General features: G+C 34.6%; 52 protein-coding genes and 1 tRNA gene (1 of these 53 running past the window's edge). 8 read left to right on the top strand and 45 right to left on the bottom strand.

From position 1 onward, the window contains the following. From LDX54_RS00265 to LDX54_RS00245, 5 genes are all read right to left on the bottom strand, one after another. Nucleotides 1-150: the start of an NAD(P)-dependent oxidoreductase gene (locus LDX54_RS00265; RefSeq protein WP_265667233.1), read on the bottom strand. 807 nt of this gene lie to the left of the window's left edge; only the first 150 of its 957 coding nucleotides appear in the window; its start codon is at nucleotides 148-150; its stop codon lies beyond the left edge, outside the window. Between the two features lie 394 nt (nucleotides 151-544). Beyond that, complete coding sequence (locus tag LDX54_RS00260) at nucleotides 545-760, bottom strand: hypothetical protein (RefSeq protein ID WP_265667234.1); 216 nt, start codon at nucleotides 758-760, stop codon at nucleotides 545-547. Nucleotides 761-888: 128 nt separating this feature from the next. After that, complete coding sequence (locus LDX54_RS00255) at nucleotides 889-2,835, bottom strand: M13 family metallopeptidase (protein ID WP_265667235.1); 1,947 nt, start codon at nucleotides 2,833-2,835, stop codon at nucleotides 889-891. Nucleotides 2,836-3,077: 242 nt separating this feature from the next. Then, complete coding sequence (locus tag LDX54_RS00250) at nucleotides 3,078-3,803, bottom strand: GntR family transcriptional regulator (protein WP_046324022.1); 726 nt, start codon at nucleotides 3,801-3,803, stop codon at nucleotides 3,078-3,080. A gap of 2 nt (nucleotides 3,804-3,805) precedes the next feature. Next, complete coding sequence (locus LDX54_RS00245; protein ID WP_187156977.1) at nucleotides 3,806-4,279, bottom strand: hypothetical protein; 474 nt, start codon at nucleotides 4,277-4,279, stop codon at nucleotides 3,806-3,808. Nucleotides 4,280-4,638: 359 nt separating this feature from the next. Here LDX54_RS00245 and LDX54_RS00240 point away from each other — a divergent pair, with 359 nt between their 5' ends. Beyond that, entirely contained in the window at nucleotides 4,639-5,712 is a 1,074-nt protein-coding gene (locus LDX54_RS00240; protein WP_265667236.1) for an SIS domain-containing protein, read from the top strand. A gap of 326 nt (nucleotides 5,713-6,038) precedes the next feature. Here the strand turns inward: LDX54_RS00240 and LDX54_RS00235 are convergent, their stop codons facing one another. The 9 genes from LDX54_RS00235 to LDX54_RS00195 form a co-directional block, all read right to left on the bottom strand. Next, nucleotides 6,039-6,809, bottom strand: coding sequence for a hypothetical protein (locus LDX54_RS00235; RefSeq protein ID WP_265667237.1), 771 nt, complete (start codon nucleotides 6,807-6,809; stop codon nucleotides 6,039-6,041). Between the two features lies 1 nt (nucleotide 6,810). Beyond that, the gene (locus LDX54_RS00230; protein WP_265667238.1) at nucleotides 6,811-7,638 is read right to left on the bottom strand and encodes a PTS system mannose/fructose/sorbose family transporter subunit IID; all 828 of its coding nucleotides are present in this window, start codon (nucleotides 7,636-7,638) and stop codon (nucleotides 6,811-6,813) included. Beyond that, nucleotides 7,625-8,407 carry a PTS sugar transporter subunit IIC gene (locus tag LDX54_RS00225; protein ID WP_046324017.1) on the bottom strand — a complete coding sequence of 261 codons (783 nt, stop codon included), beginning with the start codon at nucleotides 8,405-8,407 and terminating at the stop codon, nucleotides 7,625-7,627. Before LDX54_RS00225 ends, LDX54_RS00230 begins: the two co-directional genes overlap by 14 nt. A 15-nt stretch (nucleotides 8,408-8,422) precedes the next feature. Then, complete coding sequence (locus tag LDX54_RS00220; RefSeq protein WP_122037063.1) at nucleotides 8,423-8,893, bottom strand: PTS sugar transporter subunit IIB; 471 nt, start codon at nucleotides 8,891-8,893, stop codon at nucleotides 8,423-8,425. A 15-nt stretch (nucleotides 8,894-8,908) separates the two neighbouring features. Next, complete coding sequence (locus LDX54_RS00215; protein WP_265667239.1) at nucleotides 8,909-9,325, bottom strand: PTS sugar transporter subunit IIA; 417 nt, start codon at nucleotides 9,323-9,325, stop codon at nucleotides 8,909-8,911. 273 nt (nucleotides 9,326-9,598) lie between these two features. Further along, complete coding sequence (locus LDX54_RS00210) at nucleotides 9,599-11,089, bottom strand: family 1 glycosylhydrolase (protein ID WP_265667240.1); 1,491 nt, start codon at nucleotides 11,087-11,089, stop codon at nucleotides 9,599-9,601. A gap of 436 nt (nucleotides 11,090-11,525) precedes the next feature. After that, nucleotides 11,526-12,242 (bottom strand): MurR/RpiR family transcriptional regulator, encoded by a 717-nt coding sequence (locus LDX54_RS00205; protein WP_122025420.1) that lies wholly within the window; start codon nucleotides 12,240-12,242, stop codon nucleotides 11,526-11,528. Nucleotides 12,243-12,269: 27 nt separating this feature from the next. After that, nucleotides 12,270-13,574, bottom strand: coding sequence for a PTS cellobiose transporter subunit IIC (gene celB, locus LDX54_RS00200; RefSeq protein WP_265667241.1), 1,305 nt, complete (start codon nucleotides 13,572-13,574; stop codon nucleotides 12,270-12,272). A 572-nt stretch (nucleotides 13,575-14,146) separates the two neighbouring features. Beyond that, the gene (locus tag LDX54_RS00195) at nucleotides 14,147-14,989 is read right to left on the bottom strand and encodes an Rgg/GadR/MutR family transcriptional regulator (protein ID WP_265667242.1); all 843 of its coding nucleotides are present in this window, start codon (nucleotides 14,987-14,989) and stop codon (nucleotides 14,147-14,149) included. Between the two features lie 237 nt (nucleotides 14,990-15,226). Between LDX54_RS00195 and LDX54_RS00190 the strand changes: the two genes are divergently transcribed. Beyond that, a complete protein-coding gene (locus tag LDX54_RS00190; RefSeq protein ID WP_265667243.1) occupies nucleotides 15,227-16,381 on the top strand; it encodes an MFS transporter in 1,155 nt (384 codons plus the stop codon). Between the two features lie 941 nt (nucleotides 16,382-17,322). Here the strand turns inward: LDX54_RS00190 and LDX54_RS00185 are convergent. Next, the gene (locus tag LDX54_RS00185) at nucleotides 17,323-18,186 is read right to left on the bottom strand and encodes a helix-turn-helix domain-containing protein (protein WP_265667244.1); all 864 of its coding nucleotides are present in this window, start codon (nucleotides 18,184-18,186) and stop codon (nucleotides 17,323-17,325) included. Nucleotides 18,187-18,397: 211 nt separating this feature from the next. Here LDX54_RS00185 and LDX54_RS00180 point away from each other — a divergent pair, with 211 nt between their 5' ends. Then, nucleotides 18,398-19,543: an MFS transporter gene (locus LDX54_RS00180; protein WP_281214428.1), complete on the top strand. Its 1,146-nt coding sequence runs from the start codon at nucleotides 18,398-18,400 to the stop codon at nucleotides 19,541-19,543. Nucleotides 19,544-20,220: 677 nt separating this feature from the next. Here the strand turns inward: LDX54_RS00180 and LDX54_RS00175 are convergent. Continuing rightward, nucleotides 20,221-21,069 (bottom strand): hypothetical protein, encoded by an 849-nt coding sequence (locus LDX54_RS00175; protein ID WP_265667246.1) that lies wholly within the window; start codon nucleotides 21,067-21,069, stop codon nucleotides 20,221-20,223. Between the two features lie 210 nt (nucleotides 21,070-21,279). Beyond that, nucleotides 21,280-22,866 (bottom strand): ABC transporter ATP-binding protein, encoded by a 1,587-nt coding sequence (locus tag LDX54_RS00170; RefSeq protein WP_265667247.1) that lies wholly within the window; start codon nucleotides 22,864-22,866, stop codon nucleotides 21,280-21,282. A gap of 670 nt (nucleotides 22,867-23,536) precedes the next feature. On the opposite strand from LDX54_RS00170, the gene LDX54_RS00165 reads away from it, so the two are divergent. Further along, nucleotides 23,537-23,794 (top strand): hypothetical protein, encoded by a 258-nt coding sequence (locus LDX54_RS00165; protein WP_265667248.1) that lies wholly within the window; start codon nucleotides 23,537-23,539, stop codon nucleotides 23,792-23,794. Nucleotides 23,795-23,912: 118 nt separating this feature from the next. On the opposite strand, the gene LDX54_RS00160 is transcribed toward LDX54_RS00165, so the two are convergent. After that, a complete protein-coding gene (locus LDX54_RS00160; protein ID WP_265667249.1) occupies nucleotides 23,913-24,761 on the bottom strand; it encodes a helix-turn-helix domain-containing protein in 849 nt (282 codons plus the stop codon). A gap of 100 nt (nucleotides 24,762-24,861) precedes the next feature. Between LDX54_RS00160 and LDX54_RS00155 the strand changes: the two genes are divergently transcribed. After that, nucleotides 24,862-26,115, top strand: a complete 1,254-nt coding sequence (locus LDX54_RS00155) for an MFS transporter (RefSeq protein ID WP_265667250.1) — start codon at nucleotides 24,862-24,864, stop codon at nucleotides 26,113-26,115. Nucleotides 26,116-26,602: 487 nt separating this feature from the next. On the opposite strand, the gene LDX54_RS00150 is transcribed toward LDX54_RS00155, so the two are convergent. From LDX54_RS00150 to LDX54_RS00105, 10 genes are all read right to left on the bottom strand, one after another. Continuing rightward, complete coding sequence (locus tag LDX54_RS00150) at nucleotides 26,603-26,875, bottom strand: hypothetical protein (RefSeq protein ID WP_122037060.1); 273 nt, start codon at nucleotides 26,873-26,875, stop codon at nucleotides 26,603-26,605. 162 nt (nucleotides 26,876-27,037) lie between these two features. Next, nucleotides 27,038-27,169, bottom strand: a complete 132-nt coding sequence (locus LDX54_RS00145; protein ID WP_255525001.1) for a hypothetical protein — start codon at nucleotides 27,167-27,169, stop codon at nucleotides 27,038-27,040. 632 nt (nucleotides 27,170-27,801) lie between these two features. Beyond that, nucleotides 27,802-28,233 (bottom strand): hypothetical protein, encoded by a 432-nt coding sequence (locus LDX54_RS00140; RefSeq protein WP_265667252.1) that lies wholly within the window; start codon nucleotides 28,231-28,233, stop codon nucleotides 27,802-27,804. Beyond that, nucleotides 28,233-28,718, bottom strand: a complete 486-nt coding sequence (locus LDX54_RS00135) for a hypothetical protein (protein ID WP_265667253.1) — start codon at nucleotides 28,716-28,718, stop codon at nucleotides 28,233-28,235. Before LDX54_RS00135 ends, LDX54_RS00140 begins: the two co-directional genes overlap by 1 nt. 410 nt (nucleotides 28,719-29,128) lie before the next feature. Next, the gene (locus LDX54_RS00130; RefSeq protein WP_265667254.1) at nucleotides 29,129-29,974 is read right to left on the bottom strand and encodes a helix-turn-helix transcriptional regulator; all 846 of its coding nucleotides are present in this window, start codon (nucleotides 29,972-29,974) and stop codon (nucleotides 29,129-29,131) included. 20 nt (nucleotides 29,975-29,994) lie between these two features. Beyond that, nucleotides 29,995-30,171, bottom strand: coding sequence for a hypothetical protein (locus tag LDX54_RS00125; RefSeq protein ID WP_265667255.1), 177 nt, complete (start codon nucleotides 30,169-30,171; stop codon nucleotides 29,995-29,997). Between the two features lie 226 nt (nucleotides 30,172-30,397). Further along, the gene (locus LDX54_RS00120; RefSeq protein WP_265667256.1) at nucleotides 30,398-30,610 is read right to left on the bottom strand and encodes a hypothetical protein; all 213 of its coding nucleotides are present in this window, start codon (nucleotides 30,608-30,610) and stop codon (nucleotides 30,398-30,400) included. A gap of 434 nt (nucleotides 30,611-31,044) precedes the next feature. Further along, nucleotides 31,045-32,097, bottom strand: coding sequence for a Fic family protein (locus tag LDX54_RS00115; RefSeq protein ID WP_265667257.1), 1,053 nt, complete (start codon nucleotides 32,095-32,097; stop codon nucleotides 31,045-31,047). Nucleotides 32,098-33,466: 1,369 nt separating this feature from the next. Beyond that, nucleotides 33,467-34,405 (bottom strand): hypothetical protein, encoded by a 939-nt coding sequence (locus LDX54_RS00110; RefSeq protein ID WP_265667258.1) that lies wholly within the window; start codon nucleotides 34,403-34,405, stop codon nucleotides 33,467-33,469. Between the two features lie 92 nt (nucleotides 34,406-34,497). Continuing rightward, complete coding sequence (locus LDX54_RS00105) at nucleotides 34,498-35,517, bottom strand: DNA cytosine methyltransferase (RefSeq protein WP_348650912.1); 1,020 nt, start codon at nucleotides 35,515-35,517, stop codon at nucleotides 34,498-34,500. Nucleotides 35,518-35,866: 349 nt separating this feature from the next. Here LDX54_RS00105 and LDX54_RS00100 point away from each other — a divergent pair, with 349 nt between their 5' ends. Then, complete coding sequence (locus tag LDX54_RS00100; RefSeq protein ID WP_265667260.1) at nucleotides 35,867-36,604, top strand: PmeII family type II restriction endonuclease; 738 nt, start codon at nucleotides 35,867-35,869, stop codon at nucleotides 36,602-36,604. A 320-nt stretch (nucleotides 36,605-36,924) separates the two neighbouring features. Here LDX54_RS00100 and LDX54_RS00095 read toward each other — a convergent pair whose 3' ends face one another. The 4 genes from LDX54_RS00095 to LDX54_RS00080 all read right to left on the bottom strand — a co-directional run bounded on the left by LDX54_RS00095 (nucleotide 36,925) and on the right by LDX54_RS00080 (nucleotide 40,857). After that, entirely contained in the window at nucleotides 36,925-37,794 is an 870-nt protein-coding gene (locus LDX54_RS00095; protein ID WP_046323988.1) for an ATP-binding cassette domain-containing protein, read from the bottom strand. 11 nt (nucleotides 37,795-37,805) lie between these two features. After that, the gene (locus LDX54_RS00090) at nucleotides 37,806-39,047 is read right to left on the bottom strand and encodes a tellurium resistance protein TerC (RefSeq protein ID WP_265667262.1); all 1,242 of its coding nucleotides are present in this window, start codon (nucleotides 39,045-39,047) and stop codon (nucleotides 37,806-37,808) included. Then, on the bottom strand, nucleotides 39,044-40,162 hold the full coding sequence (locus LDX54_RS00085) for an ABC transporter permease (RefSeq protein WP_265667263.1): 1,119 nt from the start codon (nucleotides 40,160-40,162) through the stop codon (nucleotides 39,044-39,046). The genes LDX54_RS00090 and LDX54_RS00085 overlap by 4 nt, the downstream gene beginning before the upstream one ends. A gap of 622 nt (nucleotides 40,163-40,784) precedes the next feature. Further along, nucleotides 40,785-40,857, bottom strand: a tRNA-Thr gene (locus LDX54_RS00080). A gap of 159 nt (nucleotides 40,858-41,016) precedes the next feature. Between LDX54_RS00080 and LDX54_RS00075 the strand changes: the two genes are divergently transcribed. After that, the gene (locus LDX54_RS00075; RefSeq protein WP_046323985.1) at nucleotides 41,017-41,718 is read left to right on the top strand and encodes an MgtC/SapB family protein; all 702 of its coding nucleotides are present in this window, start codon (nucleotides 41,017-41,019) and stop codon (nucleotides 41,716-41,718) included. Between the two features lie 116 nt (nucleotides 41,719-41,834). Further along, nucleotides 41,835-43,034, top strand: coding sequence for a DUF2974 domain-containing protein (locus LDX54_RS00070; RefSeq protein WP_265667264.1), 1,200 nt, complete (start codon nucleotides 41,835-41,837; stop codon nucleotides 43,032-43,034). 84 nt (nucleotides 43,035-43,118) lie between these two features. Here the strand turns inward: LDX54_RS00070 and LDX54_RS00065 are convergent, their stop codons facing one another. The 13 genes from LDX54_RS00065 to dnaA form a co-directional block, all read right to left on the bottom strand. Next, nucleotides 43,119-43,277 carry a CsbD family protein gene (locus tag LDX54_RS00065; RefSeq protein WP_110445323.1) on the bottom strand — a complete coding sequence of 53 codons (159 nt, stop codon included), beginning with the start codon at nucleotides 43,275-43,277 and terminating at the stop codon, nucleotides 43,119-43,121. Between the two features lie 168 nt (nucleotides 43,278-43,445). Beyond that, complete coding sequence (gene dnaB / locus LDX54_RS00060; protein WP_046323983.1) at nucleotides 43,446-44,825, bottom strand: replicative DNA helicase; 1,380 nt, start codon at nucleotides 44,823-44,825, stop codon at nucleotides 43,446-43,448. A 36-nt stretch (nucleotides 44,826-44,861) separates the two neighbouring features. After that, on the bottom strand, nucleotides 44,862-45,317 hold the full coding sequence (gene rplI, locus LDX54_RS00055; RefSeq protein ID WP_187157000.1) for a 50S ribosomal protein L9: 456 nt from the start codon (nucleotides 45,315-45,317) through the stop codon (nucleotides 44,862-44,864). 12 nt (nucleotides 45,318-45,329) lie between these two features. Next, complete coding sequence (locus tag LDX54_RS00050; protein ID WP_122037050.1) at nucleotides 45,330-47,351, bottom strand: DHH family phosphoesterase; 2,022 nt, start codon at nucleotides 47,349-47,351, stop codon at nucleotides 45,330-45,332. Between the two features lie 268 nt (nucleotides 47,352-47,619). Next, nucleotides 47,620-47,862: a 30S ribosomal protein S18 gene (rpsR, locus tag LDX54_RS00045; RefSeq protein ID WP_034978630.1), complete on the bottom strand. Its 243-nt coding sequence runs from the start codon at nucleotides 47,860-47,862 to the stop codon at nucleotides 47,620-47,622. 22 nt (nucleotides 47,863-47,884) lie between these two features. Further along, nucleotides 47,885-48,406 carry a single-stranded DNA-binding protein gene (gene ssb / locus LDX54_RS00040; protein WP_046323980.1) on the bottom strand — a complete coding sequence of 174 codons (522 nt, stop codon included), beginning with the start codon at nucleotides 48,404-48,406 and terminating at the stop codon, nucleotides 47,885-47,887. A 54-nt stretch (nucleotides 48,407-48,460) separates the two neighbouring features. After that, nucleotides 48,461-48,754, bottom strand: coding sequence for a 30S ribosomal protein S6 (gene rpsF, locus LDX54_RS00035; RefSeq protein ID WP_046323979.1), 294 nt, complete (start codon nucleotides 48,752-48,754; stop codon nucleotides 48,461-48,463). Nucleotides 48,755-48,960: 206 nt separating this feature from the next. Continuing rightward, the gene (gene gyrA, locus LDX54_RS00030; RefSeq protein ID WP_122025400.1) at nucleotides 48,961-51,447 is read right to left on the bottom strand and encodes a DNA gyrase subunit A; all 2,487 of its coding nucleotides are present in this window, start codon (nucleotides 51,445-51,447) and stop codon (nucleotides 48,961-48,963) included. Nucleotides 51,448-51,456: 9 nt separating this feature from the next. Then, a complete protein-coding gene (gene gyrB / locus LDX54_RS00025) occupies nucleotides 51,457-53,421 on the bottom strand; it encodes a DNA topoisomerase (ATP-hydrolyzing) subunit B (protein WP_046323977.1) in 1,965 nt (654 codons plus the stop codon). Further along, nucleotides 53,411-54,550: a DNA replication/repair protein RecF gene (gene recF / locus LDX54_RS00020; protein ID WP_265667266.1), complete on the bottom strand. Its 1,140-nt coding sequence runs from the start codon at nucleotides 54,548-54,550 to the stop codon at nucleotides 53,411-53,413. The genes gyrB and recF overlap by 11 nt, the downstream gene beginning before the upstream one ends. Before the next feature lie 6 nt (nucleotides 54,551-54,556). Beyond that, complete coding sequence (gene yaaA / locus LDX54_RS00015) at nucleotides 54,557-54,766, bottom strand: S4 domain-containing protein YaaA (protein WP_265667267.1); 210 nt, start codon at nucleotides 54,764-54,766, stop codon at nucleotides 54,557-54,559. A 225-nt stretch (nucleotides 54,767-54,991) separates the two neighbouring features. After that, nucleotides 54,992-56,122 carry a DNA polymerase III subunit beta gene (gene dnaN, locus LDX54_RS00010; RefSeq protein ID WP_265667268.1) on the bottom strand — a complete coding sequence of 377 codons (1,131 nt, stop codon included), beginning with the start codon at nucleotides 56,120-56,122 and terminating at the stop codon, nucleotides 54,992-54,994. Nucleotides 56,123-56,303: 181 nt separating this feature from the next. After that, the gene (gene dnaA / locus LDX54_RS00005) at nucleotides 56,304-57,671 is read right to left on the bottom strand and encodes a chromosomal replication initiator protein DnaA (RefSeq protein ID WP_122037046.1); all 1,368 of its coding nucleotides are present in this window, start codon (nucleotides 57,669-57,671) and stop codon (nucleotides 56,304-56,306) included.

Here is a 57,671-nt window from a genome sequence, read left to right as displayed (position 1 = left end):
GAGTATCAAACCATCATATTCAGCTAAATGAGCTAAAACCCACGCTCTACCCGCTGTTTCTGGTTTACAAGTTACTGCGAAATTCTTTTTTAACTCCGTTAGACCAGCTTCTGGGACAACACCAGTTACCAAAACTTTTGTCTTACTCATTTTTAGCCTCCTTTGGTTCACAAGTATTTTTCTCTTATTTGATCATTATCTAAAAAGTTTTAAATTGAGCCATCATAATTATTATTAACTTAATGATAATTATACTTTAGTATTACTCTCCCATCAAAAACACCTGACAATATTCAAATCTTATCAGGTGTTTTGTCTTATTTATGTTCTTTTGCTTATTGCAGCGGCAACTTCTTAAGGGTTGTTTCCGTTTAATATAATGAAATAGTCTCAAACAAATAACTTGTGAACGTTTATTCTGAGAAAAATACTCTTTTGTGCGCTAGGTTTCTATGAGCTGGTTCAAAAATAAAACTAGCAGCTTTCCTTTTCCGATTGCATATTATTTAGGACAATTTTAATAGCACAATATTCCCTTTTTATCTTACTTATCCCTTGTCAGTTTTAAAATTACACTGACCGCTGTTGCCGCAATAGCAGCTACAATCAGCCAGCCAAGAGCGTTTTGCGGTCGGTTATATGCAATAACCGGAGCCATACTCCACAACTGATTGTTAGAGATAGCAACTGCAAAAATACCAATCACAACAAGCCACAAAATAATCGCCAATATAGTAGTTAGTCTTTGAATATTTTTCATTATTATTTTCTCCTGCCTAAAAAATTATTTTTACTATTCTTCTAGCATCACGTGCTGGACTTATATCTGTTTTAGCACAAAGCAGGAGCTGATTTTCTTAAAAAATACTTAATTTATAGTATCAAATTTTACCAGACTTGTACTCGTTTATCCGGATCAAGCCACATGCCATCTCCTTCTTTAACATTGAAAGCTTGGTAAAACTCATCTTGACATTGAACCTGCACATTTGCTCTAGCCTGAGAAAGTGCATGAACATCAGACGCGGCGATTAATTGCCAAAATTCAGGCTTAGCGTTTGTCGCCCAAATTCGCGCATAGTTTTCAAACAGAGTTTTGACGTCTCCACCTTCTTGCTTATTAGCTGCAACAGCTACTGTCAAGCCACCCTGATCACCAATGTTTTCTGAAACTGTTAGTTTACCGTTGATTTTGCTCGTACCGACCTCAACACCGTCAAATAGCTTAATTTCAGCTTCGACCCTTTTATTAAACTCGGCATAGTCTTCATCAGTCCACCATTTTTTCATATTACCCAACTCATCAAACTGTGCGCCGTTGTTGTCAAACGCATGCGAAATTTCATGTCCTACCACTGCGCCAAAACCGCCATAATTAGCTGCACGATCTTGGTGTATATCATAAAAAGGCTTTTGCAGTAAAAGTGCTGGGAAGGTAATGTCATTACTTGGCGGATTATAACAAGCATTTGGTTCTACCGCCGACATTATCCAAAGTGTGCGGTCAACGGGTCTGTTAATATTTGCAAAGTTATCCTTAAGTTTAATTTGATTATTTATTTTAACATTACTATATAGGCTGCCACCCTCTAGAGCTGGTGTTACCTTGAATTTGTCATAGAACCCTTGAACATGCTCTGGATAGCCAATTTTTAAGACTAAAGTATCTAGCTTCTTTAATGCCTTTTTCTTAGTAGTATCTGACAGCCAAGTATTCTTTTTTAAATGATCTTGGTAAACAGCAATCATATTCTTAACGATTTTAGTAGCATCAGCTTTGGCTTCTGCGCCCAAATATTTTTCACCATAATATTGACCAATGACATCGCCAAATAATCTGACCGTCTCATCATAAGCAAAGCGCTCGTCTGTAACTAAAGAATCTATGCCGTACATTGCTTTTCTTAGTGGCAGTATTGCCTTTCTAAATTTACGTGATAAATATCCAGCTGCTTGATTAATAAAATATCCGATTAGCCAACCCTTTAGTTCAGAGAAACGTTGTTCATTAAACAATTCATCAAATTTAGCTAAATATCCTGGTTCAGTAACATTAACTTTCTTAGCAGTTTCAAGTCCATTTTCTTTCAGCAAAGCAGCTAAATGAATATTTTTACTCTGGTTTGCAAATTCTGTCACACTCATTGGATGATACATATTTTCAATTTTAGAATTATACTCTGCTGATTGGTAAACCTGCGCCAAACGCTGATCCAATTTAACTGCTCCTGTGGCGTATTGTTCAGCTTCATCCTGCTTAATACCACTCATTACCAACAAGTTAATGGTTTGCTTTTGCCAAACATCAAGCAAGTCGGCAGTTTTTTCATTACCATAATAACTGGTATCGGCCAAAATCAAATTTTGCCGGTAAAAAGTGACAATATTTAGTTGTGCATCCTTAAAATCTGGTTCCACTTCAAACTTGAAGGGCAAGTTATCAGCTAGCAACAAATTCTTCAAGTTCTCATTGACATCAGCTAAATTATTGAGACTGGTTAAAAAAGTCAAGTCTTCCTTAATTGGGGCGGCACCGTCAGCAGCTCTTTTTTCTTCGTCTTCAGCTATCCGGTAAAATTCAACTGCTTTGTTAAAGTTCTTAACTTGGGGAACTGGTTTTTTACCAGCAATAAAAGCAGAAAAATCTTTTAAAAGGTGTTTACGCGTTTGTTTATCTGCTATATCAAAACTACTAATCCACGGCTCACCCGCAGGGACAGGATTGTCCTTTAACCACTTTGAATTTACAGCCAAGTAAAGGTTATCTTGTTCACGAGTATTTACATCTGGCTTAGTAGTATCGCCAAAGCCACCACGAATATTAAATTTAGTCATTTGTTTTTCTCCTTGTTTTTATTTTTTTATTATCATAATGGTACATTAACAAAGCAAGACCACTAAAAAAATGTCGTATTTGAAATTTTAAGTTTTTTATTAAAAAGTATAAAAATTCGCGGCACGTGTAAAATTACATGCAAAAAAGCCCTATTTTTGCAAAATAGAGCTTTTTAATGTGGCTGTAACTAATAGCTTACTAAAGAGATGGTTCTAATTTTTTTAGTAAGAATTACTAACATTTATTTAGGAGAGTATGGGATTTCGACTTTGAAATCAACCTGATTGGAATCAAAGTAAGATTGAGTATACTCAACCAAACAATCGGGTTTTGTATAACCCAAGTATTCCACACTTAAAACTAATTTACTTGGTCCCACGCTAAAATTTTTAAAAAGCGGGTCACTAGTCACAGGACAAGTTTTAATTTTTCTATGGAAAAGAGCAGGACGCATATTTTTGTAGCTCATATAATCATATAATGATATTTTACTAAAATCATAACGGTGAGCATCTTCAAATAGCCTAAAAGGTATATATGCTTTCTGAATCGAAAAAACGATATCATCAAATTTTCTAATTCTAATCAGCTCATAAAATTCTGTAAAATCAGGAAATATTTTAGTTAACATCGGGACATCGTAAACTAATTTAAATGATTTTATTTCACTGTTAGGGACTCCACCTTTTATTTTTATAGTCTGAGTTAATGACCAGGGAGCATCATCACCAGCATCAATTCTTCCTGAATGTTTGCCATGTAAAAGATAAGTGCCGTCTCCGGGATGACGAATTAAAACGTGATCATCAACTAAACTATTCAGTGCTTTTTTAATTGTCATTCGTGTAAACCCTAATTTTTGAGCCAAAGCTCTTTCAGAAGGTAATCTTTGATCCATAGAAATCTCATTACTTTCAATTAAAGAGATGATTTTTTCTTTAGCTGCAGTATATAAAAAACTAGTCATTTTTAATCTTCATACTCAATTTTATCTGGAATAATAATTTCTTCTTCATACCTAATAATATTTTTATCACACAAAATATAATTCTTCTCAACAAAAACCTGTGATTCCTGCTTTAATAACAAAAGCCGACATTCTTCTGAAGTAGGCCAAGTTAAAAGAATATTTTTCTTAATTCTATCCGCCTTATTGTTACAGTCTATATCTAATTCCAGATTCTGCTTAGATATATCATTACTTTGTTTAGGTTTATTTCTAACAAGCTTTTGCGGGATAAAGGATTTAATCAGAGAAAATGGATCGTCTTGATACTTTAACAAAAAAAGCCGTCGCCATATTGAACCCACTTCATTCATAAAAAGATCATCCCAGAAATCACTTTGTTCAATCACTTCTGAACTAATTAACTGAATTTGCCATTCTGAACTTATTTCTCGTTGCTGAGGTGTTAAATAATTTTTTAATTTATTAGTAATCAATTTTTATCACCACTTATCTCGGATAAATATAAATAAGCATCTTAGGCTTTTTTGAAATTGGTTTGCATTATTGTTAAATTCTTAATGTTGCACGGTAAACTTAAATTTATTCTAACACTCAAGAAATTATTTATCTCTATTAATATATAAGTTAACTAATTTTATTTAATTGGTTCCAAAATTGGTTTACATTTTGGTGGTATTTTCAAATGTGGTCTATTTTTGATTGTTTACTTCAAAAATCAAATATAAAATCTAGTTAATTAAGAAATATTCAATATTTACAGCTTGTTTCTTCTATCACTTTTTTGAACTAAATATTTCTTAATTTTATAGTACAAATTAAAAGAGGTTTTAAAATGAAAATTATTGACAATATTTATAACCAACCTGAAAGGCTACAAAAAATTCTGGATACTGAGGGAACCATTGCCGACAATCTAATCAGGCTCGTACAACAGAAACATATTAAGAAAGTATATTTCACCGGTTCCGGTACCAGTTTTCATGCTTCTACTTTAATTTCAATGTATTTTAACAAGTTTACTGGTCTTGACGCACAAGCAGTTATACCTGATAATTTTACTAATTATTTTGTACCTTCTTTGTACTTCAAGCCAGACGAAACCTTATTAATAGGAATTTCTCAATCTGGTACATCAAGTTCTACTTTGGATGCAATACGGAAGGCAAAAAGTCTTAGTTTTAATACTATTGCTATTTCAGAAGAAACTAAAAGTAAAATCGCTCAAGAAGCAGATAACGTTATTTACTTAAATACAGGTGATGAAGGTATTCCCGTAGAGACTCGGGGATATACTTCTACAATTATGTTGGGGTTAATCTTAGCTTTACGACTGGGATTGGCACAAAACAAACTCAATGAAGCAAAATACCAGGACTTTTTAACTCAAACTAAAGAAGATATTGCCAAGCTGCCTACGACTCTGGACACTGCAGAAGAATTCTATCAACAACATAAAAATGAATTAGTTACTATGAGAAAGGGAGCTATTGCGGGATATGGTTATAATTACGCAACAGCAATGGAAGCCTATTTGAAATTATATGAAACTTTCCATGCTCCTTTAAGCGTACATGAATTCGGAGAACTGATACACGGTTATGAGATGGCCTTTGATGCAGATCAATATATCTTTTTAATTATTGCTAACGGACCAGAAAAGTCCTTAGCAAATAAATATATTGAATTTCTTAAACAAATAACTAAACATATCTTTATTATTACTGATCAAAATATTGCCTTTGATTCTGGTGCTAAGATCCTTAAAGTCCCTTCATTACATAATGATGAACTATCACCATTTAATCTTATTATACCGTTCCAAATTATTGCCTCCCGCAACTGTGAAGCAATTGGCTATGATACTTCTAAGTACCCTCTAAAGGCACATAGTTTTGCTCATTTTTAAATAATTAAAAAGTCTTACATTTTATTTTGGGCATAGCTATTTCAGTTATTGTTTTTAAATATAGACCTGTTTCTTATGTTTGAGAAACAGGTCCTTTTTACTTTAAAATACTACTTAAAACTTCTTTTACATAGCTAGTTCTTTAATCCTTTTCTTGCAAACCTTATAGTTTTATTGCTTATACACTTTATTGAGCTTCTTCAAATGATCATCTCCAGACTCTATCTATATTTTTTATGTATCACTTATCACTAGGTATAAAAATGCTGCTAATTAAACTTTAAAGCCTAATTAGCAGCATCTAAGATTTAAAAACTTATTTCTATCTAAATCATTATTTCTTTAGATAGCCGTTCCAACTGCTGTAAAGAAACTATTAATGATTTGGGAACTACTTCATTCCCGTAACGATTAACATTTCTAACAACGAGTTGGTTATCCTGAGTTTTATCTGCAGCAAAAATCATTTCTTCAATACTATTATCAACTTTACTTTTAGTTAACAGTACCTGCTCTCCATTGTAAATATCTCTTAGCCACACAATTTTACTGTATCTATTAGCAATTAATTTATGAGGCATTTCCGCCATCTCTCCTTTTAAGAAGAGCAAGTCCATTTGACTATTTTGAGCCATCATAATTGCGGTAGTCAGTGTCGCTATATGTGAAAAACACTTAGTTTGCGGCAGACCAATCGCAATTATAGATAAAATCCCACAGATAATTAAACTAATGCATAATTGAAGCAACTGCCCACTATACCAAAAATAGCTGCTTATGAAGATAAAAATTATTACCAACAATAAAGATAAGAATTTCATTATTGTCATAATTTTTGGCATTTTCAGCCAATGATTGATCTTAAAACTTCTTTTTCCAATAAAAGACTTCGTTGGTGCTGAACAATTAACAATCAATAATTTTTTGTTTTCAGCTTTGGTTAAGTAAAAACCTTTTTGCTTCTTTTCATAATCCGCAAAGAATTGTTGTGATATCCAGTTAACTAACTTAGATTGTTGTTTACGATAGTATACAAAACGAAAATGAATTAGCAAAATCTCAAAGAGCCTTTTTTCTAATTTAGAGCATTCGGGCATGTTAAACTCCTAAAAAGCCAAACATTGCACCTAAAATACTTACAACTAGAATTATTAATAAAAGATATAATACATTTACTTTCTTCTTTAGAAGATGAGCAATAAAGAATGTCAGAAGTAGTGGCAATAATGCAGGCAAAATAGAATCAAGAATGGATTGGACAGTTGGTGCACCTTTACCACTAGAAATTTTTAAAGGTATCTTAATGACAACCATTGATGCAACCATACTGCCAATAACAGTATTACCTAAAATATTAATTGCATAAGTAATGTTGTCCATCAAATCTGACTTCATTCTATCAACCAGTGATACACCTAACTTGTAGCCCCACATTGTACCAAAGTATCGCACTAACATGTTCGGAATGTTATAAATTAAAATGAATAAAATAGGACCTAATACACTACCCTGTTTTGCTAAAGAAACTCCGATACCAGCCGCAATTATTCTTAAGCTGCCCCAGAAAATTGAATCACCAATTCCGGAAAGTGGTCCCATTAAACCTGCTTTCATGGAATTGATTGATGAGACATCAAAGCTAGGGTCGTTAGCCTTCTTTTCTTCCATCGATGCTGCGACACCAACAATAAACGGTGACATTGCTGAAGTACAATTAAAAAATTCCAAATGTCTTTTCATCGCAGCTTTTTGGTCTTCTGGATCGGAATATAATTTTTTAATTACTCCCGTCATTGAATAGGCAAATGCCGCACTCATCATTCGTTCATAATTAAATGAAGCTTCCATTGGAAGTGTTCGCCAAAAAATACCCCTCAAATCTTTTTTACTCAGCTTCTTGCCTTCTCTCTGATTAGAAGTCGTCATAAATTTCATCCCCTTTAGCTGCTGTTTCTTCACTATTGTTTCTGACTTTATCAAAGATGATGTACATTATTGCGGCACAGATTGCACCAATAATAGCTGTAGCAATAGTATTTAATTTTAAATAGGCAGCACAGACAAATCCTAAAAAGAAGAATGGAGCTACATTTTTAGAATATGTCATATTAATTAACATCCCAAATCCAATAGCTGGAAGAATATATGTTGCAATGGTTAAGCCATCAGTCACTGCTTTGGGAATCATTTTTATTAAATTGCCTACAGCATCACTCCCGACTGCAAAAGCAAAAGTAGTTACTATTGTTAACACGGCAATTTGCAAAAAACACATCCATAAATGCATATTTCCGGCTCTAGTTATTTTCCCTTCATCAGCCAAATGATCTGCACGATGCGTCATTGCTGGAAAAACCAAAACATATAGTATATTTTTAACGATTAAACTTAAAGATGCTATTGGCAATACTAAAGTTATTGCGGCACTGACACCTAAACCGTTTTTTAAAGCAAAAGCTGTACCTAAAATACCGCCAATAACTTCATCTGGAGGAACACTTGCTCCAATTCCCATCAATCCCATAAAGATCAATTCAGAAGCTGCTCCCATTAACAAACCTTCTTTGAGGTTCCCAAATAATAATCCGACAAACATCCCAGTTACAATCGGCCTGCCAATAAAGCTGGTACCAAGAAAGTACTGCGAATTAGCGACTAAAGAAATAAAGAATATTCCTATTACTTGTCCTACCATTTGTCATCACTCCTTTTAAACTAGTGAAGAGAATTGAACATCACGATCAGTAGGCGCTTGTTTAACTACAACTTCAACACCTTTATTTTCTAATTCAGTCAATTGCTGTATTTCTTTTTCATTAACATAAACAGATTTGGCAATGTTTTTAGTATTTTCACGATCGGCCACCAACCCAATATCAATTAACTTAATTTCATCTGTCCCTTCCGCCATTACGTATGCATCTTGAACGTTCTCTACCACAATAAAGACTTTGTATTTTTCGGTAACTCCACTTTTAATTGCTTTAAGAGAATCTGCAATACTTTTAAAAATTAATTTGACACCATTAGGCTTGGCTAAATTTAACACTCGTTTACGAAAATCATCTTTAGCAACATCATCGTTTGCCAACAAAATCGCATCTGCTGATAAAAAATTAGTCCAGGCAAAGGCAACTTGACCATGAACTAAACGATAATCAACACGTAACATTTTTATCATTTAAATACCACCTCTTTAGAAATCTTCTGCTTCTTGGGCAGCTACACGGACAACCTTAAGTTCGTTACGTGCCTCTTCACAAAACTCCTCTAATTTGTTAGCTACTTGGTCAGAAGAACAGTTGTCCATCTTAGCGGTTAAAACCGTTAATACTAAAGGTAAATTCATACCCGTTACTAAAAACATGTTTTCCTTATCATCAATCATTTGTGCAATTGTAGTATTGACGCTTCCACCAATAATGTCGGTAAGAAAAAGATACTTTTCATTAGAATTCGACGTTATTTGGTCAGCAATCTGCTTTTTTAATGATTCTTGTTCATCATCGTAAGCGGCAATTGCATGTAAATTAGACTGTTTTCCCATGATCAATTCAACGGTTTGCTTTAAGCCCTTTGCCATTTGAGAATGACTTGCTAAAATTACTTGCAATAATAATCTACCCCCTTTTATCAGCTTTTCCTTCTATCAACCAAATTCTATTATTGAAAACGCTTTATATCAATAAGAAATGTAACCAATTTAGTAAATCGGTCTTAAAATAGAACCAATTTTTAAACCAATTAATATCATGATAGCTACTTATTTTTTCTACAATTACATACAAAAAAGCCCTACTTTTTCAAAATAGAGCTTTTTAATGTAGCTGAAACCAACTTTCAACCTAAAATTTACTGAATCAATTGCTTTCTTACAAGAGTTCGATTAATTAGATAAATCTTCACCGTTAGAAGCGATGACCTTTTTATACCAGTAAAAAGAATCCTTTGGGGTACGCTTCAAACTACCGTTTCCTTGATCATCCCGGTCTACGTAAACGAAACCATATCTTTTAGACATCTCACCCGTGCCAGCAGAAACCAAGTCAATACAGCCCCACATTTCATAACCCATAAGGTCAATTCCATCTATATCAACGGCTTCTTTCATAGATTTAATATTACTTTGTAAGTAATCAATACGATACGGATCATGAACCTTGCCATCTTCAGTGACTTGATCACGCGCTCCTAAGCCGTTTTCAACAATCCAAAGCGGTTTATGATAACGATCCCACAATACATTAAGAGCATAGCGCAATACGCAAGGGTCGGTTTGCCAGCCCCACTCACTACTCTTTAAGTAGGGATTTTTAACACCTGCTACAAAATTACCACCGGTTGTAGCTGCTTGATCCTTATGAACCGTAGTTGTAGATGAGGAATAGCAGGAAAAGCTTAAAAAGTCGGCTGAATATTCTTTCAGTAAATCGTAGTCTTCTGGACAATCATCAAGCTTTATACCATTTCTCTTATATTCTGCAATCTTATATTCAGGATACCTGCCACCAGTTTGCACATCAGAATAAAACAGAGAGCTGTGCATATCATTCATAACTTTTATCTGGTCTGCAGGATCACAAGTATACGGATACTCTGCTGTAAATGCGAGCATTTGACCAACTTGATTATAAGGATCTATTTCATGACCAGCCTTTACAGTTAAGGCACTTGCTACAAACTGGTTATGAGCGGCTTGAGCAATATCTTGAGAAGTGGGATTTAAAATTCCACCTGCCATATAACCTGAAAAATTTAAAGCATTTATTTCATTAAAAGTCAACCAGTATTTAACTAGACCTTTATAACGCTTCATTACCGTTTCAGCATATCTAGTAAACAAGTATATTAATTTTCTATTCTTCCAGCCGCCATATTTAATCGTTAAATTCAGTGGCATTTCATAGTGTGACAAAGTTACCAGCGGCTCAATATGGTACTTTTGCAGCTCTTCAAAAACAGACTGGTAGAATTTTAGGCCCTTTTCATTAGGTTCTTCATCATCGCCATTAGGGAAAATTCTGGTCCAGTTGATAGACATTCTAAAGCATTTAAAGCCTATTTCAGCCATTAATTTGATATCTTCTTGATAATGATGATAAAAATCAGTTGCTTTATGACTAGGATAGTAATACCCATCAAGGACAGCCGGCACAGCATTCTCAGGAAAGTTCATCTGATCAACATCCATGCTTAAAGGTACATAACCTGTTTCCCCAGTTTTAGGATTTTTCCATGTAATTTTTCTAGGATTTTCATAAGAACCCTGTGTTACCACATCTGCAGCACTAAGGCCCTTACCGTCAACATCAAAGGCTCCTTCGTATTGGTTAGCAGCAGTCGCGCCACCCCATAAAAAATCTTTCTTAAAACTCATCTTTATACCTCATTTCTATATTTAATTTTGAGAAACACTTTGCTCTTTTTCATAAAGCTGCTTGTCGTAGGCTTTAAAGAAGGGATATCAATACCCGTAAAATCAAGCCAATAATAATTATTCCAGCGTAGAATTTAATACTTAATTTCTGCTTCAAGCTTGCCATTACTATTTCTGAATTATACTAACTTCTCGCACCACTTTAATTATAATGAAAATTATGCAAAAAATGGCAATGTTACTAAAAATACTTGAGTACTGATGATGTGAACCCTAAAATTAGGTAGTTTATAGCTGTTAGCTAATGACTAATTCTTACTATTTCGAATAAATTGTTTCCACTGACATATACCATAGTAAGAGTTTTTGTTTAGCTAATTAATCATAAAAAAGCCCCAAAAGTTGTTTAACTTTTGGGGCTTGATATTTTAACTTTTTATTTGTTATCCTGCAGCGCCCGCGATAAGCGTTCAAGCAAATATACAACTGGAACTTGGGAGGTTAAATTAATAGTTTGACCGATAATTTTAAATTCCAGATGATAAGCAAAGTTTAAATCCGACAAGTGGGCAATTGTATTATTTTCATTATTAGTAATACTGACAATTGTCGCACCCAATTGCCTAAAGTTTTTTACCTGGTCAATAGTCGGTTGGCCCTCACCACTTACTGATAGTACGATAACAGTTTTACCATGAAATAAATCCCTGCTTAGCTCCACTGGATAATAGGGATCGCCAATTGCAAAGGCATTGCGTCCATTATTAACAAACTGGCGGGCACCGTAGTCACATAGATCACCGGAAGATCCTATTCCAAAAAAGATAAAGTCTGTCGTCTTACTGGCAATCTTTTTAAAAGCAACAATCTTTTGATCATAATCGGTTAAAAAATCTTGCGAAAAATAATATTGGGCCTGATAAGTAATGTCATCAACTACTTTATTTCTATTCAGCTCGTCTTTAATTTCAGTTTGCAAATCGTAATAATGCTTATAGCCTAAAGCTTTTATGGTTCGTACTACAGAAGCAGGTGAAACAGACAGAATACTAGCCAAATCACGTAAAGTAATATCTTTTACTTCTTTTTTATTAGCTACAATATAATTGTATATTTGCAATTGTGTTGCTGTCAGTTTCTGCTTTGTACGCATCGTTATTCCTCAGTTTAGACTTTTGATTTAAGCTTTTGCTTGCTCCATTTCTTTTTCAACTTTTAGTTTAGCATTATCCATACTCTTAAAGAAGCCATAATATATCAAGGTATCCATTACGATATTAAACAGTTGCATCACTCCACCGGAAATATGTCCCGTAGAAAGAATTCCGGATAAAATTGGTGGTGTTGTCCAAGGTGGATATATCCCGATTGTTTTAGCGACCCAACCCATTTTCATTGCTGTGTAAGTTGCAATTATATTAGCCATTGGCGCTAAGATAAACGGAATAATGATACGGTAATTTAATACAATAGGTATACCAAAGACCACCGGCTCATTAATATTAAAAATAGCTGGACCGATAGAAAGCTTTCCTAGTGCTTTCATTTCCTGATCTTTAGCAACAAAAACCATTAAAATTACAAAACCGAGTGTAGCGCCACAGCCACCTATCCGGACAAAGTTATCAAAAAATGTTTTGGTAATGATATTGGGAAGAGGCTTGTTAGCCTTAAAAGCTGTATAGTTAACACTTAATGCAGCATACAATACTGGGTCAATAACTCCAGAAATTGCGTTAGCACCGTGAATACCAAAGAACCAGAGTATACATACTACTAATTCGATTACGATTGCTCCGCCTAAAGTATTGGTTACTTTACTCATCGGTGCCTGTAAGAAGAAAGTAATCACATTAGGAATGCTCTTCATTGGAGTCGCTTCAACTCCAATTCTGATTAACCAAACCACAAATAATGAGATTGCCCCTGGAAACAGTGCCGCAAATGAATTACTTACAGCTGGTGGAACAGAGTCTGGCATTTTAAATACCAAATTTTTATGCATCAGCCAAACATACAGGTCAGTGACAAATAGTCCAACTAACAATGCGGTAAATAAACCTGATGAATCAAATTGATTCAGAGGAATTAGTAATCCGCCATCTTTTCCTACCTGCATAGGAATAGTTAAGATAAAAGCTGCTATTGCCACAATCATCGCTGAAAATGGATCAATATCTTTATAACTTCTGGCTAAACTATATGAAATACCAGCTACAGCCACTAGCCCCATAATATGAAATGACGCATTAGTAATATACTGCACGACATTAGACCAATTGGAACCAAAAATACTGGCCATAAAGTCTAAATAACCTTTAACAGGAAACTGACCAATAATCATAAAAATTGAACCAATAATGATCATCGGTACAGCGGCTGTCATCCCATCACGCAGCGCAACCATGTGTCTGGCACTAGATATTTTGTTAAAAAAAGGAATCAATTTTTCGTTAAGAAAATTACTTTCTTTTTTCTCAGACATTTTCTTCACTCCTACTTCTAGTTTAAAAGCGATTTTGCAATCGTTTACATATAAAATATAAACATTTTGTTTCAAAAAGTCAACATTTTTCTGAAACATGTTTCAAAAATTAGAATGGAATACTTTAGACTTGCATAGCTTAATTCGTGTATCTGAAAAAAGCTTAAGAAGTTAAAAATACTTATCTTTCTCACTATTAAATATTTTTTATGCTTCATATACCTTCTAATCCTTATGGCAAATTTACTAGGATTATTTCTTGTACTCTCAGTTGTAACAGTCAGCCACTTGTCTAATTTTTTCGAGACAACAAAAGGCTATTGCTTAGGCCATTCTTACCTACTCCTGCAATTTATTGCACAAGACTAATTTGCTCAAACCATAATGTGCATACAAGCAAAAAAGAAGCCTTATAAACAAGATTCCTTCTCTGAATTTCAGGCAGCCGCTTTAAAGACTGCTAGCTTAGTTACAGGTTAATCTAAAGATCGCTCTCATAACGGGCTAAAAAGCCCCAAAAGTTGTTTAACTTTTGGGACTTACATCAGTTTTTATGTTAAATATGATATCTTTTATTTTTGTTTTTCAAAAAATCTAGTTATTTCCTTGCCATATTCAGGCATCCCTAATAAAGAAAAGTTTTCAATTGCCTTATGACAAATCTGTAAATACTTATCCTTAGCGTCATAGTGGTACATAATCATGTTTTCAAGTAATACTATGGCATTTTTATAGAAAAATAATTCTGGTTTAGTTGATATTTGATTTGCTGCCTTAATTAGGAATTTGGTTTCATCATACTTTTTTTCTTCAATGCACTGGATTAATAAATTACCAATAACAGTTAAAATCATTTCTAAAATTTTTACATCATTTGATCCTTGAAATTGTTTAATTATCCCTCTAGAAATTATTACATTACTTTCTACATCATAAAACATCATAAAATTGCAATAAAGGACTAACGTAGATTTATCAAAATTGGGTCTACTAAAGATCTTATCTTTTAAAGCTTGCTTTTCTTTATCATTTAAATCCTCGTTGTTTACATCCGCAATATAAGCATCTAGATAAAGTAGATCATCTTCTTTATTAGGTAAATCACTTTCGTTAACAATCTCTTTCAATTTTACCAATTCATTTTTGGCATTGCGATAATAAGCATCACATATTACATCCATTAACTCCTGCTCTTGATTGTAACCCTTCTGCTTAGAATTATTTAATTCGCTAAAAAAATCAATTAAAGAAACAGAATTATAATTTAACAAACTTATTAAGTCTTCTGCAGATATACGATGGATTCCCTTCTCTACTTTAGAATAATAAGAAGGGCTTACAATATTTCCTATCCATTCTCGTTGCGTTTTTTCTTTATTTAAGCGATATTTTTTTAACAAGTTACCAATAGTCATGTACTCCTCCTCTTATTTCCAATATAACATTCCCATTTGACAAAAAATTTCGAATACGAAACTTTTATATTTTTTATTATAGTCAAAATATACTGTAAATATCATTACGAAGAAATAATATTTGATGAAGGAGAAACAGAAGTCATGGGTATCTTTTTAAAAAATAAAAATTATAGATAATTCACTATTGCTAGCTGGTTATCTGGAGCAGGTAATATTCTTTTTTACCTGGCTCTTATGACCTATGCCAGCAAATTACAAAATTATTCATTGGCATTATCTTTAATAGCTATTACTGAATCTCTCCCAGATTTAGTTCAAAGCCTTAGTGGTTACTTGGCCGACAGAATGCATAATAAATATCGTGTAATTGTCTGGCTTGCTATTATTCGTTTTGCATTGTACATGCTAGTTGGCATACTCTTTGCAATCAACATTAACGGTTGGAATCTTGTGCTAATAGTTATTGGACTTAATTTTATATCTGACCTTTCTGGTATGTATTCTGGTGGCTTACAAACTCCCCTAATTGTTGGCTTAGTTGGGGAAAATGAAATGGCAGAAGCACAAGGCTTTACCAGTGGTATCTCGCAGTTAATTACATTAGCTGCACAATTTATTGGATCTGGTCTCCTACTTTTCATGTCTTACTCAGAACTAGCAATTGTCAATGCATTAACTTTCTTAGCGGCTGGATTAATCTTTGCCAATATAGGGTCGAAAGTTCGTAAGCAACACATTCAAAAAGAAGATGTCAATGATCAGAACTTTTTTGCAACAATCAAGTCATCACTTAAACAAGTACAACAAGCACATGGACTCTTAACCATCGTTTTAGTTGTGGCTTTACTTAATGGCTTACTTAGTTCAATAGAACCACTAATTTCAATCGTTATAGCTGGTCATAAAAGTATGCTTATTGGCAACTATAGCTTCACAATCGCACTCTTAGGAGCGGCAGCAGCTATTGGATTAGCTTCAGGTAGTGCAATAGGTACTAAACTCTTAAAGAACGTTTCACTTTTCCAGCTTTCTTTATTATCTACTGTTAATAGTGCTGTTATGGCAATTGCTATTTTAAATAAAAATATTATATTTTGCCTTGTCCTAATGTCAACTCTTGGTTTTTTTGCTGGTACAAGTAGTCCTAAATTAATGCAATGGCTAGTTGTTTCAGTGGACCGCAAAATTTTAGCCTCTTCAGCAGGACTTTTAAATACGATCTTAACAATTGCAGGACCAGTAATGACAACGTTTTTTACATCTATTGCTGGAACAATCAATGTTAATTATGCACTTTATGGCGTTTTAGGACTTAGCGTCATAGTTTTCACTACTACTTTGCTTGTAATGATAAAAGTTAACAAGACAAAACAAGCAGAACTTGCATAATAATTTCTAACTAACTTTTCTCATTAAATACCTTATACTAATCGCAATAAGGAGAAGAAACCGCTCAAGTCATTGTTTCATCATTCAAACAAGTAAAAAAATGGTTCATTAAGGTAGTTTATTCCGAAAATTAAAAATAGCAATCACCACTAACTAAGTTAGGGACGATTGCTATAGAATTAGTAATTTTAATTTAAACTAGCTGATTTTACGATCTCTAAGCATGTAGAAAACGCCCAGCAGCATAAACATTACTAGCATTGTAATGAATGGTGGGAATAAACGGTCAAATCCCTGTACTATTCCAAATCCTAAGAAGATTATTACAGAATACGAAAGCAGAAGTATGCCCCGATTTTGTTTCATAAATTTAAAAAAGGGCTTGTTTTTATAGATTTTTGCAAGACAAAATATTGCTATTAGCAAAGCTATGTACCCTACTATTTCAAACATAATCTCATCACTTTCTATTAATTATCATTTAAAGAACTGCTATGGTATAAATTCCTGTAAGGTTGACATCTATATAAATATAATTGTGTAGATGTGTATTATTCATATAGTCCAAATCATTTCTGACTTTCATAAAACAGGCTGAGCCAATGGCACTAGTTGTTCCTGTCTATTCGTTTATGCATTTAGTATACATTAAAATAATAAAAAATTTAAAATAAAAAATTAATGTTTTTAATTTAAATTATATAAAAGCAACCTAACATAATGCACACTAAGCGAAGTTGCTATGAAACCTAGAGCTACACGGCTTAAAACTGCAACAAATAATTGTTTATGAAATTGAAGCCATATAGCAAAAGGAAAGACTGATTTAACAGCCTTCCCTTTTTTCGTTACCTAGTAATTTCACAATTAGACCAATTATAATTCAAACTTTTACCATTTAATATAACTGTACCTAATATTCAAAACAACTACTATATTTATTAATCATTATCGACTTTTATATTTTCATAAAAAAACTTTTCTACCTTTTTACCATACTCTGGCATACCAAGCAAAGCTAGATTTTCAATTCCCTTTTTACATTTAGCTAAATACTTTGGGCTGTTTTCATCATGATAAGCAATTATATTGATAAAAATCAATAGCATGTTTTTATAAAAAAACAGCTCTGGTTTTGACTCCACTTCAACTGCTATCTTAATAAACGGTTTAGTTACTTCATATCTTTTTTGTTCAATGCATAAACTTAGTAAATTAGCTATTATTGCCAATATTATTGATTGAATCTTTGTATCTGCACTATTTTGATACTGTTGCATAATCCTTTGGCAAAGTAAAAGATTACTATCTATATCGTAAAAAGGCATAAACGAACAATACATAGCTAACTTACTTCTATCAAACTTTGTCGTATTAAAAATTTTTTCTTTAATCGCTTCTTTAGTTTTTTTATCCAAACTATCTACATCATCATTTAATAATGCAATATAAGCATCTATAGTAATTATTAAATCATTATTAGCAAAAATATCATTTTCAGTAATTAGGTGTTTTAACCGTAATAATTGCGCTTTAGAATTTTGATAATACGCATCACCTGCCAGCCGCTCAAAGATTGCTTGTTGCTTATGTCGTAATTGCGCTTTACTATTTAATTTACTAAAAAAATCAATTGGCGAAACATTATTAGCCTCTAACAAAGAAATTAAGTCTTCTGCTGAAATACGGTGAATATTTTTTTCAACCTTAGAATAATACGAAGGGCTGATTACGTTGCTAGCCCATTCTTTTTGAATTTTACCTTGTTCCAATCTGTATTGTCTCAATAATTCATATATCTTCATTAATTTACCTCCCTCTTTCTTATTTAGCCAAAAAAATTCGAATTCGCCATTTTATCATCTAAAATTATAAACCCAAATATAATAAAAATAGCGTTTATAAAGAAATAGGAGGCATAGTTTTGGATATTTTTTAAGAAATACAAATTATAGAAAATTTTCTTTAGCCAGCTGGCTATCAAGTGCTGGCAACATACTTTTTTATCTAGCTCTTATGACTTATGCTAGTAGACTTAAAAATTACTCTTTAGCTCTTTCTTTGATTGCAATTACAGAGTCTTTACCTAATCTAATTCAAAGTCTTAGTGGGTATCTAGCTGATCGGACAAAAAACAAGTATCATGTCATTGTTTGGCTAGCAGTAATTAGATTCGCACTATATCTGTTAGTAGGGGTATTATTTGCAACTAACATATCTGGCTGGAATTTAGTATTACTGGTTATCGGACTTAATTTCATTTCAGATCTTTCGGGTAAATATTCAGGGGGCTTGCAAACCCCACTAATAGTTAGTCTAGTTGGTGAAAATGAAATGTCTGAAGCTCAAGGGTTTACTAATGGCATTTCACAGCTAATTACTATGATCGCACAATTCGCTGGGTCTGGCCTTCTACTATTTATGTCATACTCAGGATTAGCAATTGTTAATGCCATTACTTTTTTAGTAGCCGGTATCATCTACGCTAACATTGGTATGAATGTTAAAAAACAAGAAGTAAATAAACAGCCAGAAGAAGTTAACACTCAAAAATTCGGAGCAACCATTGTTTCTTCACTTAAACAAGTTAAACAAGCTAATGGCCTCTTAACGATTGTTTTGGTCATCGCTTTGCTTAATGGCCTTCTTAGCACAGTCGAACCACTAATTTCAATTGTACTTGCTGGCAATAAAAACATGTTAATTGGCAATTATAGTTTTACAATAGCTGTGGTTAGCACTGTTGCAGCTATTGGCATGGCATCTGGCAGTGCAATTGGTACTAAGATATTTAAAAACACTTCATTATTTTTAATTGTCCTTGCAGACACTATTGCTACTATTACTTTAGCTATTGCTATTATTTATGGAAACATTTTTGCTAGTTTATTTTGCTTAACAATATTAGGATTTTTGGCTGGTATTGTAAGCCCTAAATTACTACAGTGGCTTGTTACTACTGTTGATCGTAAAATTTTATCTTCATCTGTTGGTTTGTTAAATACAATTTTAGTGATGGCAGGCCCTTTAACCACTACAGTTTTTACAAGCATTGCTAGTGCAACTGACATTACGTATGCTCTATATGGAATCATTATACTGGGTATTGCAGTTTTTATTGCTATTTCAATTGTATTATTAAAAATCAATAAAGCTGATTAAACTTTGCACCGAACCAATAAACACCTTTTATCTGCGTCTGGGGCGACCTGAAAGAATTGCTTTTTTGTTTCTTTTTAAAAGATAATCGTGCCCTAAAAGGACTAACTCCGATTGAATATCGGAATACCGCCTTAGCAAACATGAATTAATGTTAACGTCCAATTCTAGGGGTTAACTTCAGTGGTCAAAATTATTCTAAAGATGATATTATATCTGTAGCACACAAAAAGTATTACTTTGCAGAGTAATACTTCGATTTATATTTAGTCTCTAAAACATTATTCTTTTTTGAATAATGTTTTTTGTTAGCGTCAATTCCGTCTAGCTCGATCGCCAAAGACAATACCAGCTTCTAAAAAAATTTTTCTACCATCTCCTTTATAGAAAACTTACTTATCTTTATAATTTTTTCCTGGTCTAAATTTTATAAATAATCCATCTGCAAATGCTTCATAAATATGATCATCTACTTTAGACCTAATCTTTAAATCTTTGCTTAACTTACAAAACATTTTTCCCATGTTTCTAATCAATCTAAATTGAGCCTAATAAGAATTAATTTATGTAATAAATTTTCTTACTCCTTTCTATTTACTCCTAGTTTATTACGATTTTATATAAGCATATAAAAAATGTCATATTTAACTCTTAATGGTTTAATATGACATTTAAAAATCTTATTTATTAGCAAGCATTAATTCTTCAAGCTCTTTACCATAACTGGGCATACCAGCAATTTTTACACATTTAGTTATTGTTTGTACTTCATCAAGATACTTGGAATTTTGATCATAATGATATTTGATTATATTCTCAAAAGCTGGAGCAATAGTTTTATAGAAAAATATATCTGGTTTTGTTTTGATTTGTTGTTCACTACTAACATAAAATGCTGTTTCTTCAAATTTTTTGTTACGAATACATAAAATCATCATATTAATAATTATAGATAAAACTAACTTTTGAATATCAATGCTACTCGAGCCAATAAACTGACGTATTACTCTTTTTGAAATCAATAAATTACTATCTAAATCATAAAAACTCATAAGGTTGCAGTACAGTCTTAAACTATCAGAATTAAAATGAGAAACATCAAACGTTCTTTCTTTCAATCTATCTATAACGCCACTATCAATACTGGAAAGATTTTTGTTAATTATTGCAATAAAGATATCAATTATATCTAATTTATCTTCTTTATTTGGAAAATCACTTTCCGCAACAAAATTTCGTATTTGTTGCAGATCATGCACAGAATTTTGATAATACGCTTCATTAACCATTCTATCAATCTCTAGGTTCTCGTCATGTACGGTCTTCGCCTGGTGGTTTAACTTACCAAAAAAATCAGTTAATGAAATTTTGTTAACGTTTAATAGTTCAATTAAATTATCTGCTGAAATGCTGCTTAAATTTTTTTCAACTTTTGCATAAAATGACGGGCTTACCACATCATTAACCCATTGCCTTTGTGTTTTCTTTTGCTGAATACGACAGTCTTTTAGTAATTCACCAATTGTCATTTAAATTTCCTCAACTATTTGATTAATTATCAAATATTACACTTTTTAATTTTATTATAATCAAAAAATATAAAAGTATCATTAAATTTAAAATGAAAATTATATAATACTGAGGTAAAAATTGGTTATTACATTCTGTCAATGTCTAATGTCTTATTTTATGTTATTTAATATTGCAACCAAGTAAGTACTCTTAGAACCTTTTACAACTTATTTTTTATCGTCAAATTGGTATTGATTAAAATCAACAACTACATCATACTTTTGCAGTTCTTCTGGATCGTAATGATGAATAACTTCAACAAAAGTAAAGTTTGAATCAAAAATATATTGGTGAATTGCCTTTGATGAAGTTTTATCAAGTGAAGCATTAATTTCATCCAGTAATAAAATTGGTCGATTGGCTAAAATAGCCCGTGCCACCTCAATTCTGGACAATTGGCCACCAGATAGTTGATCTGCATTGTCACCTAATTGATAATCAAATCCCTTTTCTTTAATTAATTGTCCTAACTGTAGTCCTTGACATACCTCAAGAACTTTTTCTTTAGCTATATTGGCTCCTAGAGTTAGATTAAACCAAAGCGTATCAGAAAAAATAACTGCACTCTGGCTGGAATAGGCAAACAACTTAGTAAACGATCCTGCCGCTACTTCGTTATGATCAAGTATAATTTTTTTAGATTTACCATACTTACCATACATTAGAAACTGTAACATCGTAGATTTCCCTGATCCTGAGGGTCCGATGACCGCAACTTTTTGGCCAGACTTAATATCAAGATTAATATGTTGTGCTAATACCTTATCCTGACGCATTAAATCTAGGTCTTGCACTTGTAGTTCATTAAATGTAGGATTGTTGGTTTGTTCACGCTCCACATTATCTGCTTTTTGTATATATTGCTTTATCTTTCGAACAATTGGCTTTGTAGTAGACAAATTATTTCGTTCTTGCAAAATTTGTAAAATTGGATTTACAAATGAATTAGATAATTGCGTTATTGCAAAAAGAGCACCTAAAGTAGTTTGACCTTTAATTACTAATGCAATACCAATTGCAAACGGCAATAAATAAGTACCCATAATTGCAATTGCATTAAGAAAAGCACTGGTATTAGTATTAAGCACATTCATCTTGGCTAATTTTTCTTCTAATTGGTTAACTTTATACTGATTTTGTTTAACTGCATTATCCTGCTTATCATATAAATTAAAGGTAGCAGTACCAGATAACAAATTTTTAGTTTGATTAACATATTTATCATTAGCATTTGTCCAAGCCTCTGCAGCATTTTGAATAGGCTTTTGGAAAAAGGTGGAAACAATTGTTGGTATAACCGAACCAATAAAGAATATTATTGTAAGCTGCCAATTTAGATACAAAGCGAATGCCATAGCAAATACGACAGTGTATGAATAAATCAAAATTCCTATTTCAGCATCATAGCGATTTGTTTCCAAAAGTTTAAAATCATTAGTTAAAAAACCTAAATTAGAAGCATCTTCTTGCTCATCCGAGAGCATACCCCTCATCACTTTAAGCCTTAACTTAGTATTGACCTGCTTAGCAGCATCTGCTTTAAGATAATCAAAAATTAATGTGGCGATTAAAATTAAGATCAATAACAAAATGTTTTTACCAAAAAAGATTGGAATAGCTGCAAAATTTTTAGCCGTTGCCAAATTAATTAACGAACCAACAATGTATGCTGTAACAATATTTTGCATACTGGAAATTAATCCCAAAATATTTAAACAAAAAAACTTAAAGTGCGAGTAGTATTTGTAAACCATGATTTTCTTTTCCTTTCAAAAAACCTTCGTTATTTATATAAATAATATAATTGCCTTTTTATTTTTATTAATAAAACTGTCATATTTGACGCAAATAAGGTGGATATGACAAATCCAAAAGCTAACATAATTTATTTCCTATCCACTTTCACCTATGCCAAATTAACTCAACATAGTGTATTAATTGAAGTAGCGCTAAAGTCAAGTGGCTAGCAACTTTAAAAGGTTTATAAAAAATAAAGTAGTAATCAAAAAGAGGTAGGACAAAAGCCCACCTCTTTCTGATTACTACTTAAATAACCGGAGTATCTTTTCTATTAAATTGGCTAATTTATCAAGATCTTGTCCTAGCTCGCGCAATGCAGGCGTTAGACTGGTTAGTAGTAAACACTTCAGAAGAAATAAAAGTACAATCCTTCCCATGCAATCACCTTTTTCGGGGAGGATCGAAAGGCGTACTTCACTATTCTATCATGTGTTCTTATGCTATAATTTCAGTAGAAGAAATAAAGTGCGATCTTTGCATGCAAAAGAGGCGTACTAGACGTCTAGGCAATCCAGTGGATTGCCTTTTTGTATATCTACACTTTGACAAGACAGTCGCTTACTGGACTGCACGAACAATCGTATTTATTTATCTTTAAAATAATTTAAAAGGTGTGACTATAACATGAATACTACTTTAGTAATAATAATTATTTTAGCTTTAGAGCTTCTGCCAATTGATACTTGGCTTATTAAATATAATATGGTGATTGCTAAACCTATATTTTTTAGTTTAGCGTTGATTGCCGTGTTTGTTCTCTCTCTATTAGGCTTTTCAAAAGCTTTTCATTGGTATGATTATCTAATAGCGGTTATTGCATGTATTTATGAGTGGATAATATTCTTCAGAAATACTCAAAATAAGCAAAAGCAAACTAATTAGCTCTGCCAAAGATGATAGATTTCAATTTTATCTTGTTTAGATAATTTAGACATAAAAATACCCCCAAATTTAGGATAAATTTTGGGGTACTTCAAAATCAAACATGACATTTTTAAGTTTATTTATTTGCAACTAAAAGCTCTTCTAACTCTTTACCATAATCTGGCATTCCCGCTAATTTGATACTTTCAATTATTATTTCTGTTTCATCCAGATATTTTTGATCATGATTATCTTGATATTTAACTATATTATAAAATGCTGGTATCAGCAGCTTATAAAAGAAAACCTCCGGTTTTGTTTTTATTTGATCCGCATAATTAACAAATACCTCAGTTTCTTCAAATCGCTTATTTCTAATGCAAAAAATCAGCATATTGATAATGATAGCCAAAATTTTTTCTTGTATTCTGACACTGCTTGATCCAACAAGCTGTTTTATTATCCTTTTAGACAGCAATAAGTTGCTATTCAAATCATAAAAGCTCATGAAATTACAGTACATAATTAATCCATCTTCATCAAAATTAGAAATATTAAAAACTTTTTCTTTCATTCTGTCTATAACTTCTTTATCTAGCATTGTAAGGTCTTTACTAATTACCGCAATATAGGCATCGATAAGAAGTAATTCATCATTTTTATTAGGCAATTCACTTTCAGCAACTACATCTCGTATTTGTTGCAACTCTTTTTTAGAATTTTGGTAGTATGCTTCATTAATAAGTCGATTTATTTCTAATTCTTGTTGATTAATCGACTTATCTTTTTGATTTAATTTACTGAAAAAATCAATCACTGGAATTTGATTAGAATGTAGTAATTCAATTAAATCTTCGGCAGAAATCCGACTTAAATTCTTTTCTACTTTCGCATAGAATGAAGGGCTTATCACATCTTTTGCCCATTGTTTCTGCGTCTTTTTTTGACTTATCCGATAATCTTTTAACAACTCCCCAATTGTCATTTTTATTCCTTCTAACTTTAAACTGTCAAATATGACATTCCTCTCTTTTTCATTATAACCAAAATATACTAGATACATAGTTAAGAAAAGAGGTAAAAACATGAACATTTTTTTAAAGAATAAAAATTACAGAAAATTCACCCTCGCCAGCTGGTTATCCGGCGCAGGCAACATCCTGTTCTACCTGGCCCTCATGACTTATGCTAGCAAGTTAAAAAATTATTCCCTGGCATTATCTTTAATTGCAATTACCGAGTCTCTGCCTGATTTAATTCAAAGTTTCAGCGGCTACCTGGCTGACCGGACACACAATAAGTATCGCGTAATTGTCTGGCTGGCAGTTATTCGCTTTGCGTTATACATGTTGGTGGGTCTGCTTTTTGCCACCAATATTGCCGGCTGGAACCTGGTCTTAATGGTTATCGGACTCAACTTTGTATCTGATCTTTCCGGCATGTACTCTGGCGGTTTACAAACGCCGCTAATCGTTGGCCTCGTCGGTGAAAACGAAATGGCCGAAGCTCAGGGTTTTACAAGCGGCGTATCACAACTAATTACGCTAGTTGCACAATTTGTTGGCTCCGGGCTCCTGCTCTTCATGTCATACTCAGAACTGGCTATTGTCAACGCACTAACCTTCTTAGCAGCAGGCTTACTTTATGCCAACATTGGGACGAACATTCATAAGCAACAGCCTGAGCAGACAGAAGAGGTCAATGACCAAAACTTCTTTGCCACAATTGGTTCATCATTTAAGCAAGTAAGGCAAGCCCACGGACTTTTAACGATTGTTTTAGTTGTAGCTATGCTTAATGGCTTGCTCAGTTCTGTCCAGCCATTAATTTCAATCGTTATTGCAGGAAACAAAAGCATGCTTATCGGCAGCTATAGTTTCACCATCGCACTTCTAGGAGCCGCTGCCGCAATTGGTTTAGCTCTTGGCAGTGCAGTCGGCACCAAACTCCTTAAAAACACCTCGCTTTTCCAGCTATCTTTATTATCTACTATTAGTAGTGCCATTATGGCTATTGTCATCCTAAATAAGAATATCGTGTTTTGCCTTATTCTAATGACCACTCTTGGTTTCTTAGCTGGTACGAGCAGTCCCAAGTTAATGCAATGGTTGGTTATCTCCGTAGATCGCAAAATATTATCTTCTTCAGCAGGGCTTTTAAACACAATCTTGGCAATCGCCGGTCCTTTAATGACGACATTATTTACCACCATAGCTGGTACAATCAACGTTAATTACGCCTTGTACGGTGTCCTAGTACTTAGTGCAATCGTCTTCACTGTTGCTTTAATTGTAATGATAAAAGTCAACAAAAAAACAAAACAAGCTGAAATTGCATAAAAATTTATTGATGTTTTTACCTAAAAAATCCAGACCAATCTAACTTAACATAATGTCATTGAACAAAGTTGCTACAGAGAACAGAAACTTAAGGGGCAATTTAGCAATAAATATTGGTGAACTGTAAGCAATATAGGAAAAGGAAAGACTGTCAGTTCAGTCTTTCCTTTTTTCATGGCTAGCCAATTTTACACTTATATTACTTAATAAAGTTATTGTTGGGACGGTCTTTTTGTTTACTTGTGTTTGTTGACATAAGGCAATAATACGTGAGGCAAATTCCAGCACTAGTTTTAATGCATGGTAAACACTCAATGGCTGAACACCTTTCTAAAGGACTTCGTGCCATATGCACTCTTCCTCTCAAAACAATTTACCATCAATTAAAGCCAGCTATATCAAGAACCACAGTATTCTTGAATAACAAAAGGCAGTTAGTTCAATGAACTAACTGCCTTCATCTTGCTATATTTGTAATCAGTGCTACTTAACAAGAAGCATCATTTTTTCTTTTCTTTAAAAAACGAGTTATTGCTGTATATATAGTAATGACTATAACTATAGATACATAAGCTGTACCTAACATGATTTCTGTGAACCAAAAATCCTTTATTGCGCTCGCCTCATGGACTCCAAAAATCATAGTGCCAAAACTATAATATGCGGAAAAAAGTGTGATCAAAACCAGTCCGACAACTATAATCAGTAATAAACTTGTTAGCCAATCTAAAAACTTTTTAATAGAATTCAAACTTGTCACACTTTCCATTGCGCTAGAGTATACAGCAAATACTTACTTAAAATAGTTTACTTGCAAAAGTTTGCTGCTATTTTAATTTTCGATTTTTCTTACCATAAGTATTTTTTTGCTTACTAAAATACTTTAATTGTAGCAAAAAGCGCTTTTTAGACCAACCCAAATTTAGATATAAGTATCCTTTTGCAAATTATACATATTACGGTAATCAGCATTACGTCTGATTAATTTTTCGTGTGTATCAAAGCCGAGAATTCTACCATTTTGTAAAAAGAGAATCTTATCTGCATATTTCACCGCAGACAAGCGCTGAGTTACAAAAATAATCGTTTTGCCTTTGTTTTCTTTCGGTAAATTGCAAAATAGAGTTTGAATTTTATGACTGGCCTGAATTCAAGAATTTTTTAGATAAAATGTCTAACTTTTTAGTTGCACTTCAATTGGACCTAAGTCCATCTGAAGGGTTTTACTATGGTCAATTTCCCATTGAACAAAAATTACAGGCACTCAGCTTACATGAGGAGGGCTACAGCACTGTTCTGTGGCTCAAACAATTGACACTGGTTCACATCAACTAATTGATACCTAGACGAATACTTACAATTTCAAACTTGACTAAAAGCCGTGGCATCCACCAGTCCATACCACGCAAAGGCAACGGACTGATGGTAGGCTTTCTTTGATACCTTAAAGTGGAATATGTTCTACGGCTTTGAACAGACCTTCAAGAACTTACCTTCACCGGAACAAGCAAGCTGAAAGGACTAACCCCGATTTAATATCGGAAGTTAGTCCTTAACCAGAAATTATTAAACTACTTTAATTTCAAGGGGCATATCTATTTTTAGTCTGAATGCTCAATCAAAACATCGCCAAACTATAGCAACAGAATCTGATGAATAATCATGTTAATGCCATGCGGATTCTTTTTACTTCTTGGCCTTGTGCCTGACCACGCCGAGGTAGTAGACCGCCGCGAGCAGCAGCGTAACGCCGTAAATGTACTGCGTGCTGATTGCGCCCAGCCGGTCAACCACCAGTCCGCCCGCCATCGTCCCGAGCGGGATCATGACGGACAGGATGCTGTCATTGATGGTCTCGATGCGCCCCAGCACCGCAGATGAGAAGCTGACCTGCACCAGAGCCTCAAAGTCAGTGTTCATCATGGTGAGCCACAAAGAGGAGACGGCCGAGTTCAGCAGGATGAGCAGGACGCTCAGGCTCGCCGTCAGCGGAACCAGGAGGCGGAAGACGCCAGCACCCACAAAGCAAATTGCGATGAACAATTCCATGCTCTTCTTGCCCAGCTTGAAGTGCTGCACCAGGAATGCACCGGCGATGCCGCCCAGAGACGAGGCCATCAGAAGGCCGCCGTAGCCGATTGCCGAGTCATGAACGTAGCTCTGCCCAAAATACGGCAGACTACGTCGAAAATGCCGTAGAAGAAGTTGACAACGCACAGCGGCAGGATCAGTTCCAGGATGTTCTTTTCATCCTTCAGCGTCTGCCAGCCAACGTGCAGGTCCTTCCAGTAGGAGCCGGTGAAGTACTCCTCACTCTCCAAGACGTCCTTGGCCAGTGCGTTAATCTGCAGGCGCCCGTAGGTCAGCAGAGCCAGCGCAAAAACCACGCCGGAGATGACCACGGTCATACTGATTGACGTTGTCGCAATCAGAAAGGTGGCAAAACCGTCCAGAACTAAGTCCAAAACGCCGTAGGTCACCTGGAACAGGCCGTTGAAGTGGAGCATGTCCTTTTCCGCGACAAACAGCGGCAGCAGTTTGGTTTCGGCCGGGTAAATAATGGTTGAAAGAACCGTGGAGGCCGTGTAAAGAATTAAGACCACGGCGTCAACCCCGATGCCGCCTTGACCAGCTGCAACACCCCCACCACCGCGGCGCTGATTGCGGCCTGGATGATGGTGGAATAGTTCAGCAGCTTCTTCATTGAGATGCGATCAATCAGAGTGCCAGGCCGAACGAGACCATGTCAACCCCGGAAGTAACGGTCAACAGGACTGCTACCATGAAAGGTGAGTGCCCGGTCTCCTTGAAGTACCAGAGCACCGCCATGTAGAACAGACTGTCGGCGATGTTGGTCGTGACTCGGCCAACTAGCAGCTTATAAACGTTTACATATTTTTTACATAACATAATACACTTTTTTAATTATAATCCTTTTCTTATTTTTAATAATACTCATAACCGGTTGGCTATAAATCCATAATAAATTTATATTTTTAAATAAACAAAAATTTCACAGTGGCCAATTTTTAACCACTAATGTACACCCCATATCAAGCAGATTCTCTTTAATCTGCTTAGCACGAGTTAAATTACCAGAAAACAATGCCGAATAATATTTAGCTGATATTATATAAATGATAAAATGAGTGGTTGACTCTAAGCTTTGAAGATAATTTATAGCATTCACTACATTAGCTCCAATTATCCCTATTTTTCCATTCAATCCTATTGTTTGAGAATATTTCCAATGTAAATAGTTAACACAAACGATGGCAAATCTTTCTTTCATAATTTCTGAAATGTTTTTAGATCGTGATATTTTATTAAAGAAAAAGACCATCTTTTTTTCAACAAATTCAGTTGGTAAAATTTCAAATGATGTAGCAAACAAAAGTAAAGCTTGAATATTAAAAATCCAGTTACTCTCTTTATTTAAATCATCTATAATGGATTTCTTAAACTTATTATCTAAATCATCTGTAGTTTTTGTCAAAAAAGCAACAGCTATCTGTACTCTTTTTTTAAAATGAGTACTAACATTAGCCTTTTTAATCTGCTCGAATGTTGTAACTGCTGCTACAATATCATGATTATTAAATGCAAGACCAAATTGAGAGGATAATTTTTGTTCTAACCTATTGGAGGGAGGCATGTAAGTATCAGATACTTTATCAAAGAAATAAGATAAGTCTATATTGTGTTTTAGTAGTAATTTTATTAATAAATCACTGCTTATTCTTCTAGTACCATGGATTACACGTGAATACGTACCAGTTGTAATAATGCCAGCAGCCATTTCTTTTCCGGTTAGTCCAAGCTCTTTCTGCATTTCTTTCAATGCTTCACCAATTGTCATAACTAATCTACCTTTTATGGTTATTCTTCATCAAGCTCTATTTTATGTTGATAGCTATTTAACCAGTTCCTTTCTCTAGGAAAGAAAGGAAATCTACCACTAGTATCAGCAATAGTTGTCTTTTCTAAGAGATGTCCTACATAGAATCCAGTAATCTGTGCAGAATAAATAGCTTCTGGGACTCCAGATATTGGCATTGTTACACTTCCTATAGCAAACAAACCTGGTATTTTTGTTCTACCAAATGAATCTGTAACTATAAATCCATTTGATTGCAAAATCTTCAAATTTTTTAAAAAATTAGTAGAACCATTATTTAATTTATACGAGTTATAATCAAATAATAAACCGTCATACCTTTTTTTATACTATTATCAACACCGTCAAATCCGGTAGCCGAAACAATTTTATTATTAAACCGAGCTATTTTTTATATTCTTGTAAAGATGAAACACTAAAGCCGGCCACAAATCTTGATAAAAGCGAAATTACTTTTGAGTTATAACAAGCTTTTATAGAATAAAGTAATTTTGTCTCATTAGTTTTTACTTCCGATAATTGTTTTAACGCTTCATCTATATTAAATCTAATAGCATCTTTTAAATAAATAACTGACGGTGTAGCAATTTTTTTCACTATTTTTTATACCTTTTATTATTATATCGTTAATTTTCATAGCTTTGCCTTATCTATTCAGCGTTATTCTTTAATTTGAATTTTAACATAAACTCATATTATGTTTGCCTATTTTTCCTATAGGAAACTAAAACTTCTGTCCTGACATTGGTCCATGCGCAGATACCCTGGGGGTGTCCGGACATCTGCGCTTAACTCCTTCCATGTTCAGGTAATACGCGCTAACAAAAAATAAAATGGTAAATTGTAAAATGAAGTTGAGCACTTGCCCTGATTAGAAAACAAAAAAGTCCATTGGACTTCTTTGATAGAATGTAATTAACCACAAAATTCTAGAAAGAAGTTACCAATGAACTCTCTTAATTCGCCCGTTGCTATAGTTATCGGTGCAAAATAATTAAATTTTGCACCGATAATTTATTTACTGCACTGCTTTAGTGATTGGCAATATAGCGACTTGCCTTTCCTTTGCCTACTAAACCTATTTTTCCTTCTTTACGCAACCTAGCTAAAGCATGTTTAATAGTACTTTCACCATATTGCGGTACCAAATTCATTAGTTCTTGTCTAGATAGCGGTTTTAAACTATTAGTAATTTTACTCAATAGCAATGATTCCGGATCCTTTTCCGTACCATTAGTGAAATCAATTCGTGAATCTAATTCACGGTAAGCTTGCAATACGATACTCAAAAAGTAGTCAACATATGGTCCATAATCGTTTTCATTATTAATCCATGCTTTTCCTGAACTTTCTAACAAAGTCCGGTAATATTGCACCTTAGTTTTTTCAATTAAACGTTCCAAACTAATATACTTACCAACTCCGAAACCTAATTGTTGTAATTCAAGTAGCATTAACAAGCGTGACATTCTGCCATTACCATCTCTAAATGGGTGAATTGATACAAAATCCAACATAAATGCTGCCGCTAGTATTAATGGCGGGAAAGAATTATCACAAATTGCATTATTATAAGTTTCACATAAACTTTGGACTAATTCAGGTGTGATATATGCTGGTGGTGGAGTAAAGCGAGTTTCTTTATGACCATCTGCAAAGGTAGTAATAATTGCATTATCAATGTCCTTAAATTGACCGCCCCAGCTGCTTTCAGTAAAATTAAATAATTGCTTATGTAATGTTAATATATTATTAGGAGTGATCTTGATATATTTATAATTATCATGAATTATTGCTAAAACATCACGATAGCCAGAAATTTCTTCTTCACTGCGATTTTTCGGAGTCGTTTTTTGATCCATTAATTTCTTAAGTCGTGCATCACTTGTTGTAATTCCTTCAATTCGATTGGATGAGTCTGTACTCTCAATCTTTGCGACTACCAACAGCTTATCCATTATGTCTTTCGCACTTAAGGAGATATGATCCGTTTTACCTTTTAGCTCACAGATCAGATTGAGTTTTTCAATCATCTTCGTAGTTAATTTCAAACCATTTAAAGTTTGGTAATCAAAAACTTTCAAAGTATTACGTCTCCTTTATAAACTAGTTTCTTCTTACATATTTTATACCAAGTATCAGTGCATTTAAAAGATTACCGGTGCAAAATTCAATTATTTTACACCGTAAATTTTTTTATTGCACCGAAAAATATTTATTATCACACAAAAAATCAGCCTTAACTTATCTGCGCGAAATGCTGATAAATCAAGGCTAATCAGAGTAAATGATTCTTCTGAATAAGACTATTATTCAAGCTCATATTGCCATATAGTCATCTGGTTTTTATCTTTTTAAAGAAATGAAAGGCAGACATAAAAAATAAGATAAATACTAAATACGAAATTAATATTCCCCATGTTAATGAAAAATTAATGTTTAAGGAATGCTCATTCATATTCGTAATTATTTTTAGTCCTAATGCGGTAGTCTTGATACCTGAACTGTTAATACTAAACAGCTCTATAATATAATCAATCATAAATGCAACCAGATATATACTACTTCCAGCATCAAAGGCTTTATAATAATTCATGATTTTTCACATCCCTTTTTTAGAACAAAGATTAAAATAATTAACAAAAAGACTGTTAATGTACAGTAATCTGATTTTTGCTATAAGCAATGTCAGAAGAACTATCACACTTGCTATAAGCTAAAAAATATACTTTCATCATACTACCTTACTCTTTCATAAAAACCCCCTAAGATTAATACATTAAAAGTCCAGTAGCAGCATTAAGTCATAAAACAAGTTACTAGTTATAAAACGTTTCTAATAAAATTGTGCAGACTATTATTTTATAAATTTTTAGTTGCTTAATAATAGCATCAAACAAATCTTAAATCAACAAAATAAAATTAATAGTATATTTTGACTAACATACTTATTTAATATTGACTTGTAAAAACGTTAGTAAATAACTATCTACCAAAATAGTATTATAAATCTTCCTAGAAAGTACATGATCGAGCAAAGCTGTTGCTTCATCTGCTAGCACAACCGGGCGCCTAAAGAATATGGCTCTAGCAATCTCCATTCTGAACTCAAAGAATTTCTTGGTATACAGCGTTTTTACCACGCACCGTATATCTTTAACAAACAAAAATTAACCTTAATTTATCAGCGTAAAACATTGATAATTCAAGTTTGTTTATTTAAATTGATTATTCTAAATGCTGTTTAGAGATAACCAATCGACTCAAGTTCTTTTGCTTATAGCTTTTTTTCTTGTTCAATACTTAACTATTGTATACCTATGCATTTGGTCAAGTTATTAATAGATCCTAGTATCTCTTAACTTTTATTTCTGTCCACATGAATAAATGTCGTTAAAAACTTATCTGCAGTATAACTTAATCTTGAAACCACCCAAATACTATTCTATGCTTTTATAAGTCCTTACTTATTTTTAAAGGTACTATAGGGCTTTGATAAAAAACTGCTCGCCAAAAGTCAACACTACTAAAACTAAAAATATATGGATCAAATTTTGCATCTTTAATTACTCCAAAACAAAAGTCTTTTTCTTTAGGATAATAACAGAACCTGCCTTTACTAATAAGTTCTGGTTTAGTAATATCCTGTTTTACTTTATCTATAATTTTATTTATGATATTTGGAATACGACGATCTACAATTTCTTGATCAATAACAGAGATTTTATTAAGAGAATACATAGCTGGAACCACTACATGTTTATTCCCGTTGTAATCTTTAAAGGTAGTTGGAGCCATAATACCAAGTTCCCTATATTTTTTCCTTTCTTCATCTGAAACTTTAGTAGTGGATTCAACATTTAGCTCTCTTATATTTAATAAATTTGGCCAATTTTTATAAATTATTTTAAGTTCCTCTTTATCCACATATGGATCCTTTTCACCACTAATAAAGTGATGACCTAATCTTATAAAATATACTTTCTTTTCATCAGACTGTATCCATATGTGTAATGTTCTCTCTGTTCTATCTGAATATTCATTGCCCTGTTGAAGATTGCCCATATGCAAATGCAATATATTCCAATCCAAAAAAAGGTAATCTGGTTTCAATAACTTTGCTCTCTTAGATAAATATGGTGCCACTCCTTCTCCATTTTGTAATCTTCTTTTTATTTCTTCATATACAGTAGATAAGGCCGGTGATTCAGAAATCTCTTTTTTTATTTCTTCAGATTCTACAACAGTAACACTATAAAAAACACATTTTCTGATGTAAGTAACATAATTTGTTAAAATCTCATTATTAGAAAAATTTGTTAAATTATTATTTTCTTTAACCCTATCACAAACCGCATTTTCCCATAAATTAAAGTAAGTTCTGTCGATCATTATAGTTTTTTCCTCATTGGTTAAAATAATGAAACATTCACTATTGCTTAATATAAATTATTCTTGCATTAAATTATATACTAATATACAACTTAATATAATTGATTTAAGCTTGCAATAACTGAAAGAGCTATTTCTTTTCCAAAGTTGACTGCCACAGCATTCCCAATTTGCTTATAAACTTCGCCAACTCCCCCAGAAAATTTCCAACTGTCAGGAAAACTTTGTATACGAGCATATTCTCTAGTAGTAAAAGGTCTAGTTTCAGAGGGGTGACAACGCTCTGTTTGTTTTTGGCTAGGAGAAGTAGTTAAAGTTAAAGATGGTTCATCCCAACTCATTCGTCTAGCCATACCAGTACGTCCCCCACCTGAATAATAACTTTTACCCATATATTCTTTAGCTACTTCATCAGGAAGATCTCGCCAATAACCCCCTTGTGGTACTAATTTCATTATTTTTGCTTTAGCAGGAGAATATTTTTGCCCCTTAGAAGCTGGTACTTTTTTTAAAACATCCTTTAAAACTGGTTTATAGTCATACGATTTGGGATAACGATAAGATATATCAAGATCATTTCTTATTCCAATTAGAACTAGCCTTTCACGTTTCTCGGCAACACCATAGTCCCATGCATTTAAAACCTTATAAGTAACTTCGTAACCTAAATTTTCGAAAACATTAATCATTGTTTTTAGAGTTCTACCATTATCATTTGTAGTTAATCCCTTAACATTTTCAACTAAAAACATTTTCGGTTTCACTTGTTTCATAATCTTGGCGTAATGATAAAAAAGAGTGCCTCGGGTATCATTTAGTCCCATCTTTTTTCCAGCATAGGAAAATGACTGACATGGATATCCTCCACTAAGTAAATCAATAGTAGTATTTTCTGGAATATAATTAAAAATTCCATTCTTACTACTCGTAATTTTAGTAATGTCTTCTTCTATTACATTCCAGTTAGGTCTATTTAACCGTAAAGTCTCACATGCATTATGATCCAATTCAAGTAAACCTACATCCTGAAATCCTGCTTCTTCTAAGCCCAAAGCTAAGCCACCAGCTCCAGCAAAAAGTTCTAATGCATTAAACTGCCTTTTAGGTGTAATATTAGAAGTGTCAATGACTTCATCAGGAAATTTCTTATTTATATTTTCAAATAGCGATATTTGTCTTGGCTTTTGTATTTTTATGGTGCCCAAAGTTTTTTCCCCTAAAATGTTCACTAATTTTTCCACGTTGCTTTTTATTGGACAAAACTTGTTAGATAGTATCAATGATAATTCTCCCGGAGAAATTTCCATTAGTTTTGCCAGCTCTTTCTGTGATTTTATGTTTTTTTCAAGCATTAATTGACGAATTAAATCTTTATCAAGTGTTATTTTCATACTACCCTCTCAAATATTATGAATTAATCATAACATTTTTGTGGGTAGCCATCAATAAGCGAGGTTATAAATGACTAACAACAATTTTACAAAAGCCCAATTAGACACTCTTCTAGATAATACATACAAATTCTTTTTGGATTTTTTTGCTGATAAAGCACAGAAATATGAAAAACGTGAATTTAATAAATTTGATCCAAACCCATTTACAATTCAAGCTGCAGCTACTGGATTTTCTGAAACTATTGACGCTGAATCTATGGCAAAAGCTATAGTCTATCCTTTTGCTCTTGGAACTTCTCTATCAACAAGTTTCGGCACAAAATTTCAAGAATTTATAGTAGATAAAGTTCAAAATAATAATATCCGAGGATCACTTATTACAGGTATGGATATTGAATACATTGATGCTATAGATGGACGCCAAAAATATTGTCAAGTAAAATCAGGTCCAAACACTATTAATAAAGACGATATAAAAACTATTGAAGATCACATTATAGATATACGAAATTTAGCCAATACTAATCATATGAAAGTTAATACAAATGACGTAGTTATAGGAATTTTGTACGGTAACGATAAAAAAATGAGTAATATGTATAAGCGAATTAAAGCAGATGGATATACAGTTCTTATTGGAAATGACTTTTGGTATCATTTAACTGGGTCTAAAAAAATATATGAAGACTTAATAGAAAAAGCACAAGATGCTGCTAAACAAGCAAATTTTATGCCGAGTATTAAGAAATTGGTTAAAACCGTTCAAAAAGGTATTTTAGAAAATAAGGATACTTTTGGCTTATAAAAAGAAAAATGCATAACTAAAAATATTTGACTCTATATTTATCCTGTTGATGTCTTAGCTGCTAGTAGTTTTTTATTGCATAAAAAAGAGGACATCTTACTCTTGCTCCTTATAATAAATACTAACTCTACTCAATATTTTTATAAGGTTTTTGTCCTCTTTTAGTAAATATATTAATTTGTTCTCACTATTAAAGACCAAAACACTGTTTTGAAGATGTACATCTCACAGTCTTGTTACGGCTAAAACAATAATTGAATTACTCAAGATGTAATCTTTATTGATAATTAAATGTCAATATATTTTTTAGACCTTTTATTTTAATCATAAATTTTGTCGAATAATTCTTCAATACTTATTCTTCCTATTGAGCATTGAATATGGTGTTGTAATAGTTCTAAAAATAATGCTTTTAGGTCATCTTGATTATTTTCAGAAATAGGTATCAAGATTAAGTTATCGGGTAATTCTTCATACTTTAAATTACTTAGAAATCCCATAAGCTCTTCAGTTTTTTCAACTTTCAAGTATTGTTTATCTGGCTTTTTATTATCAAAATCTTTATTTATAGCACCATCTTTTAGAAACAGGACTCGATCCGCATAAGTTTGTAAATTCGATAATAAATGTGAAGCCATAATAATTAACTTTTGTTTCTCTTTTAAATTAACAAGCACTTTTGAAATTAATGCTACGTTTTGAGGATCTAGTCCATTCATTACCTCATCTAATAACATAACAGGAGTATCAGCAGCCACAACCATTGCAAAACATAAACGTTGCTTCATTCCTAATGAATAGGTCTCAACTTTATGATCAACATAACTACTCATATTCAGTTCGTCGATAATTCCATTAACGGATTTTTCAGGCTTATTCCATAAGTCCGCATAAAGTTTTAAATGATCTCGTCCAGTCATAAATGGAAATAATTCACTTTGATCGGGAAAAGCACATATCTGTTTATGTAATTTAACAATATCATGCTCATTTTTATAGCGCATCCCATTATATTCAACAAAACCTTTTTGAGGTGTAAGGTTATGCAAAATAATATTAATTAAAGTAGATTTACCTGTACCATTGGGTGCAACTAATCCAATGATTTGTCCCTTTTCAAAGGCAAGAGATAAATCAGTAAAAATCTTTTTTTCACCAAAATTTAGAGTTAAATGATTAATTTTTAACATTGCATTTCACCTCATTTAATTAAAGGTATTTTCTTTATTCTATAAATTAACAACATAACTAGTTCAATAGCTAAAACTGTTAGTACTAAAGGCACAATTCCGGCATTGAAGCCCCATCCTGGAGTATCCATTAAATAAGATAAGTTACCAGATAGGCTATCACCAATTGTAAAATACGTGGTTGGCAAATATTGTAAAAATGGATAAACAAAACCCATTCCCGATGAGAAATACAGTACCTTCCCAGCTACCGCAAATAAACTGGAAAGAATTTCTGCAACGTATTCATTTCTGCTTAATAAAGATATCAAGAGTGTTAAACGGATAAATATAAACACAATCAGTATTGCAAAAATACTCAGCTGCAAATAATACGTTCCTAACGTTAAATAAGTAAAAGGCACTTTAAAATATAGTCTTCCCATATAAAAAGTAGTCCTTAAATTAAATGATCCCAGTCCATATTTGGGAGCAATACATACTACTGCTATAATAAACGCCATCAAGAAATCAAGCAGGACGCCAATCTCAACTACTGCGGTTTTTAGCCACAAGATAGTACTTTTGTTTAGGGGAATATTTTTTACTACCGTACGATATTTATAATCATTAGTAAGAATATCAGCTGCAAAAAAGATAACAATTATTATTAAAATTAAAGTTGTCCAACCAGATAAAGAGTTTTGAATTCGCTGCAGTGCTGTTCTTTCTTCCAACACGTTCTTATTTAATTTTGCTTTACTAGCTAAAAGTGCATTATAAAGGTGATAAGTTTGTTGATAGCCATAATGTCCATTTTCTTTATAAATTCCATTATGTCCATACTCAACTGGATACATATAATTTTGATTTTCTTCAACGAAGATCAAATTATCAACATACTTGTACCACTTACTAGAATATAAAGCATACTCTTTCCAGTCATTTGCTTTTAATGCTGCTAATCTTTTTTTATCATATTTAAGTATTGTAGGATAGGTTGCAATCGCATCTTTTGCTCCTGCGCTTGGATCTATCGTAAGCCACGGCTTTCTTGCTTGTTCATATTGTTTTTTAGCACTTTTAAGAAAGGCAGTATCATTCTTATATTCTTTTTGAATAGAGTATGGATCAACACGATTAATGACATGATGATTAGGTACACTTACCAGGCCAAAATATAGAGATAACAAAGCAGTGGCAATATATAATCCGATATTTTTAGGATTAACAAAAAAGGCTTTTAATTGAGAAATAAAATAATGCCATCTCATCTTACTCTCCTCCCTTTATTGACCAAATAACTAAAACAACTCATAAATATTAGTGACCAAATCATTAATATTAGTGCACCAGTACAACAATTTAAGAAATTCAATTCGGTTGTATTAGCTACCGTTCCATTAAAAACATTAGTAATATTTAGATATGATGATGGTAGCCAAAAAAGATATTTGCTAATGGTGCCAGGAAGATAAGAAATAGCATAAACTAGCATCCCTATTAAAGTTGTTAAATAAACATTCTTAGTTAGTTGATTAAGAAATAAAGTCAATGATGTGGTAAATAATACAAGCAGAACAACATATACCAAAAATAATAAACAATAAGCCCATAATGGTATTGCGAAAATTTTATTAAAGTAAAATACATTAGGATAATTTAACGTAACAAAACCATTACGCACACCCGCAAAAATATATGCAGCTACAATTCCTATTAACACAGGGATGATAGTTAAGACAATATTGATTGTAGTTTTCCCAGAAATTTCATCTTTATTTCTATAAGGAATATTTTTCAAAAGACTGCTATGTCGTAATTTCAATATCCAAACATCATTTGAAATAAAAAGAATATAAAGGAAAATAAGGCTTCCTAACATGGACAAAATATAAACTAAATATGTTGAAGATGCTTTAGAGTTCATCACAACTGGAATGTGATGTTGATAAAGGTATTTATATGTAGCCAGTTTTTGGTAAAGCTCATATTTGGGCGGCACATTAAGAGTTTTAGCACCTTTATAATTATTCTTATAACCGTCAAGCATTGTCTCAATTAGATTTTCCGATCCTCTTAAATAAGTCTGTGGATCGGAAAACACTTCACCATTTTGCAAAACAGCAATATAAGCTGATTGTTTGCATAAATTTGCATAAGTTTGTTTATAATTTTTTTGACGAAGAGAACTACCATCAAAATAATCTTCATTTACTTGTACAGATTCATAGTAGTCCCGCCATTGACGATAGCCATCGCCAATTTTTTGAGTTTCAACTACAAAGAGGAAGAAAGTCATAGAAATTATTAATAAACAGACTAAAAGAAAGTTCTTTTTCGATTTTATTGCAATTTTAAAATTAGCTTTAAAATAATATCGATTCATAATAACCACCTTTTAGTATAAAAACAACTAACCCGTTTGCCATTTTATTTTATGAGTCATTATATTTAGAATTGAGTTAATATAATTTACTTTCCGATTTGTAAAAAAATCCCTTAGTTATTATTCCCAAAAGCTTTGATTAGATTTATAAATTAATCTAAAGCTGCAATATGTTACAATAGACTAAAACATGACCAAATACATATGCCAATAGTTTTTAACATAGCTTTTTAATCTATGGATTAGCTTAACTTTCTTCAACCTTTAAATCTAACAAAGCAGATCCTATCTTTACCTATGATCTTCTAGTTTTAACTCATAAACAAATATTTTAAAATCTTAAGAATTATTAGTTCTTTAAAATTTATTATTTAATTATACTCTTATAATTTAATTTTTCACTAATTTTTGAAATTTTGATTAAACTTAGTGCACAAAAAAGCGGGCAAAAAGCCTGCTATATCAGCCATAGTGCCTACCTAAAAGTTTTTGCGCGGAACACAGCTAAAATCGTGTGCCGTATCGTGTGCATAATTATCTTTAATAAACAAAAAATAACCTTAACTTACCAACGGAAAACATTGATATATCAAGGTTATTTTACTAATTTTATCCTTCTGAATGCTGACTAGAGGATTCGAACCTCCGACCTCATCATTACTAATGACGTGCTCTGCCAACTGAGCTAAGTCAGCATTGTCATATCTCGACAACGATATTAATTAAAACATATTCTACTAGTTTACGCAAGCATTTTTTGACTTTTTCTCAGTTTTTGTTATAACTAAGCTTTGGTAAACTTTTTAAGAGTATAGAGTATAATATAAAGATAGATTCAGAATGGAGTGGATGTAATGGCAAATTTAGCCTCGATTAGCGCCGAATTCCCCTGGGTACTACGAATTTTAGTTGCTTCCTTGTGTGGCGCACTGATCGGTTATGAACGCGCAATTCAAAGAAAAAGTGCTGGAGTGCGGACACATATTGTAGTTGCCTTCTCGTCTGCGCTATTTATGATAGTTTCAAAATACGGCTTTGGCGATTTACTAAAAATGTCTGATGTTGCTCTGGACCCTTCCAGAATTGCTGCGCAGATAGTTTCAGGTATTTCATTTATCGGTGCCGGCACAATTTTAATCAAAAAGCAACAGATCTCCGGCTTAACCACAGCTGCGGGTATCTGGGCTACGGCAGCCATCGGAATGGCAATTGGTTCTGGCCTTTATTTTATCGGAATTTTAGCGACTGCCTTTCTTTTCGTCATTCAGATGATGTTTCACGATGATACTATCATTGACAAAATCATCATGCATATCAGGTTTAATATTCAAATAGAAGCTGTCAATAAACCTAATATCTTGCATATCATCGAACAGGAACTGCAAACAAATCATGTTGAAAATGTTTCTGTCAAGATTCTTTTTGTCAGTGATGAAAGAATTATCTTTTTCGTAGACGGTATTATCAATAACAATATTAATGAAAATGATATTATCATGGCTCTGCGCAAATATCCTGACATCAAGCGGATCAGTATTGCTAGTATAGATAAATAAAGTTATATTTTTTAAGCAATAGTTAATTCTATTGTTTTTTTTGCATTATTTTTATCTAAATTGCACAAACTTACTACAATATTAATATCAACTTTTATTACGAAAGGAGAATTTATATGGCCGGACCCTTGGATTACTTACGCTGGCGCGGCGACTTAAGCTTTAAAGAAAAGCCATTTAATAGTGTTGATGCTTCACTGCTGTCATCTATTGCTTATTTGCCGGCCGATAGTTCTGCCACCAATCATACTCTAGGAGAAGTAGCGGAAAAATTGCGGAACTTGTCTTCTTTTCAACATCAAATGTATGCCGAGACTGCAACTGAAGTTATGTTGTTACCGGAAAGTCCTAGAATCGGCAACATCAAGATTCTAGATTGGACAGACAGACTGGAAAAGGAGCCTCACCCGTTACAATTTACTGCTGCCACCTTTCTTATTGACACAAAAACCATTGCTGTCGTCTTTCGCGGAACTGATGGCACTATGATTGGTTTAAATGAAGATATGGGTATGAATTACCTGCCTGAGATTTATGGTCAGGAAGTGGCAGCTAAATATTTAACAGAAATAGCACATAAATTTAGTGATCAACAAATTTACCTTTTAGGCCATTCAAAAGGAGGGAACTTTGCTCAATTTGCTTTATGTGCAGTTGAGCCTGAAATTCAAAAGCGGGTAATCAAGGCGATTAGTTTTGACGGACCGGGCTTTTTCCATAAGGTATATACGAGTCCTGGTTTCACTGCTTCTATGTCTAAAATGAAAACCTACATCCCTCAAGGTTCAATCTTTGGTGCAATGCTTGACCATCCGGAACAAACTCTGGTTGTCAAAAGTACCGTACCAATGCGCAACCAGCATGACCCTCGCCGCTGGTCAGTAGGTCGCGACAGTTTTACTCTAGCCGATGGTCTTTCTTCCAGTAGCCGCGTGATCAGACATGCTCTAATTAATTTCAATAATTCGATTCCCGATCAAGAAAGAAACGATGCCTTTTCTGATCTTTTCGAGGCTTTTGAGAATTATGACATTGATGAATTAAACCAACTAACTAGTAATAAAATAGTAGGAACCTACCGCTTTGGTCGTGCCTTTTTATCCCTTGAACCCCAAGAACGAAAGTTATTAACTCAAGTGTTAAGCAATATCTGGAATTCCTACAAAAAGAATATGACTTTGCCCTTAATGGCCAGCAACTACGACCTTTATCCTAAAAGTAATGATTCTAATAAGGCTCCAGTGTTTTATGAATTTTATGATCCTGATCGGCCGAATCTTAAACTACCAGAGAGTATTCGCCGTAAATTGCGATAAATTAATTGTTTCATGTGTAACCCAAAAAAAGATTGAGTAAACCGTTGGTCTTCTCAATCTCCTTTTTATTTATTAATTAAAAAATTAATTCTTCATTTTATCCTTAACGTCATCGACTTTGTCTTTGACGTTTTCAGTAGCTTCTTGTGCCTTATCTTTAACGTCGCCAGCAGCTTGTTGAACTTTGCCTTTGACTTCTTTAGCTTTGCCAGCTACTTTATCTTTAAAACCTTTATCAGCCATCTTAATCGATCCTTTCCCAAAAAATTAGCGAAAATTTTCTATTCACACCTTAATAGTACAATTTTGTATAATTATTGTCATTAAAAACGCCCTATTTTTTGTTAAAAGATATAAAAAAGCAAAAAGCCATAGCTTTTTACTATAAATCACCATGGCTTTTATTCTTTCTTATTCGTTAGGCTGATCATGACTATAATCGAGATTAGAAAAGCGATTATAAGGTTTAGAAAACATTAATTTTACTGTTCCCCTGCTACCTGAACGGTTCTTTTCAATAATAACCTCAACTTCGCCATTATCATCTTCAGCCGATACTTCCTTATTTTCCTCGCCTTCTTCTTCATCGCGATAATAATCATCACGGTAAAGAAAAGAGACAATGTCGGCATCTTGCTCAATTGAGCCGGATTCACGAATATCAGATAAGACAGGTCTCTTGTCCTGCCTTTGCTCAACTGACCGCGACAATTGCGACAAAGCAATAACAGGTACATGAAGCTCCTTGGCTAATTTCTTCAATTGCCGTGAAATAGCTGAAACCTCCTGCTGGCGTGATTCACTGTGCGGACCTTCAATTAACTGCAGGTAATCAATTACAATTAGGCCTAAATTGCCTTTCTCTTTAGCCAAACGGCGAGACTGTGCCCTAATCTGACTCATCTTAATTCCCGGTGTGTCATCGATATAAATATTGGCTGTTGCCAAGGATCCGGATGCAGTGACTAATTTAGGCCACTCGTCTTCATCCAGTTGACCAGTACGCAAGTGTTGCGAATTGATTAAGCCTTCAGAAGCCAGCATTCTCTGCACTAGCTGCTCCCCACTCATTTCCAAGGAAAACATTGCCACAGTTTTATCGGTATGCAAGCCGACATACTGGGCAACATTAAGTGCAAAGGAAGTCTTGCCCACTCCGGGACGTGCCGCCACAATTATTAGTTCATCATCATGAAAACCGGTAGTCATCTTATCGAGTTCCACAAACCCGGTTGGTAGACCCGTAACCATATTACCATCTTCAGGAATGTTGTTAATCTCATCAATAGTGGAGTTAACGATATCCTTGATATTACGAAAACCATTGGCATTATTTTCCGACGAAACATTCATGATCTCACTTTCGGCATTATCTAAAATGTCGGTGACATCATCGGAATCCTGCATTGCATTCGTAATGATTTTTTGACTGGCAGAAATCAGCCGCCGCAATAAAGCTTTACGGTGAACAATTTTAGCATAATAAGTGACGTGAGCAGCCGTCGGCGTGGCCATAGCCAGCTCGGAAACATAAGCTATCCCACCAATATCATCAAGCTGATTTTTCTTAGTCAGTTCATCCTGCAGCGTTAACGGATCAATTGCATCCTCACGGTCAGATAAATCAAGCATAGCTTGGAAAACCAACTGATTTGCTCTCTTATAAAAATCTTCTGGCTGAACCTCTGCACTGGCATCAGCTATGGCAGCAGGATCAATAAAAATTGCACCTAGAACGGCTTTTTCCGCTTCATCATCATGCGGTATCTGCTGTGAGACAATATTATCCATTACTTACGCCCACTTTTTTCAGAATTCAACTACAGTTTAATCCTGTTCGGTAACATGAACGCGAATTTTGCCTTCTACGCCCTTAAATAACTTAACTGGTACATTTGTGTAGCCTAAGGATTTAATTGGTTCAGGCAGGTTTAATTTGCGCTTATCTATCTTAATACCAAATTGCTTTTCTAAGCCTTCAACAATCTTTTTACCAGAAATTGAGCCAAACAGTCTGGAATCTGAACCGGCTTTAGACTTGAAATTAACTACTGTTTCATCCTTTTCTAGTTCAGACTTAATCTTTTCCGCTTCAGCTTTTTCAGCTTCATAAGTTGCCTTTTCGTTAGCAGCTACTCTTGCCAAAGTATGCATATTTGCTTTAGTTGCAGCTTTGGCTAGACCTCTCTTAAATAAAAAGTTTTGGGCATAACCATCAGGAACGTTTTTAACTTCACCGCGTTTGCCCCGGCCTTTAACATCTTTAGTAAAAATAACTTTCATTGTGCTCTCCTTTTATTCATTTTCTTGTTCATAAGTATCCACTGCATCCATCAATTTAGCAAGTGCCTCCTTAACAGATATCCCTTTAATTTGGGTAGCAGCATTAGACAAATGTCCGCCGCCGCCAAGTTTTTCCATAATAAGCTGAACGTTGATATCACCCATTGAACGAGCAGATATACCAATTGTATCCTTATTCCGTCTGGTAATTGCAAAACTGGCTTCAACATTTTCTAAATCAAGCGCCGTATCTGCAGCTTGAGCAGTAATAATAGGATCAATTTCCTTATCATCTGGCCCACATAAGACCGCCATTTTAGGCTTGATCATCTTCAAGCTGCTGACCAGTCGGGTGCGCTGCAAGAAACTAGCAATATCCTCTTTCAGCAGCTCGCTGACACCCATTGTACTTGCACCGATTGAACGCAGGTAACTGGCAGCATCAAATGTCCGAGTGCCGGTACGCAGCGAAAATTCTTTGGAATCAACTGTAATTCCCGCCAGCATTGCTGTAGCGTCAAGGTCGGTTAAAACCCGTTTACCTGAACTTGGCTGTTGGTATTCTACCATCTCAGTCACTAGTTCACAGGCAGATGAGGCATAAGGTTCAACGTACGTCAGCATCGGGTTTTCAGGGAATTCTTCACCACGACGGTGATGATCGATGACAATAATTCTATTTCTTAATTGCTCATATAATTCTTTGGAATAAGTAATAGAATATTTTGAATGGTCAACCATAACCAACATAGACTTGTCAGTCAATGCTTCTAACGCATCCCCAGGCGCGATAAAAATATCATTATCTCCCTTTACTTTTTCCATTTTAGCAACTAAGCGACTGACATCATAATTGGTTTTATTAACATCTAAGACAAAATTTGCCTTTACATGATGCAAACGGGCAATTTTAACAACACCAATACCGCTACCGACCGAATCCATGTCAGGGCTGGCATGACCAACTACAAAAACGCGGTCTGCTTCTTTGAACAGCTCACTAATCGCCTGTGAAACCATCCTTGCTCTAACTCTGGTTCTCTTTTCCATCGGATTCGATTTACCACCATAGAAACGAGCTGCTTTACCGGGTTGACTAAGAACAACTTGGTCCCCGCCTCTGCCTAACGCCAAGTCAAGGTTAGACTGCGCCTGGTCAGCTAATTCAGTAATTAAGCTGCTGCCAAAAGCAATTCCAATTGACAAAGTTAACGGTGTATTGTTACGACTTGTTTCTAAACGCATTTTATCCAAAACAGAAAACTTATCTTTTTCCATTTTAGCTAAATCTTGCATATGGAGTAATAATAAAAAGTGATCTTCATCAATGCGTTTAAGGTAAGCGTTAAAGTTTTTAGCATAATCACTCAGAGTATTCTGGACATATGCACTAGTAGCAGTCAATTCCTGGTCATGCATGGTTTCACTCAACTCATCGTAATTATCAATAAAAATCTGTCCAATAGCTAATAATTCGTTTTTATATCGTTTTTCTATTTTGGCGTAACGCGTAATATCCAGTAAATAAACCACGCCCAGGTTGTCTTGGATAACCATCTCAAATTGATGACCATCCCAATTAACTACATGGTTTTCAGCAGTTTTAGCCTTTAAGGATTCATTAATTAACTTATCCAGTTCAGGATCAACGGACGCAATTGTATGTCCAATCAGGTCTTCATTTTTTAAATAAAGCTGCAGGTACGGATTGGCCCATTGAATTTGATGATCCTTATCGTAAAGTAAAATGCCCAGGGGCATCTTAATCATTGCTTCTTGCTCGCTACGCTTAATCCGATAAGATAAACTAACAGCAAAATTGTTTGCATTACCAGCTAAGATATATGCACCATAACCGACGCATGCCACAGTTAAAATAAAGATCAAGACCATAGCCAAGCCAAATAATGGGTTCATGATCATCGCAACGATGCTGCCCAAAAGCGATAGCGCTAAGATAATAATGACTGAAGCCGTCAGCCTAGAATCTTTAATAAAAGCAGGAAATTCAAGCTTACGTAAAAAATCTTTCATGTAAGGTCCTTCCTAAAATAATGTATAATACATCATTATTATTATACATTGTATTCACTAGATAAGAAACTCCACAAGGTTCAGGTTTGAACTATCATTACTTTTTTGGTTCTTTTTACTCTCTTTAACTGTCAAAATTTAACCAGTCACTTTTATTCTTGCTTAGATAATTTATGCATAATAAAAAACCTCAAAATTATCGTAATTTCAAGGTTCTTATCAATAATTCTGCTCAGTGCTTTTCAAGCATTAGCAGAGTTTTTATTTATTAGTCTTCAGTAACAAATGGCAACAAGCCCATAATGCGAGCTCTTTCAATTGCCTTAGCTACCTTACGTTGATTCTTAGCGCTGGTGCCAGTGACACGACGTGGTAAGATTTTACCTCTCTCAGAGATAAAACGTTTCAACAAATCAACGTCCTTATAGTCAACGTAATCAATGTGGTTGGCAGCAATGTAGTCAACCTTACGACGACGATGAGCGCCGCCGCTTCTTCTTTGTTGAGCCATATCCTAGGTCCTTTCTGTTAATTTAGAATGGTAAATCATCATCAGAAATATCAATGGTATCGCCTGAACCTGCAAATGGATCTTGAGTATTATCCGGACCATTATTAGCAGTGTTATTCTGATTTGAAGCCCCCATATTAGGAGTATTATTGGTATTCTGATTACCAAAATTGCCATTGTTATTTGGTGTGTAACCACCATTTTGACCACGGGCTTCACGATCTTTACGTGATTCAAGCAATGCAAAGTTGTCAACGACAACTTCTGTTACATATACTCTTTGCCCGTCTTTATTATCGTAACTTCTGGTTTGAATTCGGCCATCTATACCAACAAGTGAGCCTTTAGACGTAAAATTACAGAAATTTTCTGCAGATTTGCGCCAAATGACACAACTGATAAAATCTGCACCTCTCTCGCCTTGAGCGTTTGTATATTGACGATCTACAGCAAGAGTAAACGTAGCAACCGAGATTCCACTCCCAGTAGTACGTAATTCAGGATCACGTGTTAAACGGCCAACAAGTACAACTCGATTAATCATACTTTAGGTCCTCCCTTTCCTAAATCACGAAAACGATAACGTTTTTGTTCTTAATTATCCAACTTTGACGGTCATTGAACGTAGAACGGCAGTATCAATCTTGGACAAACGGTCAAATTCGTTAACTGCATCAGCGTTATCAGCAGTGAAAGTCATAACGTGATATAAACCCTCACGATATTTATTAATTTCATATGCGAAATGACGCTTTTCCCAGTCTTTTGACTCAACCATCGTACCACCGTTATCGGTAATAACCTTATCATAGCTTTCAACCAATGCTTTCTTTGATTCTTCATCAATATCAGGCTTGATAATATAAGTTATTTCATACTTAGTAGTTGTCATACTAGTGCACCTCCTTCTGGACTAAATGGTTCTTGCTAAAAATCAAGAACAAGGAGTAATGAAGTTTATTACTCGCAATCTCTAATTCTAGCACATAAACAAAAAATTACCAAACTATCTTTACGTGATCCAATAAGAAATTTTCATTCCTTACTTAATATATACGTAAAATAATCTGATAATTTTTAAATATTTTTGTTTCTTAATTAGTCTTGCTCTTCTGCATTTTCTGTAGAAGCAGCTACTTCCTGGTCCTCTTCAGCCGGAACAATTGCCAGACTGGCAACTTTATTGTTGTCATTAATCTTGATCAAGCGCACACCGAGAGTGCTGCGTCCAGTTTGAGAAACATCCTTTGTCTTAAAGCGGATCATGATACCATCATCTGTGATAACCATGATATCCTGACTGCCATCGATCACGGTCACGCCTGAAAGTGGACCATTTTTCTTGGTAATGTTTGCGGTTTTAATCCCTTTACCGCCGCGGCCCTTTGTCGGATATTCAGCAGCTGCTGTTCTCTTACCGTAGCCCTTTTCAGAAATCACTAAGACTTCATCATTATTTTTAACGACACCAGAACCAACAACATAGTCATTTTCACGTAAATTAATTCCCCGAACACCGGCAGCTGTCCGTCCCATTGACCGAACAGTTTGCTCATTAAAGCGCACGGCATAACCTAAGTGGGTACCGATCAGGATATCTTGCTTGCCGTCTGTAGCCAAGACATTATTCAGCTCATCACCATCGCGCAGGGTTAATGCGATTAAGCCACTGTTGCGGATATTGCCAAATTCACTGACATGAGTACGTTTAACGGTCCCCATTTTCGTAATGAAGAATAAGTACTGGTCATCCGCATCTTCAGGAATATTAACGATAGTCTGAATCTTCTCGCCTTTTTCCAGTTGCAGTAAGTTGACTATTGGGAGACCCTTAGCAGTACGACCAAATTCTGGAATTTCATAGGCTTTCTTTGAATAAACCTTGCCCTTGTTGGTAAAGAACAGCAACATATCATGAGTACTTGAATAAATCAGGTTGGCAATAAAGTCGCCTTCTTTAACGCCCATGCCTTTGATACCTTTACCACCACGATTTTGAGTCTTAAATTCGGTAATAGGCATCCTCTTAATGTAGCCGCTGTGAGTTAATGTCAGTAAAACGTCTTGCTTTTCAATTAAATCTTCATCTTCAATTGAGACAACTTCGCTAGCGCCAATCTTAGTTCGGCGAGCATCGCCAAAACGTTTTTGAATATCCAGCAGCTCATTATAGATTATTTCATTAATGCGCTCTGGTTTTGCCAAAATGTCTTTATAATCAGCAATCTTGGCTTGTAACTCTTTATATTCGGCTTCAACTTTGTCACGCTCAAGACCGGTTAACCGTACCAGCCGCATGTCTAAGATCGCTTGTGATTGCTTATCATCAAGACCAAAACGACTGATTAAAGCAGCCTTAGCAATATCACTTGACTGACTCTGACGAATGATATGGACAATCTCATCAATGTGGTCAAGGGCGATTTGCAGACCTTCGAGAATGTGTGCTCTAGCTTCGGCTTTGGCTAATTCAAATTTAGTTCTCCGGGTAACAACATCTTCTTGGTGCTCTAAGTAATACTGCAGCATCTGCTTGAGACTGAGAAAATGCGGTGCGCCATCAACAATTGCCACCATATTCATACCAAAGTTGGCCTGCATCTGCGTCAATTTAAATAAATTATTTAACACAACACTGGCACTAGCATCACGGCGAATATCAATTGTGACTCTCATCCCTGTTTGATCTGATTCATCACGCACACCAGTAATACCATCAATAGTCTTAGCTCGCGCCAAGTCTGCAATTTTCTTAACCAGCTCAGCTTTATTAACCAAGTATGGCAACTCAGTAACGACTATTCTTTCACGACCGCTTTTTTCGGTTTCAATATTAGTATTAGCGCGAACAACAATATTGCCGCGCCCAGTTTCATAGGCCCGATAAATGCCACCGCGACCCATGATAGTACCACCTGTAGGAAAATCTGGACCCGGAATTGCCTTCATCAATTCTTTAGTAGTGACATCAGGGTTGTTCATCAACATGTGCAGACCCTTAATCACCTCTGACAAGTTATGAGGCGGTATGTTGGTCGTCATACCAACGGCAATACCACTTGTACCATTAACTAATAAGTTAGGTATTCTGGCAGGCAATACTACTGGCTCATTTTCAGAATCATCGTAATTACGCTGCCAATCAACAGTATTTTTATTGATATCGCGCAACATTTCGACGGCAATTTTGCTCATGCGCGCCTCAGTATAACGCATTGCGGCCGGCTCATCGCCATCAACAGATCCGAAATTACCGTGGCCGTCAACTAACATATAGCGGTAACTAAAATCTTGTGCCATATGGGCCATCGCCAAATAAATTGAGGAATCACCGTGAGGGTGGAACTTACCCATAACTTCTCCCACGATTCTGGCTGACTTTTTATATGGTTTATCTGGTGTAACACCTAGTTCACTCATGCCATAAAGAATCCGGCGCTGAACCGGCTTCAAGCCATCGCGCACATCGGGTAAAGCCCGCGCCACGATAACGGACATGGCATAATCCAAGAATGAACTATTCATTACGCTGGTCAAATCAACGTTTCTTATTCTGTGATCCTGACCTTGATTGTCGTTATCCATTTAAACCTCCTATGCATCCAAATTTTCAACGTATTTAGCGTTAGTCTCGATAAAATTACGCCGCGGACCTACTTCATTTCCCATCAGTAATTCAAAGACCTCATCGGCATTTTTAGCGTATTCCGGACTGACACGGTCGAGTCTTCTATTTTCAGGATTCATGGTTGTATCCCATAATTGTTCTGGATCCATTTCTCCCAATCCCTTATACCGTTGTACCAGCGGCTTAGGACTTGGCTGCAAGCTGCCCAAATAATCATGCAGTTCTTCGTCGGTATCTAAGTATCTGACGACTTTGCCTTGACGCACTTGGTATAGAGGTGGACGAGCGATATAAACATAGCCCTTTTCAATCATCGGACGCATGTAATTGTAAAAGAGGGTTAAAAGCAGTGTCCGAATGTGGGCGCCATCGACATCGGCATCTGTCATAATAATTAATTTATGATAACGGGCCTTGGAAACATCAAAGTCAGCACCAAAGCCGGTTCCCAAAGCCGTGAAAAGTGAACGAATTTCTTGATTAGCCAAAATGCGGTCCATTGAAGCTTTTTCAACATTCAAAATCTTACCACGAATTGGCAAAATAGCTTGGGTCAGCCTTGAGCGTCCCTGCTTGGCAGAGCCGCCAGCAGAATTACCCTCAACTATGAATAATTCAGAAATGCTGGGGTCATTACTGGTGTTATCAGCTAATTTACCCGGCAAGTTAGCAATTTCCAGACCTGATTTTTTACGAGTCACCTCACGCGCACGTTTAGCAGCTGTCCGGGCACGTTCAGCTAACTGAGCTTTTTCAACAATTTTCCGACCAACTTGCGGATTTTCCATTAAGAAGCGATTGAAAGTTTCAGAAAAAGCACGATCTACAGCTGTCCGAGCATCAGAGTTGCCTAATTTAGTCTTAGTCTGACCTTCAAATTGCGGGTTAGGGTGCTTAACTGATACGACAGCTGTCATCCCTTCACGAATATCTTCTCCTGAAAGATTGTCATCACTATCTTTTAACAGCTTAGTCTTATGAGCATAATCATTAACTACCCGTGTTAAAGCCGTCTTGAACCCTGCTTCGTGCATCCCACCTTCATAGGTATGGATATTGTTAGCAAAAGTCATCAGTGTTGTTTTATAGCCTTTTGTATATTGCAAAGATACTTCAACGTTAATATCGTTGTCATTTCCTTCTACATAGATCGGCTCATCAAATAATACTTCTGTATCACGATTTAAGAACGAAACATATTCCTGAATACCACCTTCATAGTGATAAACATCTGTTTCCGCGCTGTCTTTGCGCTTGTCGGTAAATGTTAATTTCAAGCCCTTATTTAAAAAGGCCAGTTCACGGATACGATTTTTGAGGATCTTGTCATCAAAAGAAGTGGTTTCAGTAAAGATATCTGGATCTGGGAAAAAGTGCACTATGGTACCATGTTCAGATAAAGGCACAGTCCCCGTTACTTTCATTTCATCAACTACGCGACCACGACTAAAGTCAATAAAGTACTTTTTACCATCACGCATTGTTGTGACATCTAGCTTAGTTGATAAAGCATTCACGACAGAAGCACCTACTCCGTGCAAACCGCCTGAAACCTTATAGCCGCCACCACCAAATTTACCACCAGCGTGTAAGACAGTAAAAACAGTTTCAAGAGCTGGTCGACCCGTCTTTTTTTCAATATCGACCGGAATACCACGACCATCGTCTTGAACAGTTACACTGCCATCCTCATTAATTGTAACTTCAATCTTGCTGGCAAAACCGGCTAAGCTTTCGTCGATACCATTATCAATTATTTCCCACACTAAGTGGTGCAAACCCTGAGAGCTGGTAGAGCCAATATACATTCCTGGACGCTTACGAACTGCTTCAAGTCCGCCTAAGACCTGAATCTGACTGGCATTATATTTATCGGCTTCTTTTTCATATTGCTTAATTTGCTTAAGATTTTCTTTGTTACTATCTGCCATGCAATTTCCCCTCTTCTAAATAAATTTGTCCAGATTTAATGCGGTATATTTTCGGCTTCTTAATTATTTCCCAGGAAATACCCTCAAGATCTGTCGTCGTAATAAATGTTTGTGTTTTACCGTGAATGTAATTGAGTAAGGCACTTTGGCGGTTATGGTCAAGCTCACTCATGACATCATCAAGTAATAATAACGGATATTCATCAGTTAACTGGTGCACAAGCTGAATCTCAGCCAGTTTAATACTAAGCGCGATTGTCCTCTGCTGTCCTTGAGAGCCATATAAATGAGCGTTTTTACCATCAAGTTCAAACTCAATGTCATCCCTGTGAGGACCGCTTAAGGTCGTGCCTTTGAGAATTTCAAGCCTTTGATTTTTTTGAAAATTGTCTAACACTTTATGATAAACTTCTTCGACGCTATCTCTTGCAGTTATTTCTTTTACCGATGGCCGATAAGTTACTTCCAGCTTTTCAGCGCTGGTACTGATGTGAGCGTAAGCATCTTGAGCATATTGATCTAAATAATTTAAAAATTGAAAGCGGCGGACTATTACTTCTGCCGCAACACCGGCTAGTTGATCCGACAAAACTTCCAAAAACATGGTGTCATGCGCTTCACCCTTGGCCAATTGTTTCAAATAATTATTCTTTTGCTGCAATACCTGCTTATACTTGCCTGCAAAATAAAGGTATTCGGCACTAATTTGACCAAACTCCTGATCCATGAATCGCCGCCTTAAGTTGGGTGCCCCTTTAATCAGGTCTAAATCTTCCGGAGAAAATAAAATAGCGTTTAATTGTCCCACATATTTGGATAATTTCGCTTGTTCAACCCGATTAACCCAAACTTTCTTGCCTTTAGTGGTAATTAAAACCCGCAAAGATAGATCAATTTGACTTTTATAAATGTGACCAGAAACATTGGCATAGTCCTTACCAAAAGCGATTAGTTCTTTATCATTACTGGTTCTATGAGAACGAGTTAGGGCCAAAAAATAAATCGCTTCAAGTAAATTAGTTTTGCCTTGCGCGTTCTGACCTATAAAAATATTGACATTGGGATCAAAGTCAACCTCAAATTGCTGCAAATTGCGGTAATTTTGTGCAATAAAATGCTTGAGATACATCCACAGCTACCGCAATTCATAAGTTTCGTGAGCAATTTCTAGCGTATCGCCAGGGTGTAATTTTTTACCACGCCGATTTTCTTTGATCCCATTCAGTAAAACTGGGTTTTCTCGCAGATACCATTTAGCCTGTCCACCTGAAGAAACAATACTTTCTTCTTTTAAAAACTGACCCAGAGTAATATATTCGCTTGTTACTTTAAATTCTTTGATCATAACCACCTTCACACCATTAACTACCTATAATAAGTATATTCGTTTCACAATCAAAAAACAACTAAAAGCCCATATAAAGCCATATAAACGGATTTTTTTAAAATAAACATTTCATAGTAAATGACACTAAAAATAAACCAGCATGCTTTTTTGTTCGATTATAAAAATTTAGTCAGAAAAAAAGCCATCAGTTGATGACTTTTTCTTTTTATTAAGAATGAAAGCTTAGAAAGTTCTCACCGGTGTAATTAGCTGGACAAAATCAATGTCGGTTTTATCAGGATTTACAGTAAATGGCCGCAATGGTTGCGTGAAATCCATAATGACGGAATCAGTCACCGAAGCCTTTAATGCATCACGCAAATAATCAGGATTAAAGGAAATCTTTAAATTCTCACCTTCAAGTTTCTTAAAACTAACATCTTCTTCAACATTCCCAATTTCTGCTGATTCACCAGATAATTTGGCACTTTGTTTTTTAGTATCCAGTGTCAAATCAACTACGTTATTGCGTCCTGCATGTGTCAGTAAACTTGCCCGATCAAGCGCACTTGAAAGCTCCATTAAGTCAAATTCTACAGTTGTTGTGCTGTCAGTGGGTATCAAGCGTTCAGTGTCAGGATAGCTGCCTTCAAGTAGACGTGAATAAAACAGAATGTTGCCAATTTCAAAAAGTACCTGATTTTCACCCGGACAAACTTTAATCTCCGGATCAGTTTCTCCGATAATACGTGCAAGTTCCAGTAAACTCTTTCCCGGAATGATTAAGTCTGTTTTTGTTTGTGGTCCATTTTCTAAAGTCAACGCGCGACTGGACAGTCTATGTGAATCTGTGGCTACCGCATGAATTTTATCAGGACTAAAGGTGAAGTGGACACCAGTCAGCACTAAGCGACTTTCTTGAGTTGCAACCGCAAATTGAGTTTCATTGATAATTTCCCGAAAAGTTTTTCCCGAAATAACAAAAGAGGACTCGTCTGGAATTTCCGGTAATCTTGGGTAGTTATTAGCATCTAAACCATTAATAGTGAACTCACTGTTTTCAGAAATAATTTGTGTTTGGAAACTTTCTTTAACTTCCAAAGAAAATTCTTTTCCCGGTAAGCGTCTAATAATCTCACTAAAAAATCTTGCCGGTAACACAACTGATCCGGTTGAATCAACGGTCAGGTCTTCACTAACTGGTATTTTGATTTCAATTGAAATATCAGTATCACTCCCAGTGAGAAGTAATTCCGTTTCCGTTAAATTTAGCTTGATACCGCTAAGAATCGGTATAGTTGCTCTGGATGAAATGGCATGCATTACATTGTTTAAATTATCTAAAAAAAGATTCCTGTTAACTGTAAATTTCATTTGGTGCCTCCTGTTATTTTGTCTATATCCTTTATATTAATTATATATTTAATTAGTAGTATTAGTAGGTCCTGTGATTTCTGTTGAAAAGACACATTAGCCTTAAAATAACGTAATTATTGCGGTTAAAAAGATGTGTACAAGTCCGTTATTTATCCACAGTTGATAACTTCTTAGCGTCTTAGCGGTCAAGCATTTGTTTTAAATCAAAAACAGCGGTCTTGATGTCAGAATTGGTCTTAATTTCACGACTAATTTTTTCATAAGCATGCATCACTGTTGTATGATCCTTACCGCCAAACTCCTGTCCGATTTTAGGAAGACTGGAGTCAGTTAATTCACGGGATAAATACATAGCAATTTGTCTTGGAACGACAATCTGTCTGACCCGCTTTTTCCCTTTTAATTCGTAAGTTGAGGTTTGGAAATAATTGGCAACAACTTCTTGAATTTTAGAAATTTGCAGACCTTGGTTTTTCTGGACTAATTTGAGATCAGCCAATGCTTCACGAGCCAGATTGACATTGATATCCTCGTGCTCAATTGTTGCATGTGCCTGTACTTTCACCAAAGCTCCTTCTAGTTCACGGATATTAGTGTCAACTTGGGAAGCAATATAATCGAGTGTATTATCATCAATTATTAAATTTTCGGCTTCGGCTTTTTTACGTAAGATTGCGATCCGTGTTTCTAGGTCTGGTGGGGTAATTTCTACTTGCAGACCCCAAGTAAATCGTGATACTAGCCGTTCTGACAAATCAGGAATTTCGGTAGGCAGCCGGTCACTCGTCATGACTATTTGTTTCTGATCATTATAAAGGGTCTCAAAAGTATGGAAGAACTCCTCTTGAATACCTTCTTTTTTAGCAAAAAATTGAATATCATCAACTAGTAATAAGTCGCAGGTTCGATATTTAGCGCGAAATTGATCTTGCGTTTTGTTTTTGATTGAATTTATAAAATCATTAACGAAAGTTTCACTTTGGATGTAGACAACCTTGGCATTAGGCCGTTCTGCCAACATTTGATGGCCGATAGCCTGCATCAAGTGTGTTTTACCTAAACCTACACCGCCAAAAATAAAAAGGGGGTTGTAAAAACTACCTGGACTGTCAGCCACAGCTAAAGCTGCACCGGCTGCCAGCTTATTGCCTTCGCCTTGAACAAAATTATCAAAAGTATATTTTTCATTAAGCTTAAGGTTACGAACAAAGGCATTTTCCATTTGCGGCCGTGAATTTGCGGACATTGCCTCACTTTTTGGTTTAGGCGTTACAATGCGCTCAGTACTTTGATCGCCCTCAATTTGAAAGACAGGCATAACCTCAATATTAGCGTAGCCATATGCAGATTGAATTAATTGTGAAGCTAAATTCTTTTCCCAATATCCTTTGGTTACAGGATTTTGTACGGCAATTTTTAATTCGTGAGTTTCTTTATTATAAGAAATTGGTCTGGTATTTTTAAACCAGGCATTATATGCAACTTCATTAAAATGTTCACGCATTTCTGTATTAAAATGCTGCCAAAATTTATTAATGTCAAACAA

Origin of the sequence: Lactobacillus sp. IBH004, from assembly GCF_026185255.2 — a bacterium.
Taxonomy (GTDB): Bacteria; Bacillota; Bacilli; order Lactobacillales; family Lactobacillaceae; genus Lactobacillus; species Lactobacillus melliventris.
Note: the sequence above shows the minus strand (reverse complement) of the source record. Positions and strands in the feature narration are given on the sequence as shown.

Excerpts from the sequence above, each read along its gene's own strand:
- LDX54_RS00195 (WP_265667242.1), bottom strand. The coding sequence starts at position 14,989 with ATGACTATTGGTAACTTGTTAAAAAAATATCGCTTAAATAAAGAAAAA.
- dnaN (WP_265667268.1), bottom strand. The coding sequence starts at position 56,122 with ATGAAATTTACAGTTAACAGGAATCTTTTTTTAGATAATTTAAACAAT.
- LDX54_RS00220 (WP_122037063.1), bottom strand. The coding sequence starts at position 8,893 with ATGATAAAAATGTTACGTGTTGATTATCGTTTAGTTCATGGTCAAGTT.
- rpsF (WP_046323979.1), bottom strand. The coding sequence starts at position 48,754 with ATGACAACTACTAAGTATGAAATAACTTATATTATCAAGCCTGATATT.
- LDX54_RS00140 (WP_265667252.1), bottom strand. The coding sequence starts at position 28,233 with ATGGCCTCGTCTCTGGGCGGCATCGCCGGTGCATTCCTGGTGCAGCAC.
- LDX54_RS00180 (WP_281214428.1), top strand. The coding sequence starts at position 18,398 with ATGACTTATGCTAGTAGACTTAAAAATTACTCTTTAGCTCTTTCTTTG.
- LDX54_RS00070 (WP_265667264.1), top strand. The coding sequence starts at position 41,835 with ATGGCCGGACCCTTGGATTACTTACGCTGGCGCGGCGACTTAAGCTTT.
- LDX54_RS00165 (WP_265667248.1), top strand. The coding sequence starts at position 23,537 with ATGAATACTACTTTAGTAATAATAATTATTTTAGCTTTAGAGCTTCTG.
- LDX54_RS00075 (WP_046323985.1), top strand. The coding sequence starts at position 41,017 with ATGGCAAATTTAGCCTCGATTAGCGCCGAATTCCCCTGGGTACTACGA.
- LDX54_RS00170 (WP_265667247.1), bottom strand. The coding sequence starts at position 22,866 with ATGGTTTACAAATACTACTCGCACTTTAAGTTTTTTTGTTTAAATATT.
- dnaB (WP_046323983.1), bottom strand. The coding sequence starts at position 44,825 with ATGGATAATATTGTCTCACAGCAGATACCGCATGATGATGAAGCGGAA.
- LDX54_RS00090 (WP_265667262.1), bottom strand. The coding sequence starts at position 39,047 with ATGAGATGGCATTATTTTATTTCTCAATTAAAAGCCTTTTTTGTTAAT.
- LDX54_RS00155 (WP_265667250.1), top strand. The coding sequence starts at position 24,862 with ATGAACATTTTTTTAAAGAATAAAAATTACAGAAAATTCACCCTCGCC.
- yaaA (WP_265667267.1), bottom strand. The coding sequence starts at position 54,766 with ATGATCAAAGAATTTAAAGTAACAAGCGAATATATTACTCTGGGTCAG.
- LDX54_RS00235 (WP_265667237.1), bottom strand. The coding sequence starts at position 6,809 with ATGCCCGAATGCTCTAAATTAGAAAAAAGGCTCTTTGAGATTTTGCTA.
- LDX54_RS00190 (WP_265667243.1), top strand. The coding sequence starts at position 15,227 with ATGACCTATGCCAGCAAATTACAAAATTATTCATTGGCATTATCTTTA.
- LDX54_RS00065 (WP_110445323.1), bottom strand. The coding sequence starts at position 43,277 with ATGGCTGATAAAGGTTTTAAAGATAAAGTAGCTGGCAAAGCTAAAGAA.
- LDX54_RS00250 (WP_046324022.1), bottom strand. The coding sequence starts at position 3,803 with ATGACTAGTTTTTTATATACTGCAGCTAAAGAAAAAATCATCTCTTTA.
- ssb (WP_046323980.1), bottom strand. The coding sequence starts at position 48,406 with ATGATTAATCGAGTTGTACTTGTTGGCCGTTTAACACGTGATCCTGAA.
- LDX54_RS00205 (WP_122025420.1), bottom strand. The coding sequence starts at position 12,242 with ATGCGTACAAAGCAGAAACTGACAGCAACACAATTGCAAATATACAAT.
- LDX54_RS00230 (WP_265667238.1), bottom strand. The coding sequence starts at position 7,638 with ATGACGACTTCTAATCAGAGAGAAGGCAAGAAGCTGAGTAAAAAAGAT.
- LDX54_RS00185 (WP_265667244.1), bottom strand. The coding sequence starts at position 18,186 with ATGAAGATATATGAATTATTGAGACAATACAGATTGGAACAAGGTAAA.
- gyrB (WP_046323977.1), bottom strand. The coding sequence starts at position 53,421 with ATGGCAGATAGTAACAAAGAAAATCTTAAGCAAATTAAGCAATATGAA.
- LDX54_RS00100 (WP_265667260.1), top strand. The coding sequence starts at position 35,867 with ATGACTAACAACAATTTTACAAAAGCCCAATTAGACACTCTTCTAGAT.
- celB (WP_265667241.1), bottom strand. The coding sequence starts at position 13,574 with ATGTCTGAGAAAAAAGAAAGTAATTTTCTTAACGAAAAATTGATTCCT.
- LDX54_RS00160 (WP_265667249.1), bottom strand. The coding sequence starts at position 24,761 with ATGACAATTGGGGAGTTGTTAAAAGATTATCGGATAAGTCAAAAAAAG.
- rpsR (WP_034978630.1), bottom strand. The coding sequence starts at position 47,862 with ATGGCTCAACAAAGAAGAAGCGGCGGCGCTCATCGTCGTCGTAAGGTT.
- LDX54_RS00110 (WP_265667258.1), bottom strand. The coding sequence starts at position 34,405 with ATGATCGACAGAACTTACTTTAATTTATGGGAAAATGCGGTTTGTGAT.
- LDX54_RS00260 (WP_265667234.1), bottom strand. The coding sequence starts at position 760 with ATGAAAAATATTCAAAGACTAACTACTATATTGGCGATTATTTTGTGG.
- LDX54_RS00255 (WP_265667235.1), bottom strand. The coding sequence starts at position 2,835 with ATGACTAAATTTAATATTCGTGGTGGCTTTGGCGATACTACTAAGCCA.
- LDX54_RS00125 (WP_265667255.1), bottom strand. The coding sequence starts at position 30,171 with ATGCCAATATCTGGAGTCCCAGAAGCTATTTATTCTGCACAGATTACT.
- LDX54_RS00095 (WP_046323988.1), bottom strand. The coding sequence starts at position 37,794 with ATGTTAAAAATTAATCATTTAACTCTAAATTTTGGTGAAAAAAAGATT.
- LDX54_RS00130 (WP_265667254.1), bottom strand. The coding sequence starts at position 29,974 with ATGACAATTGGTGAAGCATTGAAAGAAATGCAGAAAGAGCTTGGACTA.
- gyrA (WP_122025400.1), bottom strand. The coding sequence starts at position 51,447 with ATGGATAACGACAATCAAGGTCAGGATCACAGAATAAGAAACGTTGAT.
- LDX54_RS00050 (WP_122037050.1), bottom strand. The coding sequence starts at position 47,351 with ATGAAAGATTTTTTACGTAAGCTTGAATTTCCTGCTTTTATTAAAGAT.
- LDX54_RS00175 (WP_265667246.1), bottom strand. The coding sequence starts at position 21,069 with ATGACAATTGGTGAATTACTAAAAGACTGTCGTATTCAGCAAAAGAAA.
- LDX54_RS00085 (WP_265667263.1), bottom strand. The coding sequence starts at position 40,162 with ATGAATCGATATTATTTTAAAGCTAATTTTAAAATTGCAATAAAATCG.
- LDX54_RS00225 (WP_046324017.1), bottom strand. The coding sequence starts at position 8,407 with ATGGTAGGACAAGTAATAGGAATATTCTTTATTTCTTTAGTCGCTAAT.
- LDX54_RS00240 (WP_265667236.1), top strand. The coding sequence starts at position 4,639 with ATGAAAATTATTGACAATATTTATAACCAACCTGAAAGGCTACAAAAA.
- rplI (WP_187157000.1), bottom strand. The coding sequence starts at position 45,317 with ATGAAAGTTATTTTTACTAAAGATGTTAAAGGCCGGGGCAAACGCGGT.
- recF (WP_265667266.1), bottom strand. The coding sequence starts at position 54,550 with ATGTATCTCAAGCATTTTATTGCACAAAATTACCGCAATTTGCAGCAA.
- LDX54_RS00210 (WP_265667240.1), bottom strand. The coding sequence starts at position 11,089 with ATGAGTTTTAAGAAAGATTTTTTATGGGGTGGCGCGACTGCTGCTAAC.